The organism is Vibrio sp. YT-18 (assembly GCF_033337345.1).
GTDB classification, from domain to species: Bacteria; Pseudomonadota; Gammaproteobacteria; order Enterobacterales; family Vibrionaceae; genus Vibrio; species Vibrio alginolyticus.
Genome location: NZ_JAWOQO010000020.1, coordinates 1 through 57,671 on the forward strand (window position 1 = coordinate 1; position 57,671 = coordinate 57,671).

At 44.7% G+C, this 57,671-nt stretch carries 54 protein-coding genes and 2 tRNA genes (1 of these 56 running past the window's edge); 45 read left to right on the forward strand and 11 right to left on the reverse strand.

Annotation, left to right across the window (positions count from 1 at the left end):
* Nucleotides 1–150 precede the first annotated feature (150 nt).
* From R7M72_RS20345 to R7M72_RS20365, 5 genes are all read left to right on the forward strand, one after another.
* Nucleotides 151–227, forward strand: a tRNA-Asp gene (locus R7M72_RS20345).
* A 35-nt stretch (nucleotides 228–262) separates the two neighbouring features.
* A tRNA-Trp gene (locus tag R7M72_RS20350) sits at nucleotides 263–339 on the forward strand.
* A 496-nt stretch (nucleotides 340–835) separates the two neighbouring features.
* Entirely contained in the window at nucleotides 836–1,168 is a 333-nt protein-coding gene (locus R7M72_RS20355; protein ID WP_005381768.1) for a DUF1904 domain-containing protein, read from the forward strand.
* 12 nt (nucleotides 1,169–1,180) lie between these two features.
* Nucleotides 1,181–2,017: a penicillin-insensitive murein endopeptidase gene (mepA, locus tag R7M72_RS20360; protein WP_262597681.1), complete on the forward strand. Its 837-nt coding sequence runs from the start codon at nucleotides 1,181–1,183 to the stop codon at nucleotides 2,015–2,017.
* A gap of 323 nt (nucleotides 2,018–2,340) precedes the next feature.
* On the forward strand, nucleotides 2,341–2,649 hold the full coding sequence (locus R7M72_RS20365; RefSeq protein WP_005381765.1) for a hypothetical protein: 309 nt from the start codon (nucleotides 2,341–2,343) through the stop codon (nucleotides 2,647–2,649).
* 42 nt (nucleotides 2,650–2,691) lie between these two features.
* Here the strand turns inward: R7M72_RS20365 and R7M72_RS20370 are convergent, their stop codons facing one another.
* The 3 genes from R7M72_RS20370 to rdgC all read right to left on the reverse strand — a co-directional run bounded on the left by R7M72_RS20370 (nucleotide 2,692) and on the right by rdgC (nucleotide 5,429).
* Nucleotides 2,692–2,946 (reverse strand): YfhL family 4Fe-4S dicluster ferredoxin, encoded by a 255-nt coding sequence (locus R7M72_RS20370; RefSeq protein ID WP_005381763.1) that lies wholly within the window; start codon nucleotides 2,944–2,946, stop codon nucleotides 2,692–2,694.
* Nucleotides 2,947–2,948: 2 nt separating this feature from the next.
* On the reverse strand, nucleotides 2,949–4,349 hold the full coding sequence (yegQ, locus tag R7M72_RS20375; protein WP_053306549.1) for a tRNA 5-hydroxyuridine modification protein YegQ: 1,401 nt from the start codon (nucleotides 4,347–4,349) through the stop codon (nucleotides 2,949–2,951).
* Nucleotides 4,350–4,514: 165 nt separating this feature from the next.
* Complete coding sequence (gene rdgC / locus R7M72_RS20380) at nucleotides 4,515–5,429, reverse strand: recombination-associated protein RdgC (RefSeq protein ID WP_005381753.1); 915 nt, start codon at nucleotides 5,427–5,429, stop codon at nucleotides 4,515–4,517.
* 224 nt (nucleotides 5,430–5,653) lie between these two features.
* On the opposite strand from rdgC, the gene phoB reads away from it, so the two are divergent.
* From phoB to R7M72_RS20395, 3 genes are read left to right on the forward strand one after another with little or no spacing between them, the layout of a single operon-like run.
* The gene (phoB, locus tag R7M72_RS20385; protein ID WP_005381752.1) at nucleotides 5,654–6,343 is read left to right on the forward strand and encodes a phosphate regulon transcriptional regulator PhoB; all 690 of its coding nucleotides are present in this window, start codon (nucleotides 5,654–5,656) and stop codon (nucleotides 6,341–6,343) included.
* Nucleotides 6,344–6,383: 40 nt separating this feature from the next.
* A complete protein-coding gene (phoR, locus tag R7M72_RS20390) occupies nucleotides 6,384–7,682 on the forward strand; it encodes a phosphate regulon sensor histidine kinase PhoR (protein WP_005383667.1) in 1,299 nt (432 codons plus the stop codon).
* Nucleotides 7,682–8,641, forward strand: coding sequence for a PstS family phosphate ABC transporter substrate-binding protein (locus tag R7M72_RS20395; RefSeq protein ID WP_215810650.1), 960 nt, complete (start codon nucleotides 7,682–7,684; stop codon nucleotides 8,639–8,641). Before phoR ends, R7M72_RS20395 begins: the two co-directional genes overlap by 1 nt.
* A gap of 34 nt (nucleotides 8,642–8,675) precedes the next feature.
* Here the strand turns inward: R7M72_RS20395 and ppx are convergent, their stop codons facing one another.
* Both ppx and ppk1 read right to left on the reverse strand, forming a co-directional pair.
* On the reverse strand, nucleotides 8,676–10,181 hold the full coding sequence (gene ppx, locus R7M72_RS20400) for an exopolyphosphatase (protein ID WP_005381749.1): 1,506 nt from the start codon (nucleotides 10,179–10,181) through the stop codon (nucleotides 8,676–8,678).
* Entirely contained in the window at nucleotides 10,165–12,255 is a 2,091-nt protein-coding gene (gene ppk1, locus R7M72_RS20405) for a polyphosphate kinase 1 (RefSeq protein ID WP_005381748.1), read from the reverse strand. Before ppk1 ends, ppx begins: the two co-directional genes overlap by 17 nt.
* A 207-nt stretch (nucleotides 12,256–12,462) precedes the next feature.
* Between ppk1 and R7M72_RS20410 the strand changes: the two genes are divergently transcribed.
* Genes R7M72_RS20410 through phoU form a run of 4 tightly spaced genes read left to right on the forward strand, consistent with a single transcriptional unit; the run spans nucleotide 12,463 to nucleotide 17,921 of the window.
* The gene (locus R7M72_RS20410) at nucleotides 12,463–14,667 is read left to right on the forward strand and encodes an ABC transporter permease subunit (protein WP_315956862.1); all 2,205 of its coding nucleotides are present in this window, start codon (nucleotides 12,463–12,465) and stop codon (nucleotides 14,665–14,667) included.
* A gap of 30 nt (nucleotides 14,668–14,697) precedes the next feature.
* Nucleotides 14,698–16,371 carry a phosphate ABC transporter permease PstA gene (gene pstA, locus R7M72_RS20415; RefSeq protein ID WP_315956863.1) on the forward strand — a complete coding sequence of 558 codons (1,674 nt, stop codon included), beginning with the start codon at nucleotides 14,698–14,700 and terminating at the stop codon, nucleotides 16,369–16,371.
* Between the two features lie 2 nt (nucleotides 16,372–16,373).
* Nucleotides 16,374–17,192, forward strand: coding sequence for a phosphate ABC transporter ATP-binding protein PstB (gene pstB, locus R7M72_RS20420; protein WP_005381745.1), 819 nt, complete (start codon nucleotides 16,374–16,376; stop codon nucleotides 17,190–17,192).
* Nucleotides 17,193–17,222: 30 nt separating this feature from the next.
* The gene (gene phoU / locus R7M72_RS20425) at nucleotides 17,223–17,921 is read left to right on the forward strand and encodes a phosphate signaling complex protein PhoU (protein ID WP_005381744.1); all 699 of its coding nucleotides are present in this window, start codon (nucleotides 17,223–17,225) and stop codon (nucleotides 17,919–17,921) included.
* 62 nt (nucleotides 17,922–17,983) lie between these two features.
* Here the strand turns inward: phoU and ppk2 are convergent, their stop codons facing one another.
* The 3 genes from ppk2 to R7M72_RS20440 all read right to left on the reverse strand — a co-directional run bounded on the left by ppk2 (nucleotide 17,984) and on the right by R7M72_RS20440 (nucleotide 20,469).
* Nucleotides 17,984–18,760, reverse strand: a complete 777-nt coding sequence (ppk2, locus tag R7M72_RS20430; protein WP_005381743.1) for a polyphosphate kinase 2 — start codon at nucleotides 18,758–18,760, stop codon at nucleotides 17,984–17,986.
* A 70-nt stretch (nucleotides 18,761–18,830) separates the two neighbouring features.
* Entirely contained in the window at nucleotides 18,831–19,574 is a 744-nt protein-coding gene (locus R7M72_RS20435) for a copper homeostasis protein CutC (protein ID WP_086026665.1), read from the reverse strand.
* 283 nt (nucleotides 19,575–19,857) lie between these two features.
* On the reverse strand, nucleotides 19,858–20,469 hold the full coding sequence (locus R7M72_RS20440) for a peroxiredoxin C (RefSeq protein WP_005381738.1): 612 nt from the start codon (nucleotides 20,467–20,469) through the stop codon (nucleotides 19,858–19,860).
* 199 nt (nucleotides 20,470–20,668) lie between these two features.
* Here R7M72_RS20440 and R7M72_RS20445 point away from each other — a divergent pair, with 199 nt between their 5' ends.
* The 3 genes from R7M72_RS20445 (at nucleotide 20,669) to aceA (ending at nucleotide 25,243) form a co-directional block, all read left to right on the forward strand.
* Entirely contained in the window at nucleotides 20,669–21,574 is a 906-nt protein-coding gene (locus tag R7M72_RS20445) for a hydrogen peroxide-inducible genes activator (protein ID WP_005383681.1), read from the forward strand.
* A gap of 606 nt (nucleotides 21,575–22,180) precedes the next feature.
* A complete protein-coding gene (aceB, locus tag R7M72_RS20450) occupies nucleotides 22,181–23,809 on the forward strand; it encodes a malate synthase A (protein ID WP_315956866.1) in 1,629 nt (542 codons plus the stop codon).
* Nucleotides 23,810–23,929: 120 nt separating this feature from the next.
* Complete coding sequence (aceA, locus tag R7M72_RS20455) at nucleotides 23,930–25,243, forward strand: isocitrate lyase (RefSeq protein ID WP_005381733.1); 1,314 nt, start codon at nucleotides 23,930–23,932, stop codon at nucleotides 25,241–25,243.
* 123 nt (nucleotides 25,244–25,366) lie between these two features.
* Here the strand turns inward: aceA and R7M72_RS20460 are convergent, their stop codons facing one another.
* Nucleotides 25,367–25,816 (reverse strand): CBS domain-containing protein, encoded by a 450-nt coding sequence (locus R7M72_RS20460; RefSeq protein WP_017820562.1) that lies wholly within the window; start codon nucleotides 25,814–25,816, stop codon nucleotides 25,367–25,369.
* Between the two features lie 312 nt (nucleotides 25,817–26,128).
* Here R7M72_RS20460 and R7M72_RS20465 point away from each other — a divergent pair, with 312 nt between their 5' ends.
* The 8 genes from R7M72_RS20465 to R7M72_RS20500 all read left to right on the forward strand — a co-directional run bounded on the left by R7M72_RS20465 (nucleotide 26,129) and on the right by R7M72_RS20500 (nucleotide 34,281).
* Nucleotides 26,129–27,295: a trypsin-like serine protease gene (locus R7M72_RS20465; protein WP_053302967.1), complete on the forward strand. Its 1,167-nt coding sequence runs from the start codon at nucleotides 26,129–26,131 to the stop codon at nucleotides 27,293–27,295.
* A gap of 268 nt (nucleotides 27,296–27,563) precedes the next feature.
* On the forward strand, nucleotides 27,564–28,616 hold the full coding sequence (gene queA, locus R7M72_RS20470; protein WP_025768859.1) for a tRNA preQ1(34) S-adenosylmethionine ribosyltransferase-isomerase QueA: 1,053 nt from the start codon (nucleotides 27,564–27,566) through the stop codon (nucleotides 28,614–28,616).
* Nucleotides 28,617–28,763: 147 nt separating this feature from the next.
* Nucleotides 28,764–29,900 (forward strand): tRNA guanosine(34) transglycosylase Tgt, encoded by a 1,137-nt coding sequence (gene tgt, locus R7M72_RS20475; protein ID WP_005381727.1) that lies wholly within the window; start codon nucleotides 28,764–28,766, stop codon nucleotides 29,898–29,900.
* Nucleotides 29,901–30,077: 177 nt separating this feature from the next.
* Nucleotides 30,078–30,407, forward strand: coding sequence for a preprotein translocase subunit YajC (yajC, locus tag R7M72_RS20480; RefSeq protein ID WP_005381725.1), 330 nt, complete (start codon nucleotides 30,078–30,080; stop codon nucleotides 30,405–30,407).
* A gap of 21 nt (nucleotides 30,408–30,428) precedes the next feature.
* Entirely contained in the window at nucleotides 30,429–32,285 is a 1,857-nt protein-coding gene (secD, locus tag R7M72_RS20485) for a protein translocase subunit SecD (RefSeq protein WP_005381724.1), read from the forward strand.
* Nucleotides 32,286–32,299: 14 nt separating this feature from the next.
* Nucleotides 32,300–33,247: a protein translocase subunit SecF gene (secF, locus tag R7M72_RS20490; protein ID WP_005383689.1), complete on the forward strand. Its 948-nt coding sequence runs from the start codon at nucleotides 32,300–32,302 to the stop codon at nucleotides 33,245–33,247.
* A 164-nt stretch (nucleotides 33,248–33,411) separates the two neighbouring features.
* Nucleotides 33,412–33,828, forward strand: a complete 417-nt coding sequence (locus tag R7M72_RS20495; RefSeq protein ID WP_017633921.1) for a hypothetical protein — start codon at nucleotides 33,412–33,414, stop codon at nucleotides 33,826–33,828.
* A gap of 141 nt (nucleotides 33,829–33,969) precedes the next feature.
* The gene (locus R7M72_RS20500; RefSeq protein WP_017633920.1) at nucleotides 33,970–34,281 is read left to right on the forward strand and encodes a hypothetical protein; all 312 of its coding nucleotides are present in this window, start codon (nucleotides 33,970–33,972) and stop codon (nucleotides 34,279–34,281) included.
* A gap of 70 nt (nucleotides 34,282–34,351) precedes the next feature.
* On the opposite strand, the gene suhB is transcribed toward R7M72_RS20500, so the two are convergent.
* Nucleotides 34,352–35,155, reverse strand: coding sequence for an inositol-1-monophosphatase (gene suhB / locus R7M72_RS20505; protein ID WP_005381722.1), 804 nt, complete (start codon nucleotides 35,153–35,155; stop codon nucleotides 34,352–34,354).
* 231 nt (nucleotides 35,156–35,386) lie between these two features.
* Here suhB and trmJ point away from each other — a divergent pair, with 231 nt between their 5' ends.
* From trmJ to R7M72_RS20610, 21 genes are all read left to right on the forward strand, one after another.
* Complete coding sequence (gene trmJ / locus R7M72_RS20510) at nucleotides 35,387–36,106, forward strand: tRNA (cytosine(32)/uridine(32)-2'-O)-methyltransferase TrmJ (protein ID WP_017633919.1); 720 nt, start codon at nucleotides 35,387–35,389, stop codon at nucleotides 36,104–36,106.
* A gap of 125 nt (nucleotides 36,107–36,231) precedes the next feature.
* Nucleotides 36,232–36,738, forward strand: coding sequence for a Fe-S cluster assembly transcriptional regulator IscR (gene iscR, locus R7M72_RS20515; RefSeq protein WP_005381720.1), 507 nt, complete (start codon nucleotides 36,232–36,234; stop codon nucleotides 36,736–36,738).
* Nucleotides 36,739–36,766: 28 nt separating this feature from the next.
* A complete protein-coding gene (locus R7M72_RS20520) occupies nucleotides 36,767–37,981 on the forward strand; it encodes an IscS subfamily cysteine desulfurase (protein ID WP_005381719.1) in 1,215 nt (404 codons plus the stop codon).
* Nucleotides 37,982–38,019: 38 nt separating this feature from the next.
* Nucleotides 38,020–38,403 (forward strand): Fe-S cluster assembly scaffold IscU, encoded by a 384-nt coding sequence (iscU, locus tag R7M72_RS20525; protein WP_005381718.1) that lies wholly within the window; start codon nucleotides 38,020–38,022, stop codon nucleotides 38,401–38,403.
* Between the two features lie 70 nt (nucleotides 38,404–38,473).
* Complete coding sequence (gene iscA / locus R7M72_RS20530) at nucleotides 38,474–38,797, forward strand: iron-sulfur cluster assembly protein IscA (RefSeq protein ID WP_005381717.1); 324 nt, start codon at nucleotides 38,474–38,476, stop codon at nucleotides 38,795–38,797.
* A 55-nt stretch (nucleotides 38,798–38,852) separates the two neighbouring features.
* The gene (hscB, locus tag R7M72_RS20535) at nucleotides 38,853–39,368 is read left to right on the forward strand and encodes a co-chaperone HscB (protein WP_033905803.1); all 516 of its coding nucleotides are present in this window, start codon (nucleotides 38,853–38,855) and stop codon (nucleotides 39,366–39,368) included.
* Between the two features lie 21 nt (nucleotides 39,369–39,389).
* Nucleotides 39,390–41,243 carry a Fe-S protein assembly chaperone HscA gene (hscA, locus tag R7M72_RS20540; protein WP_053302969.1) on the forward strand — a complete coding sequence of 618 codons (1,854 nt, stop codon included), beginning with the start codon at nucleotides 39,390–39,392 and terminating at the stop codon, nucleotides 41,241–41,243.
* A 13-nt stretch (nucleotides 41,244–41,256) separates the two neighbouring features.
* A complete protein-coding gene (gene fdx / locus R7M72_RS20545; protein ID WP_005381713.1) occupies nucleotides 41,257–41,595 on the forward strand; it encodes an ISC system 2Fe-2S type ferredoxin in 339 nt (112 codons plus the stop codon).
* A gap of 44 nt (nucleotides 41,596–41,639) precedes the next feature.
* Nucleotides 41,640–41,834, forward strand: a complete 195-nt coding sequence (gene iscX, locus R7M72_RS20550; protein WP_005381711.1) for a Fe-S cluster assembly protein IscX — start codon at nucleotides 41,640–41,642, stop codon at nucleotides 41,832–41,834.
* A 161-nt stretch (nucleotides 41,835–41,995) separates the two neighbouring features.
* On the forward strand, nucleotides 41,996–43,294 hold the full coding sequence (pepB, locus tag R7M72_RS20555; protein ID WP_005381709.1) for an aminopeptidase PepB: 1,299 nt from the start codon (nucleotides 41,996–41,998) through the stop codon (nucleotides 43,292–43,294).
* 95 nt (nucleotides 43,295–43,389) lie between these two features.
* Nucleotides 43,390–43,815, forward strand: coding sequence for a nucleoside-diphosphate kinase (ndk, locus tag R7M72_RS20560; protein WP_005381702.1), 426 nt, complete (start codon nucleotides 43,390–43,392; stop codon nucleotides 43,813–43,815).
* Between the two features lie 189 nt (nucleotides 43,816–44,004).
* Complete coding sequence (tnpA, locus tag R7M72_RS20565; protein WP_104040026.1) at nucleotides 44,005–44,442, forward strand: IS200/IS605 family transposase; 438 nt, start codon at nucleotides 44,005–44,007, stop codon at nucleotides 44,440–44,442.
* Between the two features lie 371 nt (nucleotides 44,443–44,813).
* Complete coding sequence (locus R7M72_RS20570; protein WP_017633913.1) at nucleotides 44,814–45,941, forward strand: bifunctional tRNA (adenosine(37)-C2)-methyltransferase TrmG/ribosomal RNA large subunit methyltransferase RlmN; 1,128 nt, start codon at nucleotides 44,814–44,816, stop codon at nucleotides 45,939–45,941.
* A gap of 436 nt (nucleotides 45,942–46,377) precedes the next feature.
* Nucleotides 46,378–47,328: a cytoskeleton protein RodZ gene (gene rodZ / locus R7M72_RS20575; RefSeq protein WP_136976155.1), complete on the forward strand. Its 951-nt coding sequence runs from the start codon at nucleotides 46,378–46,380 to the stop codon at nucleotides 47,326–47,328.
* A gap of 6 nt (nucleotides 47,329–47,334) precedes the next feature.
* Nucleotides 47,335–48,453 (forward strand): flavodoxin-dependent (E)-4-hydroxy-3-methylbut-2-enyl-diphosphate synthase, encoded by a 1,119-nt coding sequence (gene ispG, locus R7M72_RS20580; protein WP_005381699.1) that lies wholly within the window; start codon nucleotides 47,335–47,337, stop codon nucleotides 48,451–48,453.
* A 26-nt stretch (nucleotides 48,454–48,479) separates the two neighbouring features.
* Nucleotides 48,480–49,748, forward strand: a complete 1,269-nt coding sequence (gene hisS / locus R7M72_RS20585) for a histidine--tRNA ligase (protein ID WP_005381698.1) — start codon at nucleotides 48,480–48,482, stop codon at nucleotides 49,746–49,748.
* Nucleotides 49,749–49,874: 126 nt separating this feature from the next.
* Entirely contained in the window at nucleotides 49,875–50,489 is a 615-nt protein-coding gene (locus R7M72_RS20590; protein ID WP_005381697.1) for a YfgM family protein, read from the forward strand.
* A gap of 12 nt (nucleotides 50,490–50,501) precedes the next feature.
* On the forward strand, nucleotides 50,502–51,662 hold the full coding sequence (bamB, locus tag R7M72_RS20595; RefSeq protein ID WP_213870854.1) for an outer membrane protein assembly factor BamB: 1,161 nt from the start codon (nucleotides 50,502–50,504) through the stop codon (nucleotides 51,660–51,662).
* A 167-nt stretch (nucleotides 51,663–51,829) separates the two neighbouring features.
* Nucleotides 51,830–53,326, forward strand: a complete 1,497-nt coding sequence (gene der, locus R7M72_RS20600) for a ribosome biogenesis GTPase Der (protein WP_017820569.1) — start codon at nucleotides 51,830–51,832, stop codon at nucleotides 53,324–53,326.
* A 59-nt stretch (nucleotides 53,327–53,385) separates the two neighbouring features.
* Entirely contained in the window at nucleotides 53,386–54,261 is an 876-nt protein-coding gene (locus tag R7M72_RS20605) for a metal-dependent hydrolase (protein WP_033905865.1), read from the forward strand.
* Nucleotides 54,262–54,570: 309 nt separating this feature from the next.
* Nucleotides 54,571–54,795: a zinc ribbon domain-containing protein gene (locus R7M72_RS20610; RefSeq protein WP_012842112.1), complete on the forward strand. Its 225-nt coding sequence runs from the start codon at nucleotides 54,571–54,573 to the stop codon at nucleotides 54,793–54,795.
* 13 nt (nucleotides 54,796–54,808) lie between these two features.
* Here R7M72_RS20610 and xseA read toward each other — a convergent pair whose 3' ends face one another.
* On the reverse strand, nucleotides 54,809–56,140 hold the full coding sequence (gene xseA / locus R7M72_RS20615) for an exodeoxyribonuclease VII large subunit (RefSeq protein ID WP_318056302.1): 1,332 nt from the start codon (nucleotides 56,138–56,140) through the stop codon (nucleotides 54,809–54,811).
* 231 nt (nucleotides 56,141–56,371) lie between these two features.
* Here xseA and guaB point away from each other — a divergent pair, with 231 nt between their 5' ends.
* Nucleotides 56,372–57,671, forward strand: partial view of an IMP dehydrogenase gene (guaB, locus tag R7M72_RS20620; protein WP_017633908.1) — the 5' portion only. The gene runs 167 nt beyond the window's last position; 1,300 of the gene's 1,467 nt are visible here — the first part of the coding sequence; the start codon lies at nucleotides 56,372–56,374; its stop codon lies off the right edge, out of view.

Here is a 57,671-nt window from a genome sequence, read left to right on the forward strand (position 1 = left end):
ACTCAGAAGTGAAACGAAATAGCGCCGATGGTAGTGTGGGGCTTCCCCATGTGAGAGTAGGACATCGCCAGGCTTTAGTTTTATTTTCACTTTTTCGAAAAGTGAAGACAAAAGCGGACGCTTGCTTATTAAAGCGAGTGATACCACTGCGGAGTGGTAGTTCAGTTGGTTAGAATACCGGCCTGTCACGCCGGGGGTCGCGGGTTCGAGTCCCGTCCACTCCGCCACTTATTTGAGCGTCGTCTCAATAAACACGAATTACAGGGGTGTAGCTCCAATTGGCAGAGCAGCGGATTCCAAATCCGCGTGTTGGGAGTTCGAATCTCTCCACCCCTGCCATACTCTGAAGCCTCAGCAGTAATGCTGGGGCTTTTTTGCATCTGAAGAAAAGAGAAGCTGACTAGTTGGAAGAGTTGTCGACTCCTCTGATACCAAAGTATCGGGGGATTGAAAGCTCATATCTCCGGGATATTGGTCCACTTCACCTATCCCCCATGTTCATAAGCTCTGGCTTAGGTCAGGGGCTCTTTTATTTCTAACGAATATGTCTTTTATTCCTAACGTATAGTTCCGATGTCAGGTGTATGTTTATCCAACGAATATGGCATACCTTTGCTTCAGGTAGATTTATTTTCTAGTAATGTAATTACTAAATGTTGATGTATCGCTTTGTTCTTTCTGGTTTACCTTCGAATTTCATAACACTTTTTCTTCGTTATCGAGCACATCTGATTCACAATTTATTGAAAGGTTAGTGGTTACATTGACTTGGATGATTACTGACTTGGTTCCTGTTATCATCATGCATTAATGCTAATAATTAGGAAGTAAGTTTATGCCACATTTTCGATTCCGTGCTGTAGAGCCACAAGCTGTTCAGGCATTATCAAAACCCCTTACGGATGAACTTCAGCCTCTAATGGACTGTCCGCGTGAGGATTTTACTTTTGAGTATATCTACACTACGTTTTTCAATGAGGGTGAGGTGAGTGCTGCATATCCTTTTGTCGAAGTGCTTTGGTTCGACCGTGGCCAGGAAGTGCAAGATGAAGTTGCCAAGCTTATTACGCAACAAGTGCGCGGTATCGCTGGTGCCGATATTGATGTTGCAGTTATCTTTTCCGCCTTATCTCCTAAAGCTTATTACGATAATGGCGAACACTACTAAAGGTTAAAGGCTATGAGGCTGAGTTTCATTGTAACTTTGGGTTTATGTTTCTCAGCTTCAGTATGTTCTACTCCTTGGGAGTCTGCGGTTAATCCTACCCGAAACTCTTCCTCCTCTATTGGTAGTTATGCTAACGGTTGTTTAGATGGTGCATTACCCTTGCCTCTCGATGGCGTTGGTTATCAAGTCTTACGTAGTAAAACGAAGCGCTACTATGGGCACCCTAAAACGATAGAGTTTATTGAAAATCTGGCGCTTAAAGCTCATCAAAATCTCAACACCACTCTGCTAATTGGTGATTTATCTTTACCTAGAGGTGGAAGGTTCTCCTCTGGTCATTCTAGTCATCAAACCGGGTTAGATATCGATATCTGGTTAAGACTTGCTGACCAACCGCTTTCTTATAACGAATTACAACTTCCTAAGCCCATGAGTGTGGTGGATTTAAAAGGTTATTCCATACTTAATCATCGCTGGGAAGAACGGCACTTTAAGCTAATTCGGTACGCTTCAAAAAGTAAGGATGTTGCACGAATTTTTGTACATCCTGTTATTAAGGAGCAACTTTGCTTGCAAGAAAACGGCAAAGATCGTTCTTGGTTACGTAAAGTACGTCCATGGTGGGGGCATCATTACCACTTTCACGTCAGGTTGTCTTGTCCTGATTCGAGCGACTATTGTGTTGATCAAGCACCACCTCCAGTAGGCGATGGCTGCGGTGTTGAGCTCGCAAGTTGGGCCCCGAAAGCGAAACTTATTGATACCCCTCCACGGGTAAAAACAACCTCTAAGCCCAAACGAAAAAAAGTCGTTCCACCTCAATGCTTGCCGCTTATCAATCCTAATTAGTGTTACTCTCCAGGTTTATCTGTACTTGGTGATCTCTTTTATGAAACTGGAGAAACATCATACTTTTGTCTACATTGAATAATACCAATACAAAAACTAACCCAATTAGTTTTGGGGACATATTATAGAAATCTAAATTAAACAAAGAGTTGTAGTATGGGTAAGTTGTAACTTCTTTGTTTAGAAAAAGATCTTTCGTCACGATACTCTGGTTTCTTAGCAATATGTCTGTCAGTTGGCTAAAAAGCGATAACAACGCAGACAAGTGTGTAAGGCAGGGATATGCCCTTTTCCTGTTAGAAGAGTAAATCAAGGACAAAACCATGACTATGATTTGTGCAAAAGAATTTGCAGAGTGGTTAAGACACAGATTTAGCAGTGATACTAAAGGAGTCTCTTTGACTCGAGAGGATGTGAATCACCTGACTGGGCGTCAACGCCTTGATCCGGGTTTTGTTAATGATGTGCATTATGAGCTGATGCAATATGGGATGGCTTTCGTTACTGATACGAGCCGAGAAAACTTTTATTTAATACCTGTTTCTCAAGCGGAGAATTGGCGTGAGAGACTAGAGTATCATTTTGAAAAAGAGCTATTCTGCAATATTATCCCTATTGAAAAATCAGGTTGAGAAAAGGTTCAACTTTGATGTCAAAGTTGAACCTAATTGCTCTTATGCTAACCCTTGAATAATCACGAATTTTTCAAGCAACTGCTCTTCAGTTTCGACATGGTTCGGATCAGTGATTATGCATTTTGTAATTGGACACACTGACTGACAGGTCGGCTTTTCGTAATGCCCCTTACACTCTGTACATAGCGCTGGATCAATTTCGAAAATGCTCTCTCCCATACTGATTGCCCCATTAGGGCATTCGGGATCACACATGTCGCAGTTAATGCATTTATCAGTAATGAGCAAGGCCATGGTTACTTACCAGTCGGGTTACGGGTGTCCTGCCCTGAGTTTAGATTACGCATTAATAGGCCATATTCTAAATCTAGCTCTGCTGGTACTGGAATGAATACAAAGTGACCGTTTCCTTTCGCGTCTTCAATAGACTCTGATTTGCGGTTTTCCATTGCCTCTAGCGTGAAAACAATATTGCCTTTTGGCGTCATTAGTTCAAGGCTATCACCGACAAGAAACTTATTTTTTACTTCTACTTCAGCCATGTCACCACGACGTTGGCCAGTGAATTCACCAACAAACTGTTGAGCATCAGAGACTGAGTAACCGTAATCGTAGTTTTGGTAAGTGTCGTGTGTATGACGGCGTAGGAAGCCTTCAGTGTAGCCACGGTGAGCTAGGCTTTCTAGTGTACCCATTAGGCTTTCATCGAATGGTCGACCTGCTACAGCATCATCAATTGCTTTACGATAAACTTGAGCGGTACGTGCGCAGTAGTAGAACGATTTAGTACGACCTTCAATTTTCAATGAGTGAACACCCATCTTAGTTAAGCGTTCAACGTGCTGAACCGCTCGTAGGTCTTTAGAGTTCATGATGTAAGTACCATGCTCATCTTCGTAGGCCGCCATTTTTTCTTCTGGACGGTGCGCTTCAGAAAGCAGAACGACTTCATCTGTTGGTTTGCCGCGACCAATTGTGGTTTCAGGGCGCTCGTCTTGTACTTCGACAGGCTGTGCTTCAGTCGGGTCGAATTTCTCTACGATATCACCAGCGTCGTTTTCTTTACCCTCTTCAACTTTGTATTCCCAGCGGCATGCGTTAGTGCAAGTGCCTTGGTTAGGGTCACGTTTGTTGATATAGCCAGAAAGTAGGCAACGACCTGAGTAAGCCATGCATAATGCACCGTGAACGAATACTTCAAGCTCAGTTTCAGGGCAATGCTCACGAATTTCTTCGATTTCTTCTAGTGACAGCTCGCGAGAAACGATCACACGTTCCACGCCATTCGCTGCCCAGAACTTAACGGTCGCCCAGTTTACAGCGTTTGCTTGTACAGAAAGGTGAATTGGCATTTCTGGGAAAGCTTCACGAACCATCATAATTAGGCCTGGATCTGACATGATCAATGCGTCAGGACCCATCTCTACGATTGGCTTAAGATCACGGATGAACGTTTTTAGCTTCGAGTTGTGTGGTTGAATGTTACATACCACATAAAGCTTTTTGCCTAGGGCGTGGGCTTCATCGATACCGATTTTTAGGTTCTCGTGGTTAAACTCGTTGTTACGTACGCGAAGGCTGTAGCGAGGTTGGCCAGCGTAAACTGCATCTGCCCCGTAGGCGAATGCGTAACGCATGTTTTTCAGGCTGCCCGCTGGAGATAGTAGCTCAGGCACGAATGCTTTCTCAGTTGTCATTGCTCAATTCTCTTTTATCTGATCACAAGTCAGGCCAATTCCACCTAATGGAAATGGGGCGCAAATTTTACGTCAAAATGTGAACTGTGACTAGGGTAATTGTGCTTCAGATAGAAAAACGCCCTCAAAAAAAGTGAGGGCGTTATGGTTAACCTTTATACAAAATTAAGCGTTAGGATTCGGTAAGCCGCCTAGCGCATCGTATAGGTTGGGAAGGAAAGCACTGAACTCTCCACACATTAGAGAGAAGTCTGCATCAAATCGAGCTGCTTGATCTTCACGTGGAATATCATCGTTTTGATCTTTCAATTCATCAGAGAATTTTAGACGTTTGATGCCTGCATCTTCCGTCATAATGAACTCAATACGATCTTGCCAATTAAGCGCAAGTTTCGTCACGACTTTATCCGCAGCGATGTGGTTGCGGATTTCATCAGTGGTTAGCTCTTGCTTCTTACAGCGAATCACACCACCTTCTTCAAGTACGGATTTTAGCTCAGCTTCGTCCATCATGCTGATACCTTGAGGTGTGTCACCGCTTTTCACCCACTCGGTTAGCGTAGTTTCAATCGCCACTTCTGGAATAGCAGGAACAACAGGTAGACTACCCATGGTTTTACGAAGCAATGCTAATACATCTTCTGCTTTTTTATAGCTGCTTGCATCAACAAGGATAAAACCTTCTTTTGGCATGATGAGCACGTGAGTGTGGCTGCTGCGGCTGAATGCGCGCGGCAGTAAATCCATTACGATGTCATCTTTCAGGTTGTCTTTCTCTTTCTTCTTCAGAGGACGACCTTCTTGCGCTTCCATTGCTTCTACTTTTGCATTCAATGATTCTTTGATCACAGAGGCAGGTAGCATTTTCTCTTCTTTCTTGGCGCAAATCAGAATGCGGTTTTCTGACACGTGAGTCATCATATCGCCATGTCTACCCATTGCACTGACCCAGCCAAATTTCTGTTTGTCTTGACTGCCACACGGGGTGAATCGGAATTCAGACAGCTGAGTTTCTAGTTGTTCGGCGTTAAAAGTAACCTCGCGGTTAACGCGGTATACCAGACAGTTTTTAAACCACATAAATCTTCTCTAGGCTTGATGACAAGGGACTAATCATAGGGAATTTTTGTGCTGATGTCTTAATAGAAATGAAAAATATCCGAATGAACCTCAAAAGAAAGTTATATGAAAATTTGTTTTCAAAGGTCACAAAAGTGTCATAATTGGTAGTGATAATGCTTATGCATAGAGAGGCGCTTTGTCTCTTAAATTCATTAGCTCAACGAACATAAGGTTACTCAATTATGTCTAGAAGGATTCTGGTTGTTGAAGACGAAGCTCCTATTCGCGAAATGCTGTGCTTCGTACTTGAGCAGAAAGGTTACCAAGCGGTAGAAGCGGAAGATTACGATACTGCAGTAACCAAACTGGCTGAACCCTTCCCTGATTTAGTTTTACTGGATTGGATGTTACCAGGCGGTAGTGGCATTAACTTCATCAAACATATGAAGCGAGAGGAATTAACGCGCAACATTCCAGTTGTGATGCTTACCGCTCGTGGTGAAGAAGAAGATAAAGTGCGCGGTTTAGAAGTCGGTGCGGATGACTACATTACTAAGCCATTCTCTCCTAAAGAGTTGGTTGCACGCCTAAAAGCGGTGATTCGTCGCGTTACCCCTACTGCACTAGAAGATGTAATTGATGTACAGGGATTGAAGCTTGACCCTGTATCGCACCGTGTTACGGCTAATGATGCGCCATTAGACATGGGCCCTACAGAATTTAAGATGCTTCATTTTTTCATGACGCATCAAGAACGCGTATACAGCCGTGAGCAGCTATTAAACAATGTTTGGGGCACTAACGTGTATGTCGAAGACCGTACGGTTGATGTTCACATTCGCCGCCTGCGTAAAGCATTGGAAGCTGCAGGGCATGATAAGCTGATCCAAACTGTTCGTGGTGCTGGATACCGCTTCTCGACGAAGGCATAAATTAACACGCAGCTTATCGGTACCATTTCTGGAGTTATGAGTGGTTGAAAGATTAACGTGGAAAAAGCTGGCTTGGGAGCTGGCTTTTTTTTACACCCCATGGGTGATAGTAGGTTGGATATTCGGTTATATGCCGTGGTTGCTTTTGGCTGCTACGGCATTGCAGCTTGTGTGGCATTTGCATAACCAAGTACGTTTATCTTCTTGGTTATGGGATGAAAAACGCCTCACGCCACCATCTGGTAGCGGTAACTGGGAATCTTTGTTCAATGGGTTGTATCGCTTACAACAGCGCCAACGCCGCAAACGAAAAGAGCTTACTAATCTTATTCGTCGATTCCGAAATGGTGCAGAATCGCTACCCGATGCGGTAGTGGTATTCCGTGCTGAAGGCAATATTGTTTGGTGCAACAAGCTGGCTCAGCACTTACTGGGCTTCCATTGGCCAGAAGATTCAGGTCAACCTATCTCCAATCTCATTCGTACACCTGATTTTATCAAGTACCTCAACAAGAAAGACTTTTCAGAGCCATTAGAAATGCGTTCACCACTCAATGTCGAACGCATGCTAGAACTACGTATCGTACCGTATACCGAAGGTGAACATTTGATGGTGGTGCGTGATGTTAGCCAGTTAAAACAACTTGAGGGAATGCGTCGCAACTTCTTTGCCAACGTATCTCATGAACTGCGTACACCAATGACGGTGCTACAAGGTTATCTTGAGATGACAGAAGATCCTGATATGGTCGTGGGTCCTATGTGGAGCAAAGCTCATGGTGTCATGACGGAGCAGCTTAACCGCATGAACAGTTTGGTGAACCAACTACTGACACTATCTAAAATTGAAGCGGCACCTATGCATGAGCTTGAGGAAGTCGTGAATGTGCCCGCGATGCTTGAAGTGTTAGAAAAAGAGGCGGTTAGCCTTAGTGGGGACAACCAACATAAATTGAAATTTGATGTTGATGCTAGCCTACGCGTGCTGGGCGATGATGACCAGTTACGTAGTGCTATCTCTAACCTCGTTTATAATGCCGTCAAATACACACCGCCTGGTGCGAACATTAATGTTCGTTGGTTCCAGACCTCTCAAGGCGCATGCTTAGAGGTGGAAGATAGTGGTGATGGTATTGAACCTCAGCACCTCCACCGACTTACTGAGCGTTTTTATCGAGTGGATAAAGCAAGATCACGTGATACTGGTGGAAGTGGTTTAGGGCTTGCCATTGTAAAACACGCGCTGAGTCACCATGACTCTCATTTAGAAATTCACAGTGAAGTAGGCGTGGGTAGTAAGTTTTCTTTCGTATTGCCTGAGCGTTTGGTGGTGAAATAATGGCTTTACGATTAGCAAAAACATTCAGTTTATTCGCGCTTGTTTGTTCTTTTATGGCTGCCGCTCAAGATAAACCATTGCCGAGTTATCATAAAACGACGGGGATTGTCGGGAACTTGCTCTCTGTTGGCTCCGATACACTTGCGGGTATGACAACGCTTTGGGTTGAAGAGTTTAAATCCATTTACCCGAATATTAATGCGCAAGTCCAAGCGTCTGGCTCTTCTACTGCCCCTCCAGCATTGACCGAACAAACAGCTCAGTTTGGTCCCATGAGTCGCCCTATGCGTTTAAGAGAGATAGAAGCGTTTGAACGTGAACATGGCTACAAGCCAACGGCGCTTAGGGTAGCCATCGATGCAATCGGTATTTTTGTTCATCAAGATAATCCAATTCAAGGTCTTAACTTTAGTCAATTAGATGCTTTGTTTTCTGCCACGCTACGCTGTGGCGAAAGTCAATTTGTAACAAACTGGCAGCAACTCGGTCTTGAATCACAGTGGGCAAAGCGAAACGTACAGTTGTTTGGTCGTAACTCCGTTTCTGGAACTTATGGTTACTTCAAAAGTAATGCCTTGTGTGGCGGCGATTTCAAGACTCGAGTTAACGAGCAGCCAGGCTCCGCGTCAGTAGTGCAAGCTGTAGCGTCAACCATCAGTGGAATTGGTTATTCCGGTGTTGGTTATCGAGTGGCAGGCGTGCGCTTAGTCCCTGTGGCTAAAATGGGAAATGGCTACGTGACTCCAACGCGAGAACATATTGTTAGTGGTAAGTACCCACTATCACGTTACTTATATGTTTACGTGAATAAGCACCCTGATTACCCATTAACACCAATTGAAGCTGAGTTTATTCGCTTTATCTTTTCTGCTCAGGGACAAGCGTTGGTTGAGAAAGATGGTTATGTGCCCATTACGGCAGACTTTGCAGAAGAAGAGTTAAAAAAAGTCGGCCTGTAAGCCGACTTTTTATTTAGGTATGGACAGTACGAGATCAGAAAGTGAGTGTCCACTTCGCGCTGTCCCAACGTTCTTGTTCTTCCTGTAAATCCGCGTGAAGTAATTTATTGTTTTCTAGCCATGCTTCATCTGTGCATGTGAGAATCCATTCGTCATTTTTGATAGATAAGGTGATATCAGGCAATGGATCTTCATTACGCTGCCCATTTAATACGATAGAAAGTCGTAATATTTTGATGAGGCTTATAACGTCACTCTGTTTATAGAGGTTGAAATCTGGTAGTTCTTGCAATTTGAGCGCTTTACGCTGGAAGCGAGCTAATGTTGCAAGCACTAATTGCTGCTCACGGTTGAAGCCTTGTAGGGTGGAGTGCAACAGAATATAAAAAGAGTGGCGATGGAAACTACGCAAGTTAATACTTAATCCGACTTCATGAAGCAACGCTGCCCACTCTAGTAAGTCAAATAACTCACTCTTTTTCTTAATGCCTAGTTCAGAGCGTACCTGACATAACATCTCACGTGCATGCCCCTTAACACGAGCGGCATGCTCTAAGTCGACCCGGTGCTTGTTGGCTAAATTTTCTGTGGTGCGCATGCGAATATCGGAGCGCGCAAAACGCTCTTCCATTTCGTACAACAGGCCTTCGCGCAGAGCACCATCGGAGAAAAACATCTGCTCAATGCGAAGCGCTTTGAAAATCGCGGACAAAATCGCTACGCCTGCTGCGAATACGGGTTTACGTTCTTCTGTTAGACCAGTCAGTTCAATATCTTCAATTGAATCAAATTTACACAGAGTTTCGATAAGTGTATCCAGTCGACTCGCTGTGATCAGGCCATCTTCAAAACCTAATCCTACTAGCACTTCTTGAATCGCTTTGATGGTTCCTGATGAGCCGAGAGCAATATCCCAGCCCTTTTTACGATATGTTGAGGCGATGGACTCGAGTTTTTGTTCGGCCGCTAACATCGCCTTACTGAAGTTTTTGCCTGACAGTTTGCCGTTTTTAAAGTATTGCTCTGTAAAACTGACGCATCCCATCTGTTTACTGTTGAGAAGCTCAGGCTCAAATTCTTGTCCAATAATCATCTCGGTACTGCCGCCTCCGATATCGATGACTAGTTTGGAGTTGGATTCTACTTGAGTGTGCGCGACACCTAAGTAAATCAGGCGGGCTTCTTCTTCTCCAGGGATAATTTCTATTGGGAAAGGCATCACTTCTTTTGCACGCTCGATGAAAAGGTGGGCATTTTTAGCGCGTCTTAGTGTGTGTGTGGCGGCGATACGTACATTTGACTCATCAAGCCCTTGCAACCTTTCAGCGAACATGGCTAAGCATTCTAGCGCACGCTCCATTGCGGCGTGACTTAAGTTCAATTCACTGTCGAGTCCTGATGCTAAGCGAACACGTTGTTTATGACGACTAACCAGTTGTAGGTCACTGCCAACAACTTTGGCCACCACCATATGGAAACTGTTTGAGCCGAGGTCTATCGCGGCAATGTAGCGAGTATCTTGTTCAAGTATTTGAGGCATCTGAATTTTGTTTTCTAGTTTGCTTTTCTATATTTTTAAGATAGTCATAGATAGCGATTTGAGAGCGAACTTTTTTGCGATTACCTCGTGGTACGTAAGCGTTACTCATTTCTTTATCTATTAAACGAGCCTTTACTGTATCGGTAAAATGGATATTCGTTATATCAATAATTCTCTGTTTCAAACGTGGATCACGGACTGGTACTGCTACCTCGATACGGTGATCAATATTTCTTGTCATCCAGTCTGCGGAGGAGATATAAACTTGCGGATCGCCATCATTGTGGGTGATCACCACGCGAGGGTGCTCAAGAAAGCGGTCAACAATACTGATGATGCGAATATTGTCGCTGATCCCCTCAATGCCCGGTACTAATGAGCACATACCTCGAATGATCATGTTTATTTTTACACCGGAAGTACTTGCTCCATAAAGCTTATTGACGATGCCTTTATCGACTAGGTTATTGACCTTGATCGTAAGAGCGGCTTTTTTCCCTAGCTTGGCATTCGCAATTTCATTATCAATTAAGCGGTAGATTTGGGTTCGAGAATTACGAGGAGATACCATAAGGTGATTGAACTTCACTGGTCGGTATGGATTCTCAATGTAACCGAAGACATTACGGACTTCATTAGTGATTTCTTGATCTGCCGTAAGCAGGGAGAAGTCGGTATAAATTCGTGCCGTCTTCTCATGGAAGTTGCCTGTGCCGATGTGTGCGTAGCGAATAATTTCTTCACCTTCGCGGCGGCTAATCATCAGTAGCTTTGAGTGAATCTTAAGACCAGGCGCACCAAAGATGACGTGCACACCCGCTTCAGTTAATACTTTTGACCATTCGATATTGGCTTCCTCATCAAAGCGAGCTTGCAGTTCGACGACCACAGTGACATTTTTGCCGTTGTGCACCGCATCAATTAAAGAGTTCATCAAGCGAGAATCTTTCGCGACGCGATAAATGTTAATCTTGATACTAAGTACTTTGGGATCGAAGGAGGCTTGGCGCACTAACTCACTAATGTGGTCAAAAGTGTGGTAGGGATAATAGAGCAGAATATCTTTCGCTTTAATCGCGTCAAAGCTGTTGGCATAACCTTCGAAATCGGCACATTTCATTGGCGGGAGAGGTTTATTTTCAAGATATTCTCGTCCAACATTTGGAAAGCCGATGAAGTCTTTAAAGTTGTGATAGCGTCCGCCGGGGATAAGGTTATCGTAGTTAGAGATATTAAGTTTGTTACACAGAAACTCTAACATTTGAGGCGGCATATCGCGTTCGTAGACGAAGCGAACGGGCTTTGCTGTCAGTCGCTGATTGACACCCTCTGACATTTGTTCAAGCAAGCTGTACTCGATTTCATTGCGTAAATCGTATTCAGCGTCACGCGTCATTTTCATCGCATAGCCGCTAAGCTCATCATAATCAAAAAAGCCTTTGAACAGCTCGTCCAAACAGTGGCGGATAATATTATCAAGTAAGATGATGGTTTTTCGACGCTTTCCTTTCTGTTCTGGTACCATCACAAAGCGGGGAAGGTGATCGGTCGGAATTTCGATCAGAGCGTATTGGTAATGTTCTTCTTTACGCAGTTCTACGGCGATGTAAGCGTACTCGTCTTTGAGAAATTGCAGAACATCAATCTCGTCTTTCATTAGGAGGGGAGTGATATGCGGCATTACCTCTCTACGGAAGTATTTCGCGATCCACTTTTGTTGCGATTCATCCAGTTGCTGTTCGTTGACCAAGAAAATGCGACGTCGCGCCATTTCTCGAATCAATTCGCTGTAAAGCTCATCAAATTGTTCGTTAAGCTTTAGTGCTTTCGACTGCATTTTGGTTAACAGTCGTTTAGGGCTATCACTGCCACCGCGCTCTTGGCTGATTAGGATTCTGCGCTTCACGTCCGCAAAGCGTACTTTGTAAAATTCATCTAAATTGTTGGAAAAGATCCCAAGAAAGCGAATACGTTCGATCAAAGGGACGGTTTTATCGGCAGCTTCTTGTAATACTCGTTCGTTGAAAGACAACCAACTCAGTTCTTTTTCTATATATAGTTTTTCTGCGCTCATAACCTTACCTAGCCAAAAGTGAAGTAATACGTACTCATCTTGGAAAAATGGATGAGTGAGAACATTATGAGATTTTCATTACAGATTTATTTCATACCACGCATTGCATAAGAGTTGTATTCTTTTCAGGTGTTTAATGTGATCTGTAATATAATTGTCATCTTAACGACATATTCTAGTACTAAGTCAAAAAAGGTAGAGATTTAAATGGCACAAGCCGAGTTTTCATTGCAGGAAAAAGATAAGAAACGACTGATAAAAGATCGTTTAGTTCGACTTGCAGTGACATCCGGTGGTGTCGGCGTACTTGCGGCGCTTATTTTGATCTTTGTCTACCTCGCCATGGTGATCATTCCGCTTTTTTCTGATGCGGAGATCAAAACCAACCAAGCCATTCGAGCCACTCATATTGAAACACCACTTGCGATTTCAGTGGATGATTACGCTCAGCTCGCGTTCGTTCTAACCCAAAGTGGTGAGATTCAATATTTGTCGATGGACGATCCTACGAAACCTGCGGTGTATACACAGCAAATCGCCCAGAAACCCGTCGCTTTCTCTCAATCTGCTCCTGGGCTAGGTTGGTATGGATTTGTTGATGGGCAGGGTAAAGCGAACCTTTTCAAGCCAGAATTTAATGCCACATTGAGAGAAAATACACGTCCTCCGGAAGTGATTGAGCTAGACACCAGCATGGATCTGACACTAAGTACGCCTCAAGATCCTGTGACTCAGTTTGTATTTGCAGCTTCGACGCCCTTACCAACGGTTGTTTGGCAGACGCAAAGCGGTGAAGTGAAAGCTCGCTGGCAAGTGGCTTCGTCTTTGGGTACGTCTCCTACAACGATCGATTTTACGTTCTCTTCAGGCTTTAATACGCCTCAGCAAATGTTGTTGACACCTGACGGTGAAACGCTTTATTTGCGCGATGGCTCTGAGTTGATCGTGTTAAAGAAAACCGCACGTAAATTTGCTGTGCGAGAGGTGGTCGATCTCACTCAAGGTGATAAGAAGCATTCCGTTCGTACGATAGACTTATTGGCTGGTGCTTACTCGCTTTTGGTGACGCACAACGATGGTCGGGTGTCGCAATGGTTTGATACGCTGCAAGAAGAAAAACGCACGTTAACGCATATTCGTGATTTTAAATTGGCATCAGAGCTTAAGTATTTGTTGCCGGATTCTCATCGAAAAGGATTTTATAGCTTTTACACCAACGGCACGTTGCAAAGCCATTATACAACCAGTGAAAAACTGGTGTTGTTTAAGCGTGCGTATAATCAAGCGCCCGCAATCGCAGCAATGTCTAACAATGAACGCTACTTAATCACTTGGCAAAATAATGCGTTAAATGTTGCGGAAGTGGACAATGCCTATCCGGAAATTTCATTGTCTTCATTATGGCAAGAAGTGTGGTACGAAGGGTATCCTGAGCCTGAATTTGTGTGGCAATCGACTTCGGCGAGCGATAACTTTGAGGCTAAGTTCAGCCTAGTACCTATTGCGTTTGGAACGATAAAAGCGGCGATGTTTGCGATGCTGTTTTCAGTACCGCTCGCAGTGCTAGGTGCTATTTATACGGCTTACTTTATGTCGCCACGCATGCGTCGTGTCGTAAAACCGTCGATTGAGCTAATGGAAGCACTGCCGACGGTGATCATTGGTTTCCTCGCGGGATTGTGGTTCGCGCCTATTGTCGAAGATCACCTGATTACGATCGTCGTTATGCTGTTTGTTTTGCCCTTGAGCACCATGATTATGGGCGGGCTATGGGCATTAATACCGCAACCTTTGCGGAATCGTCTGCCTAATGGTTGGCATGCTTTAGTGCTCATGCCTGTCATATTGGTACTGATTGGGTTTGGAGTGTGGATTTCGCCTACGATTGAGCAGACGTTCTTTGGTGGCGATATGCGCTTATTCTTAACCGAGCATGGTATTGGTTACGATCAACGCAATGCATTGGTGGTGGGGCTAGCGATGGGGTTTGCTGTTATCCCGACGATTTTTACCATTGCCGAAGATGCTATTTTCTCTGTACCGAAGCATTTATCGGATGGCTCTTTGGCATTAGGGGCCACGCCTTGGCAAACTTTAATCTATGTTGTCTTGCTTACTGCAAGCCCAGGTATTTTTTCTGCCATTATGATGGGCCTGGGACGCGCTGTTGGCGAAACCATGATTGTGTTAATGGCAACGGGCAATACGCCATTAATGGATTGGAATATTTTGGAAGGATTGCGCAGCCTGTCGGCGACCATCGCCGTTGAGTTGCCAGAGTCGGAAGTTGGAAGTTCGCATTATCGCCTGCTGTTCCTAGCTGCATTGATTTTGTTTGTGTTTACGTTTGCAGTAAACGCGCTTGCGGAGTGGGTTCGTCAGAGACTGAGAGATAAGTACCGTGCGTTGTAATAATGGTTTGAATAAAGAGCGAGTAATAACGTGTTAAATTGGATTCGTTCTGGCGCACCGTGGATATGGCTAACAGGCGGTGCAGTCAGCATCAGTTTGTTGTCGGTATTAGGGTTGTTACTCCTTATCGGCTGGAAAGGCCTGACTTACTTTTGGCCAGCGCCCTTGTATCAGTGGAATGTTGCAGCGCTGACTCCTGTACAAGGCGAAGTGCTACATGAAAATACTATTCTGATTGGTCAAGTGTATGAGCGCAGCTTTGTACCGAAGAGTTATTTGCCTGAAAGCGCAGCACAACAGTTAGAAGACGATGAAGATTTTGCCACGCGACTCAACATCAAAATCGCTAACCGAGAGTTGTATCCCGCCGATTTTATCTCCGTATTGCAAATGCAGTTGGATGAGCCCACGACGCCAAAAGAGTGGGCGGTGATAGAGCGCAGTAGCGGTGGTTATTTCTTTGGTAAGCTGGTGGCGTTTCAAGATGGCGATAATATATACACCAGTGATATTCAATCGGTACTAAATAAAAAGCTTGATGATGCAGAAACTCTGCGCCATGAGATTGATTCTTTGGTGGTCGATCAGCTTAAAGAGCTTGGTTGGAAGCTAGAGCAGTTGCGATTAGAAAAGCGCAAGCATGAATTGAATGACTCGCTGACAGAAAGCTTCTTAAAGGAAAATCAGACGAAAAAAGAGCAGATAGAAAAAGCGCTTGCGACGTTAGATTTGCAACTTGATGGTTTACGACTTCAGCTCTCTGACTACGCCTTGATTGCCGAGGATATGACGGGGTCACAAGTATCGATTCCGCTCGAAGATATTTTGGACTACTGGTATCCAAACCAAATGTCACTGCCTGATAAAGTCATGCATTGGGGAAAACAGGTTTGGAAGTTTTTATCTGAAGATCCAAGAGAGTCAAACTCCGAAGGAGGCGTGTTCCCTGCGATATTTGGTACGGTTTTCTTAGTACTCATTATGTCGATCATTGTGATGCCACTTGGGGTGATCGCCGCTATCTATCTACATGAATACGCTAAGAATAACGCTCTAACCAGAGTGATTCGTATTGCAGTTATAAACCTAGCGGGTGTTCCATCGATTGTTTATGGCGTGTTTGGTTTAGGCTTCTTCGTTTATACGATAGGTGCCTCTATCGACAACGTATTCTATGCGGAGAAGCTACCGGCACCAACCTTTGGTACGCCGGGTTTGTTATGGTCTGCACTAACTCTTGCCGTGCTGACGCTTCCAGTTGTGATTGTGACTACTGAAGAAGGTTTAACTCGTATTCCGAGCTCAGTACGACATGGTTCTCTGGCGCTTGGTGCAACTCAGTTCGAAACACTATGGCGTGTGGTTTTACCTATGGCGACGCCAGCTATTATCACAGGTTTGATCCTTGCGATTGCACGTGCAGCTGGCGAAGTAGCGCCACTGATGCTGGTGGGGGTCGTGAAATTGGCATCCAGTTTACCGGTTGACGGACAATTCCCTTATGTGCATTTGGATAGAAAGTTCATGCATTTAGGTTTTCACATTTACGATGTTGGCTTTCAAACCTCCAACATCGAAGCGGCGCGACCATTAGTTTATGCTACCTCTTTCTTACTCGTGACAGTGATTGTCGGGCTAAACTTAACAGCAATCAGTATTCGCAATAATTTACGAGAAAAATACAGAACGTTAGGACAAGATTAAGTATGTTTAATTTTGATAGTACATTAGGTTATGAGCCACCATTGGATGTTCATAATTTAACGGATGAACAAACAGCCATCTCAATCGAGAACCTTAATCTGTTCTATGGTCAAACTCAGGCGCTGCATGATATTTCGATGCGAATTCCCAAAGGGCGAGTCACCGCTTTTATCGGTCCTTCAGGGTGTGGAAAGTCGACGTTATTACGTTGCATCAATCGCATGAACGACTTAGTGGAAGGGTGTCGAGTCACAGGTAAAGTGCGTCTCCACGGCAAGAATGTTTATCATCCTAATGTCGATGTTGCGACACTTCGACGCCGAGTGGGGATGGTGTTTCAAAGACCCAATCCATTTCCTAAGTCTATTTATGAAAACGTAGTTTATGGCTTACGCTTACAAGGTGTAAAAAACAGCCGCAGTTTAGATGACGCAGTGGAGCGATCCTTGCGCTCGGCGGCGTTGTGGGATGAGGTAAAAGACCGCTTGCATGAGAACGCATTTGGCTTATCTGGTGGTCAGCAACAGCGCTTGGTCATTGCACGTGCGGTGGCGATTGAGCCGGAAGTCCTGTTATTGGACGAGCCAACATCAGCGTTGGATCCAATCTCAACTTTAACTATTGAAGAGCTTATCAATGAGCTGAAGACTCAATATACTGTCGTTATCGTTACCCATAATATGCAACAAGCGGCGCGAGTGAGTGATCATACTGCATTCATTCATATGGGTAAGTTAATTGAATACTCTGACGCGGATTCGATCTTCACTTCGCCAATGAAGAAACAGACCGAAGATTACATTACGGGTCGCTACGGTTAAGTCGCGACTCTATACGGAATAAGGAACATCATGCACTTTGGACGTCATATTTCAGGACAATTTAACGTAGAGCTAGAATCGATTCGTACTCATGTATTAACCATGGGGGGCTTGGTAGAACAGCAGCTTTCGTATGCTATTCAAGCCTTGCATAAAGAAGACATCGAACTGGCGCGTAAGGTTGTGCGTGACGATCATAAAGTGAATGCGATGGAAGTCTCGATCGATGACGCCTGTACACGCATTATTGCTAAGCGTCAGCCAACGGCAAAAGACTTGCGCTTAATTATGGCTATCATCAAAACGATCACTGATTTAGAACGTATCGGTGACGTGGCGACACGTATTGCTTACGTTGCCATTGAAAGCCCATCATCAAAAGAACGACAATTCCAAGTGTCGTTAGAGCCTCTCTGCCGTCAGGCAATTAATATGCTGCATCAGGTTTTAGACGCGTTTGCCCGTATGGATGTAGAAGCGGCAGCAGAGGTGCACAAACAAGATGACAAACTAGACGCCGAGTATGAAGCGGTGATTCGTCAGTTGATGACTTACATGATGGAAGATCCAAAAAATATCCCTAATATTCTGCAAGTGATGTGGTCTGCACGCGCGATTGAACGCGTGGGGGACCGCTGCCAGAACATCTGTGAATACATTATTTACTTTGTGAAAGGGAAAGATGTACGCCACCTAGGTGATCAAAGTATTGATGACGTACTGAAGTAACTGACTTCAACAAATAGACCAGCTTTTAGGCTGGCCTATTTATTAGAGAGAAGGAAAGCACGTTAATATTTATCAGGAACGAAGGTCTGATCATCAATGGGCGCTCTGACGTAACCTTCTTTATTGAGTTCAGGTAATTCGATGGGTGAGTACTCAAGTGCTTTGTAATCAATCTGGCTTAGTAAATGACTGATACAGTTCAAGCGCGCTTTCTTTTTGTCATCTGAAGGGACGACCCACCAAGGGCAGTTTTTCGTGTCTGTATAGGCAAACATCTTATCTTTTGCTTCCGAATACTCCGCCCAGCGATGACGTGACTCTAAATCCATTGGGCTGAATTTCCAACGTTTGATCGGCGTATTAATTCGACCTAGAAAACGTTTTTCCTGCTCTTCGTCTGAAACCGAAAACCAATACTTAATCAGAATAATCCCAGAGCGTTGCAACATTCTCTCGAATTCAGGGCAAGAGCGTAAAAACTCCTCGTATTCGTCTGGAGTACAGAACCCCATGACTTTTTCGACACCTGCTCGGTTATACCAACTTCGGTCAAATAAAACGATTTCACCAGCAGATGGTAAATGAGCGACGTAACGTTGGAAGTACCATTGCGTTTTTTCTTTTTCGGTCGGTGCAGGCAGAGCCACTACGCGACAAACACGCGGGTTTAGCTTTTCTGTAATTCGCTTTATCACTCCGCCTTTGCCCGCAGCATCACGGCCTTCAAACAGAACAACCACTTTTAACCCTTTGTGTTTGACCCACTCTTGAAGTTTTACGAGCTCAACTTGAAGGTTTTTGAGCTCCTTTTCGTATTCCTTTTTCTTCAATTTAGACATACACCTTTCCTCACTCCTTGATAAACAATATGTTAGCACTCAAAAGCTATGCGCGTGAGGTTACGGTGGTCTATTTGAGAGTTGCTACGACATCGGTTATGGCTTGTGTACTTGTGATGGGGATTAAAAAATCATCGACATCGGATGCGCCCATTTTGCTTTGTTCAGCAACAAAGGTCATTTGGCTAGGGCGTGTGGTTTTGCCTGACAGATGGATTTCAGGAACTTGAGTGTCTTCTACTAACGCACGTACGTTACTCGCATTAACGCCAGCCCCCGCCATGATTGCTATGCGTCCTTGGGCTTGCTTAACCAAAGCTCTAAGCACATCGATCCCTTGTGGTGCTGAAGGCGCAAGACCGGAGGTTAAAATACGTTCACAACCTAAGCTGATCACTTCTTCCAAAGTTTTTTCAGCGTCACGACACTGGTCAAAGGCACGATGGAAGGTCACGCCTAAGCCAAGCGCTTGAGCAAATTCACACAGCGCAGCCGCGTAAGGCATATGAATATCACCGTCTTGAGTGAGCACGCCGAACACGACACCGCTCAAGCCTGATTGGTGAGCCGCTTCAATATCCCAACGCATCATTTCGATCTCTTCTTCATTGTAGAAGAAGTCACCTTGGCGTGGGCGGATCATGGCATAAACTGGAACACTCGAAAGCTTAGCCGCTTGCTGCATAAAACCATAACTGGGTGTTAGTCCGCCTAAAGCCAAAGAGGAGCAAAGTTCAATCCGAGTGGCGCCGCCAGCAATGGCGTAGTGCAGAGATTCAATATTATCAATACAGACTTCTAGGTGAGTAACCACGTTCATTCATCCTGCTAACGTTACAAATAAGTGTTGTGGCTAAGATATTAACAGGGCCAGTAAGCAGAATCTGTATGGAGGAGATGATAAATAGAGGTAAAGTTTACGCTAAAGCGTTACCTCATTTTGGCGGTTTATCTGAAGGAAAAAGAAAGCCCAGAGCAGAGGCTCTGGGCTTTGATAGGACTTTACTTAGACTGATTGGCGTTTGCGGTTTTCCGCATTAGCTTATTGCTTTATATACATCCAACCATCACACCCGTTGAGCTAGGGTGAAGGTCTATTATTTTTTGCCTAGGTCAGCTGCGTGCTCAGATAGGAACGCTGCAACACCTTTTGGAGATGCGTCCATACCTGCTTTACCTTCTTCCCATTGTGCAGGACATACTTCGCCGTGCTTCTGGTGGAAGTTAAGAGCGTCAACCATGCGTAGCATTTCGTCGATGTTACGGCCTAGTGGTAGGTCGTTAACTACTTGGTGACGTACAACGCCTTCTTCGTCGATTAGGAAAGAACCACGGAAAGCAACGCCTGCTTCTGGGTGCTCAACGTCGTAAGCTTTACAGATTTCGTGCTTAACGTCAGCAACTAGTGGGTACTTAACTTGACCGATACCGCCATCTTCGATAGCAGTGTTACGCCATGCGTTGTGAGAGAACTGAGAATCGATAGAAACACCGATTACTTCAACACCTTTAGCTTGGAAGTCAGCTAGACGGTTGTCGAATGCGATTAGCTCAGATGGGCAAACGAAAGTGAAATCTAGTGGGTAGAAGAATACTACTGCTTTCTTACCTTTAGTGAACTCTGCAAAGTTGAAGTTTTCAACGATTTCACCGTTACCTAGAACAGCTGCTGCAGTAAAATCAGGGGCTTGACGACCTACTAGTACCATTTTTTTGCTCCTAAAAAGTATGGTTAGCTCCAAACCGAATTCAGTTGTGTCGGTTTGGTTCGTGTTTGTACGAGACAAACTATAGTACAGATTGTAGTATTGAAAAAAGCGAAATAAATAGATTGAGTTAATCGAAAAAAACGATAATAACAAAACTCTTAACTCGATCACTGGAACGGCGGTAGATACAAATACAATTATGAATAAATGGCCCAGTTTGAAGCAGTTACACTATTTAGTCACACTGCATGAAACAAGACATTTTAGTGACGCTGCAGAGCGTTGTTTTGTCAGTCAGTCGACTTTAAGTAAGGGTATTCAAAACTTAGAGGAATTGATAGGTTGTCCCTTATATGAAAAGAAAGATAAGAAAAGTCCACTGGTTTTTACCCAAACAGGAGAAATGGTAGTAAAGCAGGGGCGAGAGCTGTTAGCAAAAGGGCAAGATTTGGTCGAGCTTGGACGTATGTGCCAAGGCGACGATATGCAAGGCCAGCTAAAAGTAGGATGTATACCAACAATTGCTCCGTTTTTACTGTGTGATTTGGTACAAGAGGTGAACTACCGTTTTCCACAACTGAATCTTTTATTAAGAGAAGACACGACGACAAACTTACTTCAAGCGCTCAGACATGGTGAGCTGGATGTGCTTATTTTAGCGTTACCAGTCGAAATTGATGGGATGGAAAGCCGAGTAGTGGGTAAGGATCCGTTTCGAATGGTTATAAGCGCTAATCAAGCCCAATCGGTCCCTGTGCCGATTCGTTACGCGGATTTACCTGACGAATCCGTCTTTCTACTAGAGAAAGAACATTGCTTAACGGAACATGCGGTATCAGCGTGTAAATTAACAGACAAAGAAAAAATCAATCCGTTTACGGCAACCAGCCTCCATACACTGGTGCAAATGGTTGCGAATGGTTTGGGAACAACGTTCATTCCTCAAATGGCTATCGACCATGGCTTGCTGCATAACCAGAATTTAGTCGTGATCGATCCTCCTGGTAAACAAGCTTATCGCGAAATCGGCTTAGTTTGGCGTCCGAGCTCGTCAAGAACGAAAACATTTAATCAACTTGCAGAAGTCGTTTCAGAGCTGCTTTAGCTATTAGTATTAGCCCTTACTTCTCCATTATTTATCTAAAAGCGCACTGGAAACAGTGCGCTTTCTAGTATTTTATTCTGTTGGTAAACTTTGACTTGTAAAATTTTACAGCTCTTCTTTGATGAAGCTTTCATAAAATAGTGAAATTTCACAATGTTAATTTTACACAAAGCCCTGCATACCTTGTTTGACCCCTGTTTAAATACATCTCTTCAGCCCTTGTGAATACAAGGTGTTTGTTTACCAGTCTATATTCATACGCTTGTTTGAAATGATAAAACGACTTTAAATTTAATGTAATTTTATTACGTAATAACTTACAAAATAAGGCGCTTGATAGATGGTTTTTACCTTGCGGAATAAAACTTTGAATTTTCTGTTTTGTTTATATTGGGGGTTTCACTAAACCCCTTGTTGATATAGCTTATTTAAAGGCCGATACGACTTATGTCTAGATTGAAAATACACGTAGCATTACGCAATCTATCGGCATGGCTAGACGAGTTGAACACAAAGTTAAAGGATGTAATTTGTTGTTCATAACTTACAAATGTAGCTTTACGCTGACTGCCCAAGATTGATAAAGCACGTTAAGGATGAATGATTATGCTTGCTCAGACAGAACAAAAAACACAACAACTAAAGCAAACCCAAGGCATGCTTGAGGTGAATGGAGTCGTTGCTCCAGAACATCAAGCAATTTTCCCTGTTGAAGCCCAAACCTTTTTATCTCTACTGTGTGAAAAATTTGCCGGACGTGTTGAACAGTTGCTGGAAGCAAGAGAAGAGAAGCAAGCACGTATTGATGCTGGTGAGCTACCAGATTTTCTACCAGAGACACAAGACATCCGTGAAGGAAGTTGGAAGATCCTAGGAATCCCACAAGATCTGCAAGATCGCCGTGTGGAGATTACCGGACCAACTGACCGCAAGATGGTGATTAACGCACTGAATGCGAATGTAAAAGTGTTCATGGCAGACTTCGAAGATTCAATGTCTCCTGCATGGAGTAAAGTGCTAGATGGTCAAATTAACTTGCGCGATGCTGTTAATGGCACCATCAGTTACACCAATCCTGGCAATGGCAAACATTATCAGCTGGAAGATGACCCAGCGGTGTTGATCTGCCGTGTTCGCGGCCTTCATTTAAAAGAAAAACACGTTACGTGGCACGGTCAGATCATTCCAGGTGCGCTATTCGATTTCGCTCTGTATTTCTATAACAACTACAAAGCGTTACTTCAAAAAGGCAGCGGCCCTTATTTCTACCTTCCAAAACTGCAATCGCATCACGAAGCGAAGTGGTGGAGCGAAGTGTTCCATTTCACGGAAGACTATTTCGGTTTGGATACAGGCACGATCAAAGCGACTGTGCTGATTGAAACCTTACCAGCGGTATTTGAAATGGACGAGATTCTGTTCTCGCTTAAAGAACACATCGTTGGTTTGAACTGTGGTCGCTGGGATTACATCTTTAGCTACATCAAAACATTGAAAAAACACTCAGACCGAGTACTGCCAGATCGCCAAGTGGTAACGATGGACAAGCCATTCTTAAACGCTTACTCGCGATTATTGGTACGTACTTGCCATAAACGAGGTGCTTTCGCGATGGGAGGAATGGCCGCATTTATCCCAGCTAAAGACCCGAAAGAGAATCAAAAAGTATTAGACAAGATCCAGACTGACAAATCGTTAGAAGCTAACAACGGCCACGACGGTACTTGGGTGGCTCATCCAGGTTTGGCTGACACTGCTATGGAAGTCTTTAGTGCTGTGCTGGGTGAACGCACCAACCAGTTGGATGTGAGCCGTGCAGAGGATGCGCCTATTACAGCAGCTGAACTGCTTGAGCCTTGTGAAGGCGAGCGCACTGAAGGCGGAATGCGCCACAATATTCGCGTTGCGCTGCAATACATCGAAGCTTGGATTTCTGGCAATGGTTGTGTGCCGATTTACGGACTGATGGAAGACGCAGCAACGGCAGAAATCTCACGCGCCTCTATCTGGCAATGGATTCAACACGGCAAGTCGCTAGACAACGGATTAGAGGTCACTAAAGAGCTGTTCGAGCTCTATCTCAAAGAGGAGATTGAAGTCGTGAAGCAAGAAATTGGCGAGCAGCGCTACCATGCGGGTCGATTTGAAGAAGCAGCAGACTTAATGGCAAGGCTCACGACGAGCGATGAACTGACCAACTTTTTGACAGTTCCTGGTTATGACTACCTGGATTAATAAAGAATAACTGTAACACCAATAACGTGAAGGATTTTCAAGGCAGATAGGGAAGTACTGCCTGAGAACGGAAACTCAACGCACACGCATAAAGTGCAAATTATAAAGAGGGATAGACCAATGACTAACTTAACTCGCCGCCAACAAATTGAAGCTCTGGAAAAAGACTGGGCAACTAACCCACGCTGGAAAAATGTGAAGCGTACTTACACTGCCGAGGAAGTGGTGGAACTGCGTGGCTCTATGGTGCCTGCAAACACAATTGCACAACGTGGTGCAGACAAACTTTGGTCACTGGTCAACGGTAGTGCGAAAAAAGGTTACGTAAACTGTCTTGGTGCGCTAACGGGTGGTCAAGCCGTTCAACAAGCTAAGGCAGGTATTGAAGCGATCTATCTGTCAGGCTGGCAGGTAGCGGCGGATAACAACACCGCTTCGACGATGTATCCAGACCAATCTCTTTACCCAGTAGATTCTGTACCGTCAGTAGTAAAGCGTATCAACAACTCATTCCGTCGTGCAGACCAAATTCAGTGGGCTGCTGGTAAGACGCCTGAAGATGAAGGTGGTATTGATTACTTCCTACCTATCGTAGCGGATGCTGAAGCGGGCTTTGGTGGTGTGCTTAACGCTTACGAACTAATGAAATCGATGATCGAAGCCGGTGCCGCGGGCGTTCACTTTGAAGACCAGTTAGCATCGGTGAAAAAGTGTGGTCATATGGGGGGTAAGGTATTAGTTCCTACGCAAGAAGCGGTACAAAAGCTCGTTGCAGCTCGTTTGGCTGCTGACGTAGCGGGAACAACAACATTAGTTATTGCTCGTACTGATGCGAATGCGGCGGATCTCATTACTTCAGATTGCGACCCATATGATAAAGACTTTATTGAAGGTGAGCGTACTCAAGAAGGTTTCTACCGCGTTCGCGCGGGTATCGACCAAGCTATCTCTCGCGGTCTGGCTTACGCACCATATGCAGACTTGATTTGGTGTGAAACGGCTACGCCATGTTTGGAAGAAGCACGTAAGTTTGCAGAAGCAATTCACGCTGAATACCCAGATCAATTGTTGGCGTACAACTGCTCGCCTTCATTCAACTGGGAGAAAAACCTAGATGCAGAAACCATTGCTAAGTTCCAACAAGAGCTTGCAGACATGGGCTACAAGTACCAATTCATCACGCTAGCAGGCATTCACAACATGTGGTTCAACATGTTTGAACTGGCACACGCTTACGCTCAAGGTGAAGGTATGCGTCATTATGTTGAGAAAGTTCAGCGTCCTGAATTCCAAGCAGCTGAAAAAGGCTATACGTTTGTTGCGCACCAACAAGAAGTAGGTACAGGTTACTTCGATAGAATGACCAATACTATCCAAGGTGGTAACTCTTCAGTGACAGCATTGACAGGTTCGACCGAAGAAGACCAATTCTAATTGGCAGAGAAACACTTCCTTAATCAGCGTCAGTAATGGCATTTTGAGCGGCAACCCTGCCGCTCTTTTTTCGTTTAACCGGTGTAAAAACGAAACTTACAACAAAGAGAATACGCTTGCGTACTACTCTTCCTGCTCGATTTCTTCAGGTTCCACTTCTTCTTGTAGTTCCAATAAGTTAATCGCAATCGTCACGAAGTCACTATCAGTAATAATGCCGACCAATCGACCTTTGGTGACAACAGGTAGACAGCCAACTTTATGCTTTTGCATATAGATAGCGCTCTCTTTGAGCCCCGCGATAGGCTCTGCCGTCATGATGTTGGTGTGCATCATTTCGTAGAGCGGTGTGTCTAAAGTAAAAGATTGTTCAGCCTCATCTGGATGCAAGCTCGATTCTTGAGCAGCAAGAATGTCGCGTTGAGTCACCAAGCCTTGTAAGTGGTTATTGGCATCAACAACCGGAATGTGTCGAATATCAAGCGCATCCATCATGCTTTTTGCATCACGCAAGGTGTGCGTGCGCAGTAAGGTATGAGGATTACGAGTCATCATGTCTTCAACCTTGATCATAGAGACCTCCAGCGGCATTGTCCTTCTCTTAAATATAGAGAATATTTTTCTGTATATCTGGGAGCTAACTCGTTTTTCATCAATTAAATAGCACAATGCTGATGGGCTGCGTAATCTGTGTTTTATCGGTGTTTTTATTAATTTGAATAAGTCGGTTTGTGTGCGAGTCAGTTGGCATTTTTAGTTGATATTGAATGTGTTCCCAAGGTAATCCAATGAATTGAATCGCACATTTTTATTCGCTGGATTTTCCAAGATTCTTCTCTCGAAGAAGATACGTCCAGGCTTACCAAATTGAAGACAGCAACCTAGATGAAACGAACAACGTGTAACAAACTTATTGCGCTGGCAGTGGCGGCATTCAGTGTGCCATCAACACAGGCGATTGTGTTAGGAGATGAACAAACCGATCCTGTTGACCGCGTTACTTTGCGAGCAAGTAATATGGCAGAGTTTCCGCTGTGTGGTGGAACGATGCTGACAGAGCAATGGGTACTGACTGCGGCGCACTGTGTGGTGATGGGACAAGGAACCAATGAAGCAACCTACTATGTGACCCCGCCGGGTGAGCTGTCGGTGAATGCGAATGTGTATGAACTTAATTCTGCAGGGCTTGATAACTTCTATCCGGTGTCTCACGTTGTGGTTCATCCGGATTACACTCGGATTTCAAAAGCTGAGACCGACAGTAATGGCAACGTGAAACCTATCCAAACCGGTTTAGATTCAGACATCGCGTTGCTGTATCTCACGCGCCCAGTGGCAAACGCGAGCTTTGCTGACCTAGCGAGTAAAGTTGACATGGAGAGTATCGAAGCACGTTTGGTGGCGGATTGGAATGATAATTACCTGACCAATCAACGTGTCGAAAATGTGCAAGTGTTTGGATGGGGGACTACTCAGCCGGATGCTTCTGAACCTTCTAATACGCTCAAAACCACCATTAGCACATTTTTACCCATCGACAAATGTTATGAGCGTTTAGAAATTGGCAGCAGTTTTCCGGGGATCATTGATTCAAGAGACAACCAAACCAAAATTTGTACGCTACCAACACAAAACCATGTATTGGAGCCAGATAGCCATACTCAATATGGCAACTCTGCATGTAAAGGTGACAGTGGTGGCCCGTTGGTCGATGTGGCGACCGGCAAACAAATTGGTATTGTTAGTGGCGGCCCCCTTATTCTACCAACGTGTGGCTCTTTGACGATCCCAAGTTTCTACACCAAGGTGAGCCACTATTACGACTGGGTACAGTCTTACATCACTGCCGATGCGCCACCAAGTCGTTACATCATTGCGCCGAATTTTATCAAAAGTGCTAACAATGAAAGTGGTGACAATAAAGAGTGTCACGATGGCATTGCGACCAATAACTGTGATTTCAAAGGCTCAGATGATGAAGGTGGCAGTCTAGGGTTTTGGTTATTGGGTTTATTCGTGCCGTTATTCTTGTGGCGAAAGCGTGAGGTTTGATAGGGCGATTGGAATGCCAAACTAATAAGCAGCGGTATACGCTGCTTTGCTTTTTTCATGTTCTCTCTTTTGGGCTCAAATTAAAAATAGTGCCAAGTAATCGAGGCTTTTCACGTTTTATTACACTCTTCACCATGGCTTTTACTGCTATATTCTGGTGATTTGCTTGCTATTGCAGCATGTAAACATATACTAGTCTGCTGCGAAAAACTCGTCGCAATTTTATCGTCGCCTAGACGTGATTTGACCAATAGATAAGACAAGTAACATGCAAGTATCAGATTTCCATTTCGACCTTCCAGATGAACTCATCGCTCGCTACCCTCAACCAGAGCGTACCGCTAGCCGACTGCTGCAAATGGACGGCAATACCGGAGAGCTCATTGATGGCACATTTACTGATGTATTGGGCCAAGTTCAACCCGGTGACTTAGTGGTGTTTAATAATACACGTGTTATTCCTGCTCGTCTTTTTGGCCGCAAGGAATCGGGCGGTAAATTAGAAGTGCTAGTGGAGCGCATGTTGGATGAGAAAAGCATCCTCGCGCACGTTCGTTGCTCTAAATCACCAAAACCAGGTACAACCATTATTGTTGGCGAGAATGATGAATATTCAGCAGAAATGGTTGCACGCCATGATGCTTTATTTGAACTGAAATTTAGTTCTGATAAGACGGTACTAGAAATTCTGGAAGAAATCGGCCATATGCCGCTTCCTCCTTACATCGACCGTCCAGACGAAGATGCAGATAAAGAGCGTTACCAAACGGTATATAATCAAAAGCCAGGTGCGGTTGCGGCACCGACGGCGGGCCTTCACTTTGATGATGTTCTCTTGGAGAAAATCAAAGCGAAAGGTGCAGAGTTTGCTTACGTTACTTTGCACGTTGGGGCGGGTACATTCCAGCCAGTAAAAGTGGAAAATATCAACGATCACCACATGCATGCCGAGTACGTAGAAGTACCACAAGAAGTCGTCGACGCAATTAAAGCGACGAAAGCGCGTGGCGGACGAATTATTGCTGTTGGTACCACATCTGTGCGTTCACTTGAAAGTGCAGCGCAAGACGCATTGCAAAAAGGGACTGAGCTGGCCCCATTCTTTGGCGATACTGAAATCTTTATTTTCCCTGGTTACGAATATCAGCTAGTGGATTGCTTGATCACAAACTTCCACTTGCCTGAATCAACACTGATCATGTTGGTGAGTGCATTTGCTGGATACGAGAACACCATGAATGCTTACAAACATGCGGTGGAAAACAAATACCGTTTCTTCTCGTATGGCGATTCAATGTTCATCAAGAAGAAAACGGCGTAGTTAAAAATAGATTTACGAGTGCTAGCAGTAAGCTAGGAAATAAAGCATCCATTGCTTTGTCTCTCGCAAGGAAAAGCGACCGCTCCTTAAAGTAGGGTAGAGCCCTAAACACTCAGTCAGACTGTTTCTCTGACACCCGGAGGCATCGTGAAATTAAAATTCGATCTTAAGAAGAAAAACGGCAATGCACGTCGTGGTCAACTGACTTTCGAACGCGGCACTGTTCAAACTCCTGCGTTCATGCCAGTAGGTACTTACGGTACCGTTAAAGGTATGACACCAGAAGAAGTAAAAGGTACTGGTGCAGAAATTCTGCTAGGTAATACGTTCCACCTGTGGCTACGTCCTGGTCAAGAAGTGATGAAAATGCACGGTGACCTGCACGATTTTATGAACTGGCACGGTCCTATTCTTACTGATTCAGGCGGCTTCCAAGTATTCAGCCTTGGTAAGATGCGTACGATCACTGAAGAGGGTGTTCACTTTCGTAACCCAGTAAACGGTGACAAGATTTTCATGGACGCAGAAAAGTCGATGGAAATTCAAAAAGACCTGGGCTCTGACATCGTTATGATTTTTGACGAGTGTACGCCTTACCCAGCGACACACGATGAAGCGAAGAAATCGATGGAAATGTCATTACGCTGGGCACAGCGTTCACGTGACCACTTCGAGAAGCTAGAAAACCCGAACAACCTATTTGGTATTGTCCAAGGTGGTGTTTACGAAGATTTACGTGATGTGTCGGTAAAAGGTCTAACGGAAATCGGTTTTGACGGTTACGCGGTTGGTGGTTTGGCAGTAGGTGAGCCTAAAGAAGACATGCACCGTATTCTTGAGCATACTTGTCCTCAACTTCCTGAAGACAAACCTCGCTACTTGATGGGCGTAGGTAAGCCAGAAGACTTGGTTGAAGGTGTTCGTCGTGGTATCGACATGTTTGACTGTGTAATGCCAACGCGTAACGCACGTAATGGTCACTTATTTGTGACTGGTGGTGTGATCAAGATCCGTAATGCGAAACATAAAACGGATACAACACCATTGGATCCGCATTGTGACTGTTACACTTGTCAAAACTACAGCAAGTCGTACCTTCACCATTTAGAGCGTTGTAATGAAATCTTAGGCGCTCGCTTGAATACAATCCATAACCTGCGTTACTACCAGCGTCTGATGGAAAGCATTCGTAAAGCAATTGATGAAGATCGCTTCGATGAATTTGTTACTGAGTTCTATGAGCGTCGTGGCCGTGAAGTGCCACCACTAGCAAAAGAGCAGTAATTGAAAAACTAAAAGAATTAAAGCCTTTGGCATGTCGCCAGAGGCTTTTGCTAATAAAGTAGGCTAACGCACGTTATTTTTGAGAGAGCGATCTCTATTAGTTACTCTCAGACTTGAATCTAAAATGCGAAAGCCCAATTTGTTTGATTATCAATAAAATATAATGAGGATGTTTTAATGTTTATTTCTCAGGCTCACGCAGCAGCAGAAGGCGCGCCAGCAGGCGGTGGTTTTGAAATGCTAATCATGCTTGGCATGTTCGCAGTGATCTTTTACTTCATGATTTACCGCCCACAAGCGAAACGCGTAAAAGAACACAAAAACCTAATGGCTTCTATGGGCAAAGGCGACGAAGTTTTAACTAGCGGTGGCCTAGTGGGTAAAATCACTAAGATTGCTGAAGACAATGACTACATTTCAATTGAGCTTAACGCGAACAATGAAGTAGTAATCAAGAAAGACTTCATCACTGCAGTGCTACCAAAAGGTACGCTTAAGTCTCTATAAAACAGCTAAAGGATCCTCGCTGTGCTAAACCGTTATCCATTATGGAAGTACTTGATGGTGCTTTTTGCCATCATCACCGCTGCGTTATACGCACTTCCAAATATCTACGGTGAAGATCCGGCTATTCAAGTTACAGGGGCGCGTGGCGCCTCTGTAGATATGTCAACGCTGGATGCTGTCACTACTGCTCTTAACAAAGAGCAACTTTCTCATAAATCCATTGCTCTCGAAGATGGATCAATTCTTGTTCGTTTTAACGACACTGACACACAAATCAGTGCTCGTGATGTCATCAGCGAAGCGCTAGGCAAAGACACAATTGTTGCACTTAACCTTGCACCTTCTACACCCGATTGGCTAGAAGCGATTGGCGCGTCACCATTGAAGCTAGGTCTTGACCTTCGCGGTGGTGTTCACTTCTTAATGGAAGTGGATATGGATGCAGCGATGGAAAAGCTTGTTGGTCAACAAGAAGAAGCTTTCCGTAGCGAACTTCGTGACGCCAAGATTCGTTACCGTGCAATCCGCCCTTCTGGAAAAGAAGCGGTAGAAGTGTTGTTGCGTAACGAAGAGCAATTAGCAGAAGCGAAAGCAACGCTAGAAAAGAATCACCCGGACATGATTTTTGTCGATTCTGATTCAAATGGCCGTTACGCTCTTACTGCAACCTTTACTGAGCAACGTTTACAAGAGATCCGTAACTATGCTGTTGAGCAAAACATTACGATTTTACGTAATCGTGTCAACGAACTAGGTGTTGCGGAACCATTGGTTCAACGTCAAGGTGCTAGTCGCATTGTAGTTGAACTGCCTGGTGTTCAAGACACTGCTCGTGCAAAAGAAATTCTCGGAGCTACGGCAACGCTTGAATTCCGTGAAGTTGATGATAAAGCTGACCTATCGGCAGCGGCAAATGGTCGTGCGCCAGCAGGTAGTGAAATCAAGATGGACCGTGATGGTCGCCCAGTTGTGCTTAAGAAGCGCGTTATTCTTGGCGGTCAAAGCATCACAGATGCAAGCTCAAGTGTTGATGAATATGGTCGTCCACAAGTTAACATCTCGCTAGACAGCGAAGGTGGTAATAAGATGTCTGCGTTCTCTAAGAAGAACATTGGTAAGCTAATGGCTACCGTGTTTGCAGAATACAAAGACAGTGGCCGTCGTACGCCTGAAGGCAAAGTTATTCTGGATAAGCATGAAGAAGTCATCAACCAAGCAACGATTCAATCGGCTCTTGGTCGTAACTTCCGTATCACAGGTATCGACTCTGCTGCAGAAGCACACAACCTAGCACTTTTACTACGTGCTGGTGCACTGATTGCACCTATCTCTATCGTTGAAGAACGTACCATTGGTCCATCAATGGGCCAGCAAAACATCGATATGGGTATCCAAGCATGTATCTGGGGTATGGTTGCCGTAATGCTATTTACGCTGCTTTACTACCGCGGCTTTGGTTTGATTGCAAACATTGCTCTAATGGCAAACTTAGTGCTTATCATTGGTGTTATGTCGATGATTCCAGGCGCTACCATGACGCTTCCGGGGATAGCCGGTATCGTGTTAACAGTCGGTATGGCAGTTGATGCGAACGTACTGATCTTCGAGCGTATCCGTGAAGAAATTCGTGATGGACGTAGTCCACAACAAGCGATTCACCAAGGTTACGCGAATGCATTCAGCACGATTGCTGATGCGAACATCACAACACTAATTACTGCAATCATTCTATTTGCGGTCGGTACAGGTGCGGTGAAAGGTTTCGCAGTTACTCTATCTATCGGTATCTTAACTTCAATGTTCACCGCCATTATTGGTACACGTTGTATCGTGAACCTGATCTACGGTGGCAAACGCGTTGATAAATTGTCGATCTAAGGCTGGGAATTAATATGTTTCAAATTCTAAAAGCAGAGAAGACGATCGGCTTTATGCGTTGGTCGAAAGTAGCATTCGTTTTTTCAATTATAATGATTGCTGCTTCTATCTTCACTTTGTCAACCAAGTGGCTTAATTGGGGTCTAGATTTCACTGGCGGTACTCTTATCGAGGTCGGTTTTGAACAGCCAGCAAACCTTGAAGAGATTCGTGCAGCACTAGATTCAAAAGGCTTTGGCGATGCGACAGTACAAAACTTCGGTAGTGCTCGTGAAGTCATGGTTCGTCTTCGTCCACGTGATGACGTTTCTGGTGAAACGCTAGGTAACCAAATCATTGGTGCTATCAAAGATGGTACTGGCGAAAGCGTAGAAATGCGTCGTATTGAGTTCGTAGGTCCCAACGTTGGTGATGAGCTAACAGAAGCTGGTGGTCTAGCGATCTTGGTATCGCTGATCTGTATTCTGCTTTATGTATCGATGCGATTTGAATGGCGTCTAGCGGCTGGTGCGGTAATGGCATTGGCTCACGATATAATTATCACGCTAGGTGTCTTCTCGTTTCTACAAATTGAAGTTGACCTGACTATCGTAGCTGCGCTACTGACGGTTGTGGGCTACTCACTCAACGATACCATCGTTGTATTTGACCGGATTCGTGAAAACTTCCGTAAGATGCGTAAGGGTGAACCTTCAGACATTATGGACGCCTCAATCACTCAAACGTTGAGCCGTACATTGATTACATCTGGTACGACGTTGTTCGTGGTAATTGCACTGTTCATGCAGGGTGGTGCTATGATTCACGGCTTTGCAACCGCACTTTTACTCGGTATCACTGTAGGTACTTACTCTTCTATCTACGTAGCATCAGCACTGGCTCTAAAACTGGGTATCCAGAAAGAGCACTTGATGCCACCTCAAGTAGAAAAAGAGGGTGCAGAGTTCGACGAAATGCCATAAGGCAGATTGAGAACCGAAAACAAAAACCGCTGAACAATCAGCGGTTTTTTTATGCCTGATAGATTTGAAAGTTTCATTTTTTTTTGAGGTACTTCCAGCTTGAATTGTAGTTTTTTGATTGAGTTGAATATCGGAAGTATGTTCAACAATTTCGGGAGGAAATAATGTCAAGGCAAGCTGAAATAAAAGTACAGTTACTGAAGTTTGTAGAGATTTCTTACAAGCACAATAAAGGTGTTACCACCAAGCTAGTTACTGGAGGGAAAAGGTTCAAGTTAGCAGTTGATGAGTCAGGTAAAGTAACTTTATCTGGTGAGCTTGGATTTACTAAGTTTGAAGTTTCAAAAGAAATGGTTGAAGAGCTGGGCATAAAATTAAAAGCCGTTTCTGTTACTTTTAAAACTACTCGTGATGGTGTTTTGACATACAGTGGGAGTGTTTCTCTTTTTGGTGTTGTTTCCTTTGGAGTTACTGGGCAGGTAAATGTCCGTGAGCTTTTAGAGCAGTGCGAGTGGGGGCTTTGTAAGTACAGATTTAAGCCGAGTAAAATTGATCAAGCGCTCCGTGAAGCTGGGGTTTAGTTGGTTATGCTAAATAGAATTCTACCTATTCCGGTTTTACTAAGTGTTTCAACGCCCTGCATCGCAAGTCCACTCCACGATACTTACCTTGATATACGTAATAATTTATACAAGATGCAGTATATAGAGGTGGTAGAAGCTATGGCAGGACCAAATCTATCGATTGAAGAGCTGAACAGTATTAAGTCTCACCCAATAAAATTTGGTCATCAATTTCCATTTTTATCATCTATCCCATCAAGTTTGGTTACAGAGCTGTCTTACTTTGAAGAGTACAGTGAGGATGGAGGAGTTGGATGTCTTTCTGTAAACGGCTTTGGTGATGTATACCAGCCAGTCACGGTTTCGCTGCAGTTTTTAATGAAGGAACAAATATGGAAGGTTAAGCACGTAAAAATAGACCACTTATCTGACTACGACCGTTTCTACAAACAGGCTGATTGTTCGAAATAAAAAAGCCCCGCTCAATGAGCGGGGCTTTCTAAAGTCATCAGCGTGACGGGCTATATATGACTTTCAAATCTTACTTAAGGATCGCGCTGTTACCGTTTTCGCGGATGTGCTTAAGGATAGATTTTACGCCACGAGCGCTTGAAGCAACGATGTTACCAGACTTCATGTAGTCAGTGCCGCCAGCAAAGTCTGTTAGGATTGCGCCAGCTTCACGAGCAATAAGCTCACCTGCTGCCATATCCCAAGGTTTTAGGCCTAGCTCGAAGTAACCATCAACACGGCCAGCAGCCACGTAACAAAGGTCAAGAGCAGCAGAGCCGCTACGACGGAAATCAGCACATTCAGTGAATAGCGCACCAACGATCTTGATGTAAGACTCAGCGTGTTGTTTCTGCTTGAATGGGAAGCCTGTTGCTAGAACAGTACCTTGAAGGTCTTTTAGTTGAGCAACACGAATACGTGCACTGTTTAGTTGAGCGCCGGCACCGCGTTGTGCAGTGAATAGCTCGTTTTGCATTGGATCGTAAACACAAGCAACTTCAGTTTTGCCCTTAATACGAACAGCGATAGAAACCGCGAAAGTTGGGTAACCTTTTACAAAGTTAGTGGTGCCATCCAGTGGGTCGATGATCCATTGTACGTCTTTATCTTTACCTTCGATAAGACCTTGTTCTTCAGCAACGATACAGTGCTCAGGGTAAGACTGCTTGATAGTATCGATGATGATGTATTCTGCTTCTTTGTCTACGTTAGTGACAAAGTCATTAGTGCCTTTAAGAGTAGATTCTACTTTATCAGTGTTTTCTAATGATTTAGCAATATGATTGCCTGCCTTTCGCGCAGCGCGAATAGCAATGTTTAGCATTGGATGCATACGAATTTCCCAACGGATGTTAAAGAACAAATGAAAGCGGCGGCGAGTATACCAGAGATAATCAAAAAGGGAAGTGGTTATTTTTTACTCTAATTGCGGCCGACTGAGTGTACAGATCATACTGCGGACGAGAACAATAACCAAGAATGAGAAGAGAGGTCTGCTTGCCTCTAGGGTGTCTTAAAAAACTATGATAACATTCTGCGGTTTTAATTTAGGTAGCAAACACAGATGTTGGATCAAGTAAAAATTGTACTCGTAGGTACCTCTCATTCAGGCAATATTGGCTCAGCAGCTCGAGCAATGAAAGTGATGGGTTTAAACCAACTAGTATTAGTCGATCCACAATGTGAAGTGGATGAACAAACTCTTGCTTTAGCTGCGGGTGCTGGTGATATTGCTCAAAATGCAAAGATTGTCGGCACATTAGAAGAAGCGGTTGAAGATTGTGGCCTTGTTGTGGGTTCTAGCGCCCGCTCTCGTACATTAGAATGGCCAATGCTCGAGCCACGTGAATGCGGTGAGAAATTTGCAGTTGAAGGCCGAAAGCATCCGGTTGCGCTCGTGTTTGGCCGAGAAAGAACTGGTTTGACAAACGAAGAGCTACAAAAGTGCCACTACCATGTTTGTATTCCCGCTAATCCTGAGTACAGCTCGCTTAACCTAGCGATGGCTGTACAAACTCTCAGTTACGAAGTGCGAGTTGCACACTTGAACTTAGAGCAAAGCCAGTTTTCCCCAAATGAATCGGAAGAATACCCGCGTCATCGAGAACTCGAATTGTTCTTCGAGCATCTTGAAAAGGTGATGGTTGAGACCCAGTTTATTAACAAAGAGCAACCTGGACAGGTGATGAATAAGTTGCGCCGTTTGTTCTCTCGTGCTCGACCAGAAACCCAAGAACTTAATATTCTACGAGGCGTTTTGACTTCGATAGAAAAGAAGTTCTGAGTGAATAATAACCACTTTATATGTAAGGATGAATACCTGAGTAAAATGGTCAAATAAATACTTGACCAAATTACTCAGGTATGGAAAAATCTTAACCATTACAAACCATGTGGATACGGTGTGGTATGAAACTTACATCTAAAGGAAGATATGCGGTGACAGCCATGCTGGATGTGGCACTGCATTCGCAACAAAACCCTGTACCTCTGGCTGATATTTCAGAGCGTCAAGGGATCTCGCTCTCTTACTTAGAGCAGCTATTTTCAAAATTGCGTAAAGCAGGTCTCGTTGCCAGCGTTCGTGGTCCTGGTGGTGGTTACCGACTTGGTGCCGACGCTCACAGTATCGCTATTGGTACCGTGATTGCTGCCGTTGATGAGTCAGTAGATGCAACCAAATGCCAAGGTAAAGGAGATTGCCAAGGTGGAACACGTTGCCTTACTCACACGCTGTGGCGTGACCTAAGCTCTCGCATTAGTGACTTTTTGAATAACATCACTCTTGGTGAGTTGATGACAGACAATGAAGTACTCGAAATTTCTGATCGTCAGGACATTGATCTGGCGGTAACCCATGGGCTATCAAACAAAAATACAACCGCCGCGCCCATCGGTGTAAACGTCCGCTCTTAGCGGTCAGCTTTTTACATTGGAGTAGAGAATGAAACTGCCGATTTATCTTGATTATTCCGCTACATGTCCAGTTGATCCACGTGTTGCTGAAAAAATGGTTCAGTACATGACAATGGATGGCACATTTGGCAACCCAGCGTCACGTTCGCACCGTTACGGCTGGCAGGCAGAAGAAGCGGTCGATACTGCTCGTGAGCAAATTGCTGACCTTCTAAATGCAGATCCTCGCGAAATCGTATTTACATCTGGTGCGACAGAATCAGACAACCTTGCGATTAAAGGTGCAGCGCACTTTTACTCGAAGAAAGGCAAGCACGTAATCACTTGTAAAACAGAGCACAAAGCCGTTCTTGACCCATGTCGTCAACTTGAGCGTGAAGGCTTTGAAGTGACTTACCTTGAGCCAGAATCAAATGGCTTGATCGATCTAGAGAAGCTTAGAGCAGCCATGCGTGATGACACCGTGCTTGTGTCTATTATGCATGTAAACAACGAGATTGGTGTGGTTCAAGACATTACAGCGATCGGCGAACTGTGCCGTGAGCGTAAAATTGTTTTCCACGTGGACGCTGCGCAATCTGCAGGTAAATTACCAATCGACGTTCAAGAGATGAAAGTTGATCTAATTTCACTTTCTGCTCACAAAGTATACGGCCCTAAAGGTATCGGTGCACTTTACGTACGTCGTAAGCCTCGTATTCGTCTTGAAGCGCAAATGCACGGTGGCGGTCATGAGCGTGGTTTCCGCTCTGGTACACTACCTACTCACCAAATCGTAGGTATGGGTGAAGCATTCCGCATTGCAAAAGAAGACATGCAAAAAGATTACGATCATGCTTTAGCGCTTCGTAACCGTCTTTTTGATGGCGTGAAAGACTTAGAAGCAGTGACGGTAAACGGTGACTTTGAGCAGCGTGTACCACACAACTTAAACATCAGTTTCGCATTCGTAGAAGGTGAATCACTACTAATGTCGCTTAAAGATCTAGCGGTATCTTCTGGTAGTGCTTGTACGTCTGCAAGCCTTGAGCCTTCTTACGTTCTTCGTGCCCTAGGCATGGATGACGAATTGGCTCACAGCTCGGTTCGTTTCTCGTTTGGTCGTTTCACGACTGAAGAAGAAATTGATTACGCAATTGAACAAATCCGCGTTGCAGTGACTAAGCTACGCGACATGTCTCCTCTATGGGATATGTACAAAGAAGGGATTGATTTGAGCACTGTTGAATGGGCTCACCATTAATCTCAGGGATTGAAATAGAGGATTCGAGGTAATTTATCATGGCATACAGCGAAAAAGTAATTGATCACTACGAGAACCCACGTAACGTTGGTTCATTTGATAAAGAAGATCCATCAGTAGGTAGCGGCATGGTTGGCGCTCCTGCGTGTGGTGACGTAATGAAGCTTCAAATCAAAGTGACACCTGAAGGTATCATCGAAGATGCGAAGTTCAAAACATACGGTTGTGGTAGTGCAATCGCATCAAGCTCACTAGTAACTGAGTGGGTAAAAGGTAAGTCAGTTGATGAAGCGGCAGCAATTAAAAACTCTGAGATTGCTGAAGAGCTAGAGCTTCCACCAGTGAAAGTTCACTGTTCTATTCTTGCTGAAGATGCAATCAAAGCAGCGGTTGCTGACTACAAGAAAAAACACCAAGAATAATTATTCCGTAATATAATGGGAGCTTTGACGCTCCCATTCCAATCGAAATTTAGACAGACTAAGGTGCAGTATGGCCATCACAATGACAGAATCAGCGGCAAGTCGCGTAAGAGCATTCCTAGATAACCGAGGCAAAGGTATCGGTTTACGTCTTGGAGTGAAGACGACTGGTTGTTCCGGCATGGCATACGTACTTGAGTTTGTTGATGAGCTCAATGAAGAAGACGAAGTATTTGAACTCTCTGGAGTGAAAATTATCATCGATCAAAAGAGCTTAGTGTACCTAGATGGTACTGAATTGGATTACGTGAAAGAAGGGTTGAATGAAGGTTTTGAATTCAACAACCCTAACGCGAAAAGTGAATGTGGTTGTGGTGAAAGCTTCAACGTCTAATTGATTGTCCTTCTGGGCAAACGAGTCCGGAAGGCTTTACTAGGACCCGAACTTAATGAATCACTTTGAATTATTTGGGCTACCAAGTCAGTTTAAGCTGGATGGTAGCCTTCTTTCTTCTCAGTTCCGAGAACTACAAAAACGCTTCCACCCGGATAACTTTGCAACGGGCTCAGAACGTGACCGTTTGATGGCGGTGCAAAAGGCGGCGCAAATCAACGATGCCTATCAAGTTCTGAAAAATCCTATTTCTCGCGCCGAGTATATCCTCGCAGAGCAAGGTGTTGAGATCCGAGGTGAACAGCAAACAATGCAAGATCCGATGTTCTTAATGGAGCAAATGGAACTGCGCGAAGAACTGGAAGAGATTGCTGACAAGTCCGATCCTGAATCGGCGCTTTTTGACTTCGACTCTAAGGTCAGCAAAATGTACAAACAGCATCTGGCAAGCGTCGAGCAAGAGCTTGATGATGGTCTATGGGCTGAAGCCGCAGACCGAGTTCGTAAGCTAAAATTCATTGCCAAACTAAAGAACGAAATTGAGCTAGTCGAAGACAAACTCCTCGGCTAGTAAGCGTGACAAGGACCTATCATGGCACTACTTCAAATCGCAGAACCGGGCCAAAGCTCGGCACCTCATGAGCATAAGTTAGCAGCGGGTATCGACCTAGGTACTACCAACTCTTTGGTTGCTTCTGTACGTAGCGGCGATGCAACTCCACTTGCGGACGAGCAGGGCCGTACTATTTTACCTTCAGTCGTTAATTACGCTGAGGAAACGTTAACGGTCGGCCACGAAGCCAAAGCTAAAGCAGAGTTTGAACCAGAGAACACGATTATCTCTGTAAAACGTTTGATCGGTCGTTCATTAAAGGACATTCAGTCCCGTTACTCTTCACTTCCTTATCGTTTTAAAGAGAGTGAAAACGGCCTGCCAATTCTGCAAACACCTCAAGGTGACAAAAACCCGATTGAAGTATCTGCGGACATCCTAAAAGTATTGGGTAAGCGAGCTGAAGATACGTTAGGTGGTGAGTTAGCTGGTGTCGTTATTACCGTTCCTGCTTACTTTGATGACGCGCAACGTGCAGGTACAAAAGATGCGGCGAAATTAGCTGGTCTTCATGTTCTCCGTCTACTTAACGAACCAACCGCTGCGGCAATTGCTTATGGCCTAGACTCAGGTCAAGAAGGTGTGATTGCGGTTTACGATCTAGGTGGCGGTACTTTTGATATCTCTATCCTACGTTTATCGAAAGGCGTATTTGAAGTATTAGCAACAGGTGGCGATTCTGCATTAGGCGGTGACGACTTCGACCATCTATTTGCCGATTATTTAATGGAGCAAGCGGGTCTAGAAGCGCCGCTTTCTGCAGAAAAGAACCGTACACTGTTGAACATTGCTACTGAAGCTAAGATTGCTTTCTCTGAGCAAGACAGTGTTGACGTTGACGTTTTTGGTTGGAAAGGCACCGTGACTCGCGAGCAGTTCGAAGATCTGATTCGTCCGCTAGTGAAGAAAACCCTGATGTCTTGCCGCCGTGCGCTGAAAGATGCGGATGTAGATGCGGAAGATGTACTTGAAGTAGTCATGGTCGGTGGCTCAACACGCACATTGCTTGTACGAGAAATGGTTGGCGAATTCTTTGGCCGTACACCACTGACAAGCATTAACCCAGATGAAGTCGTCGCAATCGGTGCGGGTATTCAAGCTGATATTCTCGCGGGTAACAAACCTGACTCTGAAATGTTGCTTCTTGATGTGATTCCACTGTCGCTCGGTATTGAAACCATGGGTGGTTTGGTCGAGAAGATCATCCCCCGCAACACTACGATTCCCGTTGCGCGTGCGCAAGAATTTACCACATTCAAAGATGGCCAAACGGCGATGAGTGTTCATGTGGTACAAGGTGAACGTGAAATGGTTGATGACTGTCGTTCACTTGCTCGCTTCTCGTTAAAAGGTATTCCTCCGATGGCAGCGGGTGCGGCACATATTCGCGTGACTTACCAAGTTGACGCTGATGGCCTTCTTTCTGTTACGGCAATGGAGAAGAGCACTGGTGTTCAATCAGAGATTCAAGTAAAACCTTCTTACGGCTTAAGTGACAATGAAGTGGCGGATATGTTGCGTGATTCAATGACGCACGCAAAAGAAGACATGCAAGCTCGTGCCTTAGCTGAACAGCGTGTTGAAGCCGACCGAGTGATAGAAGGTTTGATTGCAGCGATGCAAGCTGATGGTGATGACTTACTATCAGAACAAGAGAAACAAAACTTGATTAAAGCCATCGAAGCCTTGATTGAGCTGCGTAATGGTGATGATGCAGATGCGATAGAGCAGGGCATTAAAGATACCGATAAAGCGAGCCAAGATTTCGCATCACGCCGTATGGATAAATCGATTCGAGCTGCGTTGTCAGGTCAATCAGTAGACGATATATAAGAGATAAGTAGTTATGCCTAAGATTATTGTATTACCACACGACGATTTGTGCCCAGAAGGTGCAGTGTTGGAAGCAAACTCTGGTGACACCGTTCTAGACGTAGCGCTAAAAAACGGTATCGGTATTGAACATGCGTGTGAGAAGTCATGTGCGTGTACTACCTGCCACGTAATCATCCGTGAAGGTTTTGATTCACTTGAAGAAAGTGAAGAACTAGAAGACGACATGCTAGATAAAGCGTGGGGTCTAGAGCCTGAGTCACGCCTAGGGTGTCAGGCGAGAATTGCTGATGAAGACTTGGTGGTAGAAATTCCTAAATACACACTAAACCACGCTTCAGAAGATCACTAAAACTATCTTCCCAATATAGGGAAGAAGCAAAAGGAAGATGAGCAATGAAATGGACAGATTCTCGCGATATCGCGATTGAACTTTGTGACAAGTTTCCAGATGTCGATCCAAAAACAGTGCGTTTTACCGATCTTCATCAATGGATCATGGAGTTAGATGAGTTTGACGATGAGCCAAACCGTTCTAATGAAAAGATTCTAGAAGCCGTTATCATGTGCTGGATGGACGAAGCGGACTAAGTCTGTAAAACACAGCCTAGTTAACAATTCTTACTAAAAAAAGCGGACCTTTAGGTCCGTTTTTTTATCCAATTGACATTTTTGCCCTACATAATGCTAACATCCGTGAGTTATTAAAAAGAAGCAGCGTAGGCAACGCTGCTATAAGACAAGGAGAAACCATGTCTACACAGATGTCTGTATTTTTAAGTCAAGAGTCGGCAGCACCACATTGGGGTGAAAAAGCACTGCTTTCATTCGCTGAAAACGGCGCAACTATTCACTTAGGTGAAGGTCATGATCTCGGCGCAATTCAACGTGCAGCTCGTCAGCTAGATGGCCAAGGAATTCGTTCTATTTTTCTTTCTGGTGATAACTGGGATCTAGAGAGCGTATGGGCTTTCCACCAAGGGTTCCGTAACCCTAAAAAACATGGCTCAGTTGAGTGGGCAGCATTGTCTGATGAAGATCAAGCAGAGCTTCAAGCTCGTATTACTTCGACTGATTTTACCCGCGATATTATCAACAAAACGGCAGAAGAAGTTGCTCCTCGTCAGCTAGCGACAATGGCTGCTGAATTCATCAAATCTGTTGCGCCGAAAGGCACTGTGACAGCACGTATCGTCAAAGACAAAGACTTGTTGGCAGAAGGTTGGGAAGGTATTTACGCAGTAGGCCGTGGTTCTGAGCGTACTTCTGCGATGCTTCAGTTAGACTACAACCCAACTGGTGACGAAAACGCACCTGTATTCGCATGTCTTGTGGGTAAAGGCATCACCTTTGATTCCGGTGGTTACAGCTTGAAGCCTTCTACCTTCATGAGTGCAATGAAAGCAGATATGGGTGGCTCGGGTACTATAACTGGTGGCCTAGGATTAGCTATCTTGCGCGGTTTAAACAAGCGCGTAAAACTGATCTTGTGTTGTGCTGAGAACATGGTTTCTGGCCGTGCCCTTAAGCTTGGCGACATCATCACTTACAAAAACGGCAAAACCGTTGAGATTATGAATACCGACGCGGAAGGTCGCTTGGTGCTTGCAGACGGTCTTATCTACGCTAGTGAGCAAAAGCCTGAGTTAATTATTGACTGCGCGACGCTAACAGGCGCAGCGAAGAATGCGTTAGGTAACGATTACCATGCGCTAATGAGCTTTGATGATGAGCTATCGCATCAAGCGCTTACGGCGGCAAACCAGGAAAAAGAAGGCTTGTGGCCGCTACCACTTGCTGATTTCCATCGAGAAATGCTGCCATCTAATTTTGCCGATTTATCGAATATCAGCTCTGGTGATTATTCTCCAGGTGCAAGTACTGCTGCTGCATTCTTGTCTTACTTCGTTGAGGACTACAAGAAAGGCTGGTTACATTTCGACTGTGCGGGTACGTATCGTAAAGCCGCTTCTGATAAATGGGCTGCGGGAGCAACGGGGATGGGTGTTCGTACACTTGCTCGTTTCCTCAATGAGCAAGCTGGAAAATAAGATTGATTGCAGCACTCTCTTGTTTGAGTGCTGCTCTTACCCAGTAAGTCACTTTAAAAGCACAACTATTATTACAAGTACAGAAAGGAAATTTTATGGCTCTAGAAAGAACATTTTCAATCATTAAGCCTGATGCTGTAGAGCGAAACCTAATTGGTGAAATCTACAATCGTATTGAAAAGGCTGGCCTACGTATCATCGCTGCCAAAATGGTTCACCTGACAGAAGATCAGGCAAGCGGCTTTTATGCAGAGCATGAAGGTAAAGAGTTTTTCCCTCCTCTAAAAGAGTTCATGACATCTGGTCCTATTATGGTTCAGGTATTGGAAGGCGAAAATGCGATTGCACGTTACCGCGAGCTAATGGGTAAAACCAACCCAGAGGACGCGGCATGTGGCACTTTGCGTGCTGATTACGCACTCAGCATGCGTCACAATTCAGTTCATGGTTCAGATAGCCCTGAGTCTGCCGCTCGTGAAATTGAGTTTTTCTTCCCTGAATCAGAAGTTTTCTCTCGCTAACTCGTTCATGCATCACTTTTGCGTGATGATCTAGTTCGTAATAACCTCGGATTTGTCCGAGGTTTTTTATTGTCACCCCTAAACCACCGCCTTTGGCGGTGGTGATTGTTCCTAAGGGCTGTTGCCCGAAAACACGCCCATGTTAGAAGTAAGACTCTTATTCACCACAAGTAAGAGGAAACAATAAACATGGGCGATTATAGAAGTTCATCACACGTCTACTGGCGATGCAAATACCATATAGTTTGGACTCCAAAGTATAGGTTCAAAATTCTCAAGGGCAACGTAGCCAAAGAGTTGTACAAGTCTATCTACATCCTCTGCAATATGAAGGATTGTGAGGTACTGGAGCTAAATATTCAGCCTGATCACGTTCATTTAGTTGTCATCGTCCCACCGAAAGTTTCGATTTCAACGTTAATGGGTACTTTGAAGGGGCGGTCTGCAATTCGCCTGTTCAATAAGTTTGCTCATATTCGAAAGAAACTATGGGGAAATCATTTTTGGGCAAGGGGATACTTTGTTGATACGGTAGGTGTGAACGAGGACATAATTCGGCGTTACGTTAGACATCAAGACAAAAAAGACCAAGAGTATGAGGCTCAGTTGGAGTTGAAGATGAATTAACAGCGCGGAGATGCCCCCTTTTAGGGGGCTGAAAGCTAAAGCCGCCTTCTAAGAAGGCGGATTTTTACTCCGCGTTCTCCATTTCCCCGGCGAGTTCATTCGTAATTATTCGCGAAGACGTTGGCTAATTTGAGCATCTTACAGGGGGGAAAGCTTAGTTAAGTGTGTTTGTTCTCACTGTTTTCTCTGTATCACTTCTACGCTTTTGCTGTCGGTTGTCTAATCATTATTCTCACCGTAAAGTCTGATTAAAATTTAAACGTTTTTATTTTAATGCCTTAGCAAACTCAGGGTCTTACACCCCTTGTTGTAGCTGAATAAAGGCTGTACAATTCGCGCCCTTATTCTTGTTTCAGTCATTGAGAGGCAACATGACCACTGAAAAAATCAATCTACTCGACTTTGATCGCAAAGGCATGCGTCAGTTTTTCGCGGAAGAACTTGGCGAGAAAGCGTTTCGTGCCGATCAGGTTATGAAGTGGATCTACCATTTCGGTGTAGATGACTTCGAAAAAATGACAAACATCAACAAGAAGCTGCGCGAAAAGCTTTTACACAAGTGTGAAATTAAAGCACCAACTGTAGCAGAAGCTCAGCATTCTTCAGACGGCACGATCAAGTGGGCAATGAAGGTTGGTGATCAGGATGTAGAAACGGTTTACATTCCAGAAGATGATCGCGCAACGCTTTGTGTATCTTCTCAAGTAGGTTGTGCATTGGAATGTAAGTTCTGCTCAACAGCACAGCAGGGCTTTAACCGTAACTTGAAAGTTTCAGAGATCATCGGTCAGGTGTGGCGTGCTGCACGTGAAATTGGTCTTGAGAAAGAAACAGGCCGTCGCCCAATTACGAACGTCGTGATGATGGGTATGGGTGAGCCGCTTCTTAATATGAAGAATTTGATTCCAGCACTGGAGTTAATGTTGGATGACCTTGGCTTTGGTTTGTCGAAGCGTCGTGTAACCGTATCAACATCAGGTGTGGTTTCTGGTCTTGATCAGATGACGGGCAAAATCGACGTTGCGTTGGCGATCTCTCTTCATGCGCCAAACGATAAGCTGCGTAGTGAAATCATGCCAATTAACGATCGTTGGGATATTCAAGATTTCCTAGCATCCGTTCGTCGTTACATTGCTTCATCGAATGCAAACCGTGGCAAGGTAACAGTCGAGTACGTGTTGCTTGATCATGTGAACGATGACATGGACCATGCTCGTGAACTGGCTGAGCTGATGAAAGACACACCATGTAAGATTAACTTGATTCCGTTTAACCCGTACCCAGGTTCACCTTACAAGAAACCAAGTAACTCACGTATTGATCGCTTCCAAAAAACATTGATGCAATACGAGCACACAGTTACGGTTCGTAAAACGCGTGGTGATGACATTGATGCCGCATGTGGTCAGTTGGTCGGTGATGTAATTGACCGAACTAAACGTACGGCAATGCTGAAAGCGTCACGCGGTGCCGATACCATTGAAGTGAAAGCTGTATAAACGACCGGAATTCAAAAATAGCCAGAGCCATTCGCTCTGGCTATTTTGTTTATTGTTTAGGACATTTTCGCCAAGATTTGGGACTATCACTCTTCAACCTAAGGTTATTTGGGTATAATTTCGAATTCCTTTGTCAAAGTTTGGACAAAAGCTTGAGCTATCTGTTAGTTTGAGTGTAAAGAGTTTTTGTCTTCGTTGCGCATTCGCTTATCATGATATGTAACACTAACGATGACACCGATAATTCTCAGCACTTTCTCACATACGTTTTGCTGATTTTTGCAAAACGGGTATTCGCACTCAGATCGCTGAGAGTTTCTTAAAATTATTATTTTTGGTTAACGCGTTTAGGCTAGCTATCTTTTAAAGAGGCTTAAGAACAATAACGAAAATACATGACCACGTTAGCCACTAAAACAGATTAAATACCGCCATTATGACAGAACACGAAAATACGAATGAAGTGCCACTCTCTATTGAAGCTGGCACATTACTGAAAAACAAACGTGAATCCTTGGGAATGAGCCAAAAGCAAGTTGCCGATCGCCTGAGGCTTCGCATTTCTGTGATTGAAGATATTGAAAATAACCGATTTGAATCTCAACAAGTCGCGACATTTACGCGTGGTTACTTACGCTCTTACGCTAAATTCGTAGGTCTTGATGAGAAGGTGGTTTTGACGGCGTTAGAGCAGACTGCCGATGCTCAGCCTCAAGAGCAAGAAATTGAAATGCAAAGCTTCTCTCGTAAAACAAAAGACGAGAAGCACAATAGCCGTATTATGCTCCTTACTTGGGTTATCGGGCTGGTCATTATTGGCATTTCAGCGGCATGGTGGTGGCAAAACCAACAAGAGAATAGCCTAACTAAGGAAGTAACGGATTCAAGTGTTGAAGCGCCGCAGCCCACTGCTCAAGAATTAGCTGATATCGATTTGATGACGGCTGAAGAGTTAATCGCAAGCACTCCTGAAGAAGTTGCTTCAACTAATGAAGGCGTTGCTGAATCGACTGAAGCACCCGTTGAGCAAGGGGCGGATCCTTTGCTGACTGAAACTGAAAATACAACAAGCGTAGATTCTGAAGAACCTGTTGCCGTGATTGAAGCGGCGGAAGAGGAACAGCCTGCGCCAGTAGTACCTGAAGGCATGACACTTCTTACTATGAAGTTTAAAGCGGACTGTTGGATTCAAGTAAAAGACACCAATGGTAAAACGCTGGTAAGTGGTACTCATAAGCCAGGACAAGATGTAGAACTTACCGGAAAAGCGCCATTTAAAGTGATATTAGGCGCACCGGAAGGGGTTACAATGACATTTGCAAGTGAACCTGTCGACCTTTCTGGGTATACTTCAGGCAAAGTAGCTAGATTCACTCTACCGTTATAAAAAATTATGCAACACGAATCTCCAATTATTCGTCGTAAATCGACGCGTATCTATGTGGGTGATGTGCCAATTGGTGATGGTGCGCCAATTGCAGTACAGTCAATGACTAACACTCGCACGACTGACGTAGAAGCGACAGTCGCTCAAATCCGAGCACTAGAAAAAGTCGGCGCAGATATCGTTCGAGTTTCTGTACCTACGATGGACGCAGCAGAAGCTTTCAAACTGATTAAACAGCAAGTTTCTGTACCATTAGTGGCTGATATTCATTTCGACTATCGTATCGCGCTGAAAGTTGCGGAGTACGGAGTTGACTGTTTACGTATCAACCCAGGTAACATCGGCAATGAAGAACGCATTCGCGCTGTTGTCGATTGCGCTCGCGATAAAAACATCCCGATCCGTATTGGTGTCAATGGTGGATCTTTGGAAAAAGATCTACAGATGAAATACGGTGAGCCTACGCCAGAAGCCTTGGTTGAATCGGCGATGCGTCACGTAGATCATCTCGATCGTCTTAACTTTGACCAATTTAAAGTTAGCGTGAAAGCTTCAGACGTTTTTCTTGCGGTGGATTCATATCGTCTGCTGGCGAAGAAAATCGATCAGCCTCTTCATTTAGGTATAACAGAGGCGGGTGGTGCTCGAGCTGGCGCTGTTAAGTCATCTGTTGGCTTAGGTATGCTGTTATCTGAAGGGATAGGCGATACGCTGCGTATCTCTTTGGCTGCCGATCCAGTTGAAGAAATCAAAGTCGGTTTCGACATCCTTAAATCTCTGCGCATTCGCTCTCGAGGCATCAACTTTATTGCGTGCCCAAGCTGCTCACGCCAAGAATTCGATGTGATTGGTACGGTGAATGCACTGGAGCAACGTTTAGAAGACATCATCACGCCAATGGATGTGTCTATCATCGGTTGTGTGGTAAACGGCCCTGGTGAAGCAGAAGTTTCTCACTTAGGTCTAGCAGGTAGTAACAAGAAGAGCGCATTCTACGAAGATGGTAAACGCCAGAAAGAGCGCTTTGATAACGATGACCTTGTGAATAAGCTAGAAGCTAAGATCCGTGCGAAAGCAGCTATGATGAATGGCGAAAACCGCATCGAAGTTAAAGTACAAGATTAATCTCAACGAGAATTACGGTAAGTATTGTGGCAAAAACAATTCAAGCAATTCGAGGCATGAACGATTGCCTCCCAACTCAGTCGCCACTGTGGCAAAAACTAGAAAACACAGTGAAAAATGTAATTAGCGCATACGGTTATAACGAAGTGCGCATGCCAATCGTTGAAGAAACAAACCTATTCAGCCGCGCTGTTGGTGAAGAAACAGACGTCGTTTCAAAAGAAATGTACACCTTTGATGACCGTAACGGCGACAGCCTAACACTTCGCCCTGAAGGTACGGCGGGTTGTGTACGTTCATGTATTCAAAACAGCCTTATCAACCGTGATGAACAGCGTCTGTGGTACATGGGGCCTATGTTCCGCCATGAACGTCCGCAGAAAGGTCGTTACCGTCAATTCCACCAGTGTGGTGTTGAGGTGTTTGGTCTAAATGGTCCAGATGTTGATGCAGAGCTTATCATGATGACGGCGCGTTTATGGCGTGAGCTAGGTATCAATGAACATGTTCGTCTTGAGCTGAACTCTATCGGTTCTCAAGAAGACCGCGCAGACTACCGTACTGCACTGGTTGCATTCCTTGAGCAACATATTGATGTGCTAGATGAAGATTGTAAGCGTCGCATGCACACGAACCCACTGCGTGTTCTGGATACGAAGAACCCAGACGTTCAAGCTATTTTAGGTGATGCGCCTCGCCTTTCAGATTACTTGGGTGAAGAATCTAAAGCACACTTCGCAGGTCTATGTGAACTTTTAGACGCTGCAGGTATCAAATACACAGTTAACGAACGTCTAGTTCGTGGTCTGGATTACTACAATCGCACGGTATTTGAGTGGATCACTGAGAGCCTAGGTGCTCAAGGCACTGTATGTGGCGGTGGTCGTTACGATGGCCTTGTAGAGCAATTAGGTGGTAAACCAACACCAGCGGTTGGCTTTGCAATGGGCCTAGAGCGTCTAGTACTGATGCTAGAAACGTTGGAACTGACAGACGTTCGTCGCAGTGTTGACGTGTACGTAGTCACTGCGGGTGAAGGCACCATGATGGCAGGAATGAAGCTAGCAGAACAGCTTCGCGAGTCTGTTCCAGGCGTTCGTGTGATGAATCACTTCGGTGGCGGTAACTTCAAGAAACAGTTTAAACGCGCAGACAAAGTTGGTGCTGTTGTAGCATTGGTTCTGGGCGAAAACGAAGTTGCGGATAATACCGTAGTATTGAAAGACTTAGCTGGTGGTGAGCAAGAGACTTACAACCAAGCAGAAGTTGCAGAAAAGATCGCAGCACTGATTTAAGTCTTTTAGTAATCTAACAAAATTACATCCTAGTTCGTAAGCTAAGGCTCCCAAATGTGGAGCCTTTAAACGAAATAGGAACAATGGCAGCTAAGCTGCCATTTACATGTTTTAAGAGGACAGGAAGTGGAACTTTACGATACTGAAGAACAACAAGTTGAAGCCATTAAAGACTGGTGGAAGGAAAACGGCAAAGCCGTCATCATCGGTGCGGTTGTTGGTTTAGGTGGTCTATTCGGCTGGCGTTACTACCAGGATTCTGTGATTCAGGCGAGTGAAGCAGCTTCTCAAAGCTACACGACAGCAATGAATGCTTTGCAAGACAAAGGCACTGATGCTCAAGCTGACGTGAAAGCTTTCATTGAGTCAAATGAAGTAAAAGAATATTCAGTATTGGCTGCACTACAACTTGCTAAAGCACAAGTTGAAGCTCAAGACCTTTCTGCTGCATTGGAGCAACTGAAGTGGGCGCAAAGCAACACTCAAGATGCTGCGTTGTTACCATTGATTAGTTACCGCATTGCGCGTATTGAGACGGAAATGGGTAACTTCGACGCTGCAACGGCAGAGCTAAGTAACGTCACTGATACAGCATGGACAGGTCGTATTGCTGAACTTCGTGGCGATATTGCGATTCGCCAAGGTGACAAAGATGCTGCGTACGCTGCGTATACTGAAGCTCAGCAAGCGGCAGATGCAAGCCCGACACTACAAATGAAATTGGACGATCTGGCGAAATAAGGACCGCATTGGATGAAAAGAGTCTTTAAGAAAGCCTTGCTAGGGGCGTTAACAATGGGAGTACTTGCCGGTTGTGCAGGTGAGAAAGACACCATTGTAATGGCGCCACTACCTCAGGTAGACAGTCAGTTTACAACCAGTAGTGAGTGGAGCACATCGGTTGGCGATGGTGTTGGTCATTACTTTTCAAAACTATCCCCTATATTTGCGAATGATACATTGTTCGTGGCAAGTCGTGATGGCTTAGTAAAAGCGCTGGATCCTGAGAATGGTAAACAACGTTGGCAAACGGACCTAGAAGAAGATGTCATTGCTCGTCTCTCTGGTGGTATCACAGCGGCATACGGAAACCTTTACATTGGCTCTGAGAATGGTGAAGTCATCTCTCTTGACCAAGAAACAGGTGAAATTGTTTGGCGTGTAAAAGTTGGTGGTGAGGTACTGGCGAAGCCAGTTGCAGATTCAGGCCTTATTATCATCAATACTAGCCGAGGCATGCTGATTGCCCTTAATGAGAGTACAGGTGAGCAACGCTGGGCATTAAGCACAGAAGTGCCGAACTTAACTTTACGTGGCGACAGTACTCCGACTGCAATTGGCGGCGGTGTATTTTGGGGAACGGCAAATGGCCGACTCGCAGCTGCTATCGTTGAGCGTGGTCAGTTGATTTGGCAACAGCCTGTTGGTACGCCAAAAGGCGCGACAGAAATTGATCGTTTGGTTGACGTTGATTCATCGCCAATTGTGCTAGGCGGTACTCTTTTCACCATTGGATACAATGGTCAACTTATCGCCATTGACTTGCGTTCAGCGAACCCGATTTGGAAGCGTAATTACTCATCTGCGACAGACATTTCTACAGATGGTAGTCGCATCTTTGTGATAACGGAAAAAGATCATGTTGTTGCCGTTGATTCACGAAGCGGGACTGAGTTGTGGGAAAACAGCTTGCTTGAGCACCGACAACTTACAGCGCCAGTTATTGTTGGCAATTATCTCGTTGTCGGTGACACGCTTGGTTACCTTCACTGGATGGATCGTTCAACGGGCGAATTTGTTGCGCAGCAGTTTGTCGATGATAGTGGCTTGGCAGTTGGCCCGACGTTATTGTCGGATGGTTATGTGATTACAACTCGCAACGGCGATGTAAAGAAACTAACCATTAACGAATAATATCGTGATATAATTCACATTCGGCTCCTGGCTGGTGACAGCTAGGAGCCGTTTTGTTGTTTGAATTTATTAACCCTGACGTGGTTATAGGTAAAAAGCTGGTTTGATTTGGCATCGAGCAAGTCGTTACCTATAACTACAGAAGAAAGATTATTGTAGAGGTTGTTATGGTACCTGTTGTAGCTCTAGTAGGGCGTCCGAACGTAGGTAAATCTACACTATTTAACCGATTGACTCGCACTCGTGACGCGTTGGTTGCGGACTTTCCAGGCCTAACGCGAGACCGTAAATATGGCCAGGCGAGACTTGGTGAAGAGCACGAATTCATTGTGATTGATACTGGTGGTATCGATGGCACAGAAGAAGGCGTGGAAACAAAGATGGCAGAACAGTCATTAGCCGCGATTGATGAGGCTGATGTTGTATTGTTCCTTGTTGACGGTCGTGCTGGTCTGACACCTTCAGATGAAGCAATTGCTGCGCATCTGCGTAAAATTGAAAAGCCAGCGATGCTGGTAGTAAACAAAATCGATGGTATTGATGCCGATGCGGCGTGTGCTGACTTTTGGCAGCTCGGCGTGGATGATATGTACCAGATTGCGGCCGCTCATGGCCGTGGTGTGACCGCTTTGCTTGAGCGTGCTTTATCTCCATTCTTTGATGATCTACTAACAAGTGAATCTGAAGAAGGTGAGATTGAAGACCTGACTGGATTCGAAGACGAAGAGCCTCTTGTTGAAGATTACACTGAAGAAGACGCAGAAGCAGAGTTCAAACGCCTTCAAGAGCAGCCGATTAAGTTGGCGATCATCGGTCGTCCTAACGTAGGTAAATCGACACTGACTAACCGTATTCTGGGTGAAGAACGTGTGGTTGTATACGATATGCCTGGTACAACGCGCGATTCTATCTACATCCCGATGGAGCGTGATGGACGCGAATACGTACTAATTGATACCGCAGGTGTTCGTCGTCGTGGTCGTATCAATGAAACGGTTGAAAAGTTCTCTGTTGTTAAGACGCTGAAAGCGGTAGAAGATGCAAACGTCGTTCTACTGGTGATTGATGCACGTGAAAATATTTCAGACCAAGACCTAAGCTTGCTTGGTTTTGCACTGAATGCTGGCCGCTCAATTGTCATCGCCGTTAACAAGTGGGATGGTCTAGACAGTGACGTGAAAGAAAGCGTGAAGAAAGAACTGGACCGCCGTCTAGGATTCGTCGACTTCGCGCGTATCCACTTTATCTCTGCGCTGCACGGTACTGGCGTTGGTCACTTGTTTGAATCTATTCAAGAAGCATATAACTCGGCGACAACGCGTGTGGGTACGTCAGTACTGACGCGTATCATGAAGATGGCTGTGGATGATCACCAACCGCCAATGGTTCGTGGTCGTCGTATCAAACTCAAATACGCACACGCAGGTGGTTACAACCCACCGATCGTTGTTATCCACGGTAACATGGTTCGTGAATTGCCAGATTCGTATAAACGTTATCTGATGAACTACTTCCGTAAGTCTCTGGAAATTATGGGAACACCGATTCGCATTAACTTCCACAACAGTGATAACCCATACGAAAACCGTACGAATAAGCTTACGCTATCACAAGAGCGTAAACGCAAACGTATGATGTCGATGGTGAAAAACCGCAATAAATAATGAAATTCGAATACCCAAGTTTCTACTTGGGTATTTTTTTATCAAAAGTAATCGTAAAAATGACTATCACAGCAACAAAGACTCGTTTTTGTCATCAAACATGGCAATTAGAAGCACAAATACAGCTCGTTCAATCTACGGAAGAAGTGACTTACGTTATTACAGATGTCACGCCGTTCCATCCCGTTAGTCACATATGGCCGGATCACCCTGCAGATAAAGGAACGTTGAAGGTGAATGGGTCTGAGCATGACGTAGTAGATTGCCAAGTTGGAGCAGTGGAGCAGGAGAGTGGTGCTTTGTATGTGGGTAGTGACATCCCTGTAAAGCGTGATGCTGAAGGTTGGGTGTTTGTCGTCGTGCATGTTTTATCACGTACGGAATCATTTGCAATTAATGACTTGGTAACATTAGCGGTAGATAAAGACTATCAAAATGCTGTGAGTCGAGGCCACACTGCAGGACACTTAGCGTATTTGGCGTTGAATAAAGTACTATCGGAAGACTATTGGCGAAAAGACGCAGACCGCAAAGACCCACATGGTTATTATGACTTTAATAGCTATGCGCAAGTTACTAGTTATGTCACTCCAGACAAGTGCCTCGATACGTACCGTTTAGGCAAAACACTCCGTAAAAGAGGATTAAACAGTGCAGATATGCTGAATGACCTCCAGGCGATTGCAGAAAAAGTGAATGGCCAACTGGTTGAATGGCTTCAAAGAGATGCGATGATCACCATGGAATGCCACGGCGATAGATTAACGGATTCTCGCTATTGGAAGTGCGATTTAGGGGAAGGTCAATTAGCGGTAATCCCTTGTGGTGGAACGCATGCGAGCCATTTAAATGAGTTTGCTTTTATCCAAGTTAAACTCGTTAAGCTCGACGCTCAAACTATCGAAATGCACACCAATGTAAACACTGCTTTTTGAATAAGATCTTTTTATTAAATTCTGATTTTTCGTTTAATTAAATCTATTTAGGGTTTTTTATTCTGTCTTAAATTGGAATGCAGAATATGTAACTTATGCTTTCGGTGTGTGGTTATATAAATATTCTTTTAAGGGGTGATCGCTGATCAAGGAGTAAATATCAGACGATCAGTATAAGATCCTACGTATCAAGTATGGTTAACGCCTCGTGAAACTTGTTGGGGCGGTGATGAAGATCAACATACTTGTTCGTTATTTTGAGTAGCATGCGTTACTCGAAATTGCTTAGTTTAGAGAGAGGAACGGGATATGCAGCAGAACATTTGCCCGACTTGCAATGTCGAACTGGAATGGACAGGACAATACCATTGTGCACAGTGTGAATCGGATTTTAAAAAAGTAGGTTTTTGCCCTGATTGTGAGGCGGAGCTGGAGAAGCTGCAAGCATGCGGTGCTGCGAGTTACTTTTGTAATGTGTGTAATGAACTCAAATCAAAATCACGTGTCCGATTTGAGTTCCAGAAAATCAGTTAACCAGAGTTTGTATTCAGTTAACGGTAGAGCGAACGTCGCCTTCGGCTAATCGAGTAATCAATACATCTCCCGATTTTACATCTGAAGATTGAGTAATCACTTTACCTTGCTCAGTTTGAGTAATTGAGTAACCTCGTTTCAATGTCGCTAGTGGGTTGACGGTGTCTAATTTCTCTGCAGCAATCGCGAGTTGATGGCGCATAGTCAGTAATTTGCGATCCATTGCATCCATGAGCTTTTGCTCAACACGTTCTAGCTTCGACTTCTGCTCGGCAAGGCGTGTTACAGGAGAATTTAATTGCAGCCGATAATGTTGACGCTCGATTCGCTGTTGACGCAAGGCAATAAAACGACTCATCGCTCGCTGTAAGCGCATGTCCAACTCATCTAACTGTTGCGTCTGACGTTGCAAGCGATAGCTTGGGTGCTGTCTCTCTAGACGGTGCACTAATTGAGCAGATTGCTGCTTTTGTTGTGCTAGGTAGTAACGCATCGCGCTCGCTAACTTATGCTGGCGGGTAACTAAAGCTTGATCTTTGTGGCTGTTATCACGGCTTACTAGCTCAGCGGCTGCTGATGGAGTAGGCGCGCGTACGTCGGCGACAAAATCAGCTATTGTCACGTCAACTTCATGTCCAACGGCGCTAATAATAGGAATTTGGCTTGCTGCAATCGTGCGAGCTAATATCTCGTTGTTAAAGCACCATAAGTCTTCTAATGAACCACCACCTCGGCCCACAATTAGCACATCACATTCATCACGGCTGTTAGCGCGACCAATGGCTTGTGCAATTTGAATGGCTGCGTCCTCACCTTGTACCACTGTCGGATAAATCACAACAGGTAGGGAAGGATCACGACGTTTCAATACGTCTAAGATATCGTAAAGCGCGGCACCAGTTTTCGATGTGATGACGCCAACACGTTTAGGGTGCTCAGGCAAAGATTGCTTATTGGTTTGCGCGAACAACCCTTCTGCTGCAAGCTTCATTTTCAGCTCTTCAAACTCTTGCTGAAGACGGCCGTCACCTTCCGGTTGCATGCTTTCGATGATCAATTGGTAGTCACCGCGAGGCTCATAAAGAGACAGACGAGCTTTTACTAGGACTTGATTACCGTTAGCGGGTTTGAAAGTAACGCGGCGATTGTTACCACGAAACATGGCACATTTAACTTGAGCGCGAGAGTCTTTAAGAGTGAGGTACCAGTGACCAGAGACAGGAGCTGAAAAGTTGGATATCTCTCCGACGAGCCAAACGATCCCCATTTCGTTTTCAAGGAGTAAACGAACTTCTGCGTTGAGACGAGAAACAGTAAAGATGTTTTGATTGGTCTTGGAGAGCACAGCTAATCTCTTAGACGTGAGTATGGAAATTAGCGGCAATATAATACATAGCAAGGGGGTAATTGCAAGAAAAAAATTAAAAAATTTGTGGTCAAGCGATTGCGTTAACCGTATAATCCCTCCGCAATATCTAATCCAAATGTAGCTTGTTGCTAACACAGGTTACCCTCATTATGCGAAACGATGAGATTGGATTGTTCTTTTTACTCTTCTAATTGTGAGATATTGCAAATGCTAAGAATTGCCAAAGAAGCGCTGACATTCGATGACGTACTACTTGTGCCAGCACACTCCACCGTTCTCCCAAACACAGCTGATCTTCGCACTCAGCTAACTAAGAACATCACCCTAAACATCCCAATGATTTCAGCGTCTATGGACACTGTTACTGAAGCTCGTCTAGCAATTGCGCTAGCGCAAGAGGGTGGCATTGGCTTTATCCACAAGAACATGTCTATTGAGCAGCAGGCAGCCGAAGTTCGTAAAGTTAAGAAGTTCGAAGCTGGTATGGTAACTGACGCGGTTACTGTAAACCCTGACGCGACCATCGCTGATGTTGTTGCACTCACTGAAAAGCATGGTTTTGCAGGTTTCCCTGTTGTCACTGAGAGCAATGAGCTTGTTGGTATTATCACTGGTCGTGACGTTCGTTTTGTGACGGACCTTTCTAAGAAAGTATCTTCAGTAATGACGCCAAAAGAGAAGTTGGCAGCAGTTAAAGAAGGTGCAACACGAGAAGAAGTGCAAGAGAAAATGCACGAAGCTCGTGTAGAGAAAGTATTGGTTGTGAATGATGAGTTCCAACTAACCGGTATGATTACTGCGAAAGACTTCCACAAAGCAGAACGTAAACCAAACGCATGTAAAGATGAGCGTGGTCGCCTACGTGTTGGCGCAGCCGTTGGTGCTGGCGCTGGTAACGAAGAGCGTGTTGCTGCTCTAGTTGAAGCAGGCGTTGACATTCTACTTATCGACTCTTCACACGGACATTCTGAAGGTGTACTAAACCGCATCCGCGAAACTCGCGCTGCTTACCCAGATCTAGACATCATCGGTGGTAACGTAGCAACAGGTGCTGGTGCTAAAGCACTAATCGAAGCTGGCGTAAGCGCAGTGAAAGTTGGTATCGGCCCTGGTTCTATCTGTACAACTCGTATTGTAACGGGTGTGGGAGTTCCACAAATCACTGCAATCGCAGATGCGGCAGAAGTGGCTAATGATTATGGTATTCCGGTTATTGCTGACGGTGGTATCCGTTTCTCAGGTGATATCTGTAAAGCAATCGTAGCTGGCGCATCATGTGTGATGGTTGGTTCTATGTTTGCTGGTACTGAAGAAGCGCCGGGTGAAGTGATTCTATACAATGGCCGTTCTTACAAGTCTTACCGCGGCATGGGTTCTCTTGGTGCTATGTCTCAAGGTTCTTCTGACCGTTACTTCCAGTCTGACAACGCAGCGGACAAGCTAGTACCAGAAGGCATTGAAGGTCGTATCGCATACAAAGGCCGTCTAAAAGAGATCGTACACCAAC

Excerpts from the sequence above, each read along its gene's own strand:
- R7M72_RS20355 (WP_005381768.1), top strand. The coding sequence starts at position 836 with ATGCCACATTTTCGATTCCGTGCTGTAGAGCCACAAGCTGTTCAGGCA.
- mepA (WP_262597681.1), top strand. The coding sequence starts at position 1,181 with ATGAGGCTGAGTTTCATTGTAACTTTGGGTTTATGTTTCTCAGCTTCA.
- R7M72_RS20365 (WP_005381765.1), top strand. The coding sequence starts at position 2,341 with ATGACTATGATTTGTGCAAAAGAATTTGCAGAGTGGTTAAGACACAGA.
- R7M72_RS20370 (WP_005381763.1), bottom strand. The coding sequence starts at position 2,946 with ATGGCCTTGCTCATTACTGATAAATGCATTAACTGCGACATGTGTGAT.
- yegQ (WP_053306549.1), bottom strand. The coding sequence starts at position 4,349 with ATGACAACTGAGAAAGCATTCGTGCCTGAGCTACTATCTCCAGCGGGC.
- rdgC (WP_005381753.1), bottom strand. The coding sequence starts at position 5,429 with ATGTGGTTTAAAAACTGTCTGGTATACCGCGTTAACCGCGAGGTTACT.
- phoB (WP_005381752.1), top strand. The coding sequence starts at position 5,654 with ATGTCTAGAAGGATTCTGGTTGTTGAAGACGAAGCTCCTATTCGCGAA.
- R7M72_RS20395 (WP_215810650.1), top strand. The coding sequence starts at position 7,682 with ATGGCTTTACGATTAGCAAAAACATTCAGTTTATTCGCGCTTGTTTGT.
- ppx (WP_005381749.1), bottom strand. The coding sequence starts at position 10,181 with ATGCCTCAAATACTTGAACAAGATACTCGCTACATTGCCGCGATAGAC.
- ppk1 (WP_005381748.1), bottom strand. The coding sequence starts at position 12,255 with ATGAGCGCAGAAAAACTATATATAGAAAAAGAACTGAGTTGGTTGTCT.
- R7M72_RS20410 (WP_315956862.1), top strand. The coding sequence starts at position 12,463 with ATGGCACAAGCCGAGTTTTCATTGCAGGAAAAAGATAAGAAACGACTG.
- pstB (WP_005381745.1), top strand. The coding sequence starts at position 16,374 with ATGTTTAATTTTGATAGTACATTAGGTTATGAGCCACCATTGGATGTT.
- phoU (WP_005381744.1), top strand. The coding sequence starts at position 17,223 with ATGCACTTTGGACGTCATATTTCAGGACAATTTAACGTAGAGCTAGAA.
- ppk2 (WP_005381743.1), bottom strand. The coding sequence starts at position 18,760 with ATGTCTAAATTGAAGAAAAAGGAATACGAAAAGGAGCTCAAAAACCTT.
- R7M72_RS20440 (WP_005381738.1), bottom strand. The coding sequence starts at position 20,469 with ATGGTACTAGTAGGTCGTCAAGCCCCTGATTTTACTGCAGCAGCTGTT.
- R7M72_RS20445 (WP_005383681.1), top strand. The coding sequence starts at position 20,669 with ATGAATAAATGGCCCAGTTTGAAGCAGTTACACTATTTAGTCACACTG.
- aceB (WP_315956866.1), top strand. The coding sequence starts at position 22,181 with ATGCTTGCTCAGACAGAACAAAAAACACAACAACTAAAGCAAACCCAA.
- aceA (WP_005381733.1), top strand. The coding sequence starts at position 23,930 with ATGACTAACTTAACTCGCCGCCAACAAATTGAAGCTCTGGAAAAAGAC.
- R7M72_RS20460 (WP_017820562.1), bottom strand. The coding sequence starts at position 25,816 with ATGATCAAGGTTGAAGACATGATGACTCGTAATCCTCATACCTTACTG.
- R7M72_RS20465 (WP_053302967.1), top strand. The coding sequence starts at position 26,129 with ATGAAACGAACAACGTGTAACAAACTTATTGCGCTGGCAGTGGCGGCA.
- queA (WP_025768859.1), top strand. The coding sequence starts at position 27,564 with ATGCAAGTATCAGATTTCCATTTCGACCTTCCAGATGAACTCATCGCT.
- yajC (WP_005381725.1), top strand. The coding sequence starts at position 30,078 with ATGTTTATTTCTCAGGCTCACGCAGCAGCAGAAGGCGCGCCAGCAGGC.
- secF (WP_005383689.1), top strand. The coding sequence starts at position 32,300 with ATGTTTCAAATTCTAAAAGCAGAGAAGACGATCGGCTTTATGCGTTGG.
- R7M72_RS20495 (WP_017633921.1), top strand. The coding sequence starts at position 33,412 with ATGTCAAGGCAAGCTGAAATAAAAGTACAGTTACTGAAGTTTGTAGAG.
- R7M72_RS20500 (WP_017633920.1), top strand. The coding sequence starts at position 33,970 with ATGGCAGGACCAAATCTATCGATTGAAGAGCTGAACAGTATTAAGTCT.
- suhB (WP_005381722.1), bottom strand. The coding sequence starts at position 35,155 with ATGCATCCAATGCTAAACATTGCTATTCGCGCTGCGCGAAAGGCAGGC.
- trmJ (WP_017633919.1), top strand. The coding sequence starts at position 35,387 with ATGTTGGATCAAGTAAAAATTGTACTCGTAGGTACCTCTCATTCAGGC.
- iscR (WP_005381720.1), top strand. The coding sequence starts at position 36,232 with ATGAAACTTACATCTAAAGGAAGATATGCGGTGACAGCCATGCTGGAT.
- R7M72_RS20520 (WP_005381719.1), top strand. The coding sequence starts at position 36,767 with ATGAAACTGCCGATTTATCTTGATTATTCCGCTACATGTCCAGTTGAT.
- iscU (WP_005381718.1), top strand. The coding sequence starts at position 38,020 with ATGGCATACAGCGAAAAAGTAATTGATCACTACGAGAACCCACGTAAC.
- iscA (WP_005381717.1), top strand. The coding sequence starts at position 38,474 with ATGGCCATCACAATGACAGAATCAGCGGCAAGTCGCGTAAGAGCATTC.
- hscB (WP_033905803.1), top strand. The coding sequence starts at position 38,853 with ATGAATCACTTTGAATTATTTGGGCTACCAAGTCAGTTTAAGCTGGAT.
- hscA (WP_053302969.1), top strand. The coding sequence starts at position 39,390 with ATGGCACTACTTCAAATCGCAGAACCGGGCCAAAGCTCGGCACCTCAT.
- fdx (WP_005381713.1), top strand. The coding sequence starts at position 41,257 with ATGCCTAAGATTATTGTATTACCACACGACGATTTGTGCCCAGAAGGT.
- iscX (WP_005381711.1), top strand. The coding sequence starts at position 41,640 with ATGAAATGGACAGATTCTCGCGATATCGCGATTGAACTTTGTGACAAG.
- pepB (WP_005381709.1), top strand. The coding sequence starts at position 41,996 with ATGTCTACACAGATGTCTGTATTTTTAAGTCAAGAGTCGGCAGCACCA.
- ndk (WP_005381702.1), top strand. The coding sequence starts at position 43,390 with ATGGCTCTAGAAAGAACATTTTCAATCATTAAGCCTGATGCTGTAGAG.
- tnpA (WP_104040026.1), top strand. The coding sequence starts at position 44,005 with ATGGGCGATTATAGAAGTTCATCACACGTCTACTGGCGATGCAAATAC.
- R7M72_RS20570 (WP_017633913.1), top strand. The coding sequence starts at position 44,814 with ATGACCACTGAAAAAATCAATCTACTCGACTTTGATCGCAAAGGCATG.
- rodZ (WP_136976155.1), top strand. The coding sequence starts at position 46,378 with ATGACAGAACACGAAAATACGAATGAAGTGCCACTCTCTATTGAAGCT.
- ispG (WP_005381699.1), top strand. The coding sequence starts at position 47,335 with ATGCAACACGAATCTCCAATTATTCGTCGTAAATCGACGCGTATCTAT.
- bamB (WP_213870854.1), top strand. The coding sequence starts at position 50,502 with ATGAAAAGAGTCTTTAAGAAAGCCTTGCTAGGGGCGTTAACAATGGGA.
- der (WP_017820569.1), top strand. The coding sequence starts at position 51,830 with ATGGTACCTGTTGTAGCTCTAGTAGGGCGTCCGAACGTAGGTAAATCT.
- R7M72_RS20605 (WP_033905865.1), top strand. The coding sequence starts at position 53,386 with ATGACTATCACAGCAACAAAGACTCGTTTTTGTCATCAAACATGGCAA.
- R7M72_RS20610 (WP_012842112.1), top strand. The coding sequence starts at position 54,571 with ATGCAGCAGAACATTTGCCCGACTTGCAATGTCGAACTGGAATGGACA.